Below are 57,541 nucleotides of genomic sequence, written 5' to 3'. Positions count from 1 at the left end.
ACTGGCTGTGGTCCTGGGCGCTGGCGATTCCCGCCTCTTCTGACAAGCAGGAGGCCGCCCAGACCTTCCTGATCTGGGCCACGTCGCAGGAGTACATCGAGCTGGTCGGCGAGACCCAGGGCTGGACCAGCGTGCCGCCGGGTACTCGTGAATCCACCTACGCCAACGAGAACTACCAGCGCGAGGCGCCCTTCGCCAGCTTCGTACTCGATGCCATCAACAGCGCCGACCCCACCGACTCGACGCTGGAGCCGAGCCCCTACATCGGTGTGCAGTTCGTGGGCATTCCCGAGTTCCAGTCGATCGGTACCCAGGTGGGTCAGACCATCGCCGCGGCGCTGACCGGCGATACCGGCGTCGAGCAGGCGCTGCAGAACGCCCAGCGCGCCACCGCGCGCACCATGCAGCGCGCCGGTTACTGAACCGCGCCACCCGCCCTGCCGCCGGGGTAGTGCCCGGCGGCCAACCTCTCGACCTTCCGTGGTGATGCTATGAGCAAGACACGCGCCTCCGGGCGTACCGTCGGCGGTCTGCGCTCGCTGTCGCTGCAGGCGCCCGCGGTCACGCTGCTGCTGCTGTGGATGCTGGTGCCGCTGGGCATGACCGTATGGTTCTCTCTGCAGCGCTACAACCTGCTGATGCCGGAGATGGTCGGCTTCGCCGGCCTGGAGAACTACGAATTCCTGTTCACCGACCCGGCGCTGTGGCGCGCCATGGGCAACACCCTGGTGCTGGTGGGCTCGGTGCTGACCATCACCGTGGTCGGCGGCGTGCTGCTGGCGGTGCTGTTCCAGCAGGAGTTTCCCGGTCGCGGCATCGCTCGGGTGCTGGCCATCTCGCCGTTCTTCGTCATGCCCACGGTCAGTGCGCTGGTGTGGAAGAACATGATGATGCACCCGAGCAACGGGGTGCTGGCGTGGCTCGCCGGGGTGTTCGGGCTGCCGGCGGTGGACTGGTTCTCGTCGCTGCCGATGACCTCGATCATCATCATCGTGGCCTGGCAGTGGCTGCCGTTCGCGCTGCTGATCCTGCTCACTGCCATGCAGTCTCTCGACGAGGATCAGGTCGAGGCGGCACGCATGGACGGGGCCGGCCCCATCGCGGTGTTCTTCCACATCACTCTGCCGCACCTCAAGCGTGCCATCAGCGTGGTGATCATGATCCAGATGATCTTCCTGCTGACGATCTTCGCCGAGATCTACGTCACCACCTCGGGTGGCCCGGGGCTCGCCACCACCAACCTGGCGTTCCTGATCTACATGCAGGCGCTGCTCGACTTCGACGTCGGCCTGGCCTCCGCGGGTGGGGTGGTCGCCATTATCCTGGCCAACATCGTCGCCATCTTCTTGGTCCGGCTGGTGGCCAGGAACCTGGAAAACTGAGGCGAGGAGCCGCTCATGACCACACTCAAGACCAAGGTGCTGCCGGCCGAGGGCCACCTGGCCGCCACGTCCAGCGGAGCGCGGGCCCGGCATACGCCGCTGATGCCAAGCGCCGGGATGCGGCGGCTATGGCTCACGCTGCTGGGCTGGGGCATTGCGCTGATCATTTTCTTTCCCATCCTGTGGATGGTGCTGACCGGCTTCAAGACCGAGGCCGAGGCGATTGCCGACCCCAGCCTGATCTTCACTCCGACGCTGGAGAGCTACGTGGCCGTTCAGGCCCGGGCCGACTACTTCAAGTTCGCCATGAACAGCGTGGTGGTGGCCTTCGGCTCGACCCTGCTGGCGCTACTCATCGCCATCCCCGCTGCCTACGCCATGGCCTTTCTGCCCACGCGGCGCACCAAGGCCACGCTGCTGTGGATGCTCTCCACCAAGATGCTGCCGCCGGTGGGCGTGCTGGTGCCTATCTATCTGATCTTCCGCGATCTGGGCCTGCTCGACACCCGCTCCGGGCTGATCATCGTCTACACCCTGATGAACCTGCCGATCGTGGTATGGATGCTCTACACCTTCTTCAAGGACCTGCCGCGGGACATCCTCGAAGCGGGGCGCATGGACGGCGCGAACACCTTCCAGGAAGTGGTCTACCTGTTGTTGCCGCTGACCCTTCCCGGCATCGCCTCCACCGGGCTGCTGTCGGTGATCCTGAGCTGGAACGAGGCGTTCTGGAGTCTCAATCTCACTTCGTCCAACGCCGCACCGCTCACCGCCTACATCGCATCGTTCTCGAGTCCCGAGGGGCTGTTCTGGGCCAAGCTCTCGGCCGCTTCGACCATGGCCATCGCGCCGATCCTGATCTTCGGTTGGTTGACCCAGAAGCAGATGGTACGCGGTCTCACCTTCGGCGCCGTCAAGTAACGAGGTTTCCCCATGGCAACGCTACAACTGCACGACATCGTCAAGCGCTTCGATGACACCGAGGTGATCAAGGGCGTCGACCTGGAGGTCAACGACCGTGAGTTCGTGGTCTTCGTCGGCCCCTCCGGCTGCGGCAAGTCGACCCTGCTGCGCATGATCGCCGGCCTCGAGAGCGCCACCAGCGGCGACATCCTGATCGACGGCGTACGCATGAACGAGGTCGGCCCCGCCGAGCGCGGCTTGGCGATGGTGTTCCAGAGCTACGCGCTCTACCCGCACATGACCGTCGAGGACAACATGGGCTTTAGCCTCAAACTCGCCGGGGTATCCAAGGAGGAACGGCGGCGCAAGGTGCGTGAGGCGGCATCGATCCTGCAGCTCGAGCCGCTGCTCGAACGCAAGCCCAAGGCGCTCTCCGGTGGGCAGCGTCAGCGGGTGGCCATCGGCCGCGCCATCGTGCGCAACCCCAGCATCTTTCTGTTCGACGAGCCGCTCTCCAACCTCGACGCGGCGCTGCGGGTGCAGATGCGCATCGAGCTGGCGCGCCTGCACGAGGAACTCGACGCCACCATGATCTACGTCACCCACGACCAGATCGAGGCCATGACCATGGCCGACAAGATCGTCGTGCTGCAGAGCGGCATGGTCGAGCAGGTGGGCTCGCCCATGGAGCTCTACCACCACCCGCGCAACCGCTTCGTGGCCGGCTTCATCGGCTCGCCGAAGATGAACTTCCTGGAGGTGCAGCGGGTGAGCGCGGCGGCTACCGGCGTCGAGGTGCGCCTGCCCGGCGGCGACACCTGCACGGTGCCGGTGGACGGCAGCGGCCTCGACGATGACGCCCTGACCCTGGGCGTTCGCCCTGAGCATCTGCAGCTCGACCCGGAGGGGCCGCTCTCGGGACGCATCGAGGTGATCGAGCGTCTGGGCGGGGTGACCTCGCTCTACGTGCGCATGCAGGACACCCTGGTTACCGTGAGCGCCGACGGCAACGTCGCCAGCCGGGTCGGCGATACTCTGCGCTTCGGCTTCGAGCGCGACTGCGCGCATCTCTTCGACGGCGAGGGGCTGGCGCTGCCCAGTCTCGCCCGACACCCCCTGGCCGGGCTCAACCGCCAGGACAATCGTGCTCCTGCCGCGGCGGGTCGCCTATGAGTGGGGCAGGCATGGAAACGCTGATCTTCGACTGCGATGGCGTGCTGGTGGACAGCGAGGTAATTGCCGAGGCGACGCTGATGCAGCAGCTCCGCCAGTTGCTGCCGGACATTCCCGATGACGTCGCCCTGCGCCAGGCGCTGGGCATGACCACTGGGGCGATTCTCGCACGGCTGGAGCGGCAGAGCGCCCACCGTCTGCCCGCCGATGCGCTGGAGCGTATCGACAGCGCCATCGAGGCGCGCCTGGCCGAGGAGCTGCGTGCAGTCGAAGGTGTGGCGGATACCCTGGCCGGCATCGAGCTGCCGCTGGCCATCGTCTCCAACAGTCGCCGTCGGCGGGTGCTCGCCTCGCTGGCCGTCACCGGGCTCGACGCCCGGCTGGGCGAGGTACCGCTGTTCACTGCCGACGAGGTCGAACGGCCCAAGCCGGCACCCGATCTCTACCTGCTGGCGGCGCGCCGCATGGGCCGGGCGCCGGGCGACTGCCTGGTGGTGGAAGACAGCGTTTCCGGCGTGACCGCGGCCCACGCCGCCGGCATGACGGTGATCGGTTTCACCGGTGCCAGTCACATCGAGGAGGGCCATGTCGCACGACTGCTGGAGGCCGGAGCGTGGCGGGTGCTGCCGGCCATGCATGGCCTTGAGACCTTGATTCAGCTGTGGCGTGAACGGCGACGTGCCGGTGCAAAGGCGGCCGCGAATGAAATCAACGAGGAAGGCCCAAGATGAAACTGCAAGATAAGGTTGCCGTGATAACGGGTGGCGCGCGGGGCATCGGTCTGGCCATCGCCGAGCGCTATCTCGCCGAAGGGGCCCGGGTGGCGGTTGCCGACATCGACAGTGGCGCCATCGACGAGGCATTGGTAGGGCTGCGTGCGGTGGCCGCCGACCGCGTCATGGGAGTATGCCTCGACGTCTGCGACGTCGATTCCATCCAGACCATGGTGCAGGCGGTCACGCAACATCTCGGCGCCATCGATATCCTGGTCAACAACGCCGCGGTGTTCGATATGGCGCCGGTGCTGGAGGTGAGCGAGGCGAGCTTCGACCGTCAGTTCGCGGTCAATACCAAGGGGCTGTTCTTCACCCTGCAGGCGGTGGCACGCCAGATGGTGGCCCGTGGCGAGGGTGGGGCGATCATCAACATGGCCTCCCAGGCGGGGCGGCGCGGCGAGGCGCTGGTGAGCACCTACTGTGCCACCAAGGCGGCGGTGATCAGCCTGACCCAGTCCTGCGCGCTCGACCTGATCAAGCATGGCATCCGGGTCAACGGCATCGCTCCCGGTGTGGTCGACACACCCATGTGGGACGAGGTCGACGCGCTGTTCGCCCGCTATGAGGGCCGCCCGCTGGGCGAGAAGAAGCGCCTGGTCGGCGAGGCGGTGCCTTTCGGGCGCATGGGCAAGCCGGAGGATCACGCCGGAGCGGCGGTGTTCCTCGCCTCGGACGATAGTGAGTATGTGGTCGCTCAGACCCTAAACGTCGATGGAGGCAACTGGATGAGCTAGGCGTATTCGAAAAATGGCTGCGCTTGCTCGCTGCCTTTTCGAACACGCCTGATGCCTGCGCTTTGAGTAGGAAACAACAATGAATCCAAACATTCATGATATGGCGGTGCGATTGCTGGAGGCTGCGGAGAACCGGCAGCGCTTCATCGTCGCCCTGGCCGGGCCGCCGGGGGCGGGCAAGTCGTTCCTCTCCGAGTGGCTGTGCCGCGAACTCAACGAGCGCCAGGCGGGCATTGCCGCCGTGGTGCCGATGGATGGCTATCACCTCGACAACGCCATTCTCGAGCCGCTGGGCCAGCTGCCGATCAAGGGCGCCCCGGAGACCTTCGACCCCGATGGCCTCAAGCACGACCTGGAGCGCATTCGCCGCGCCGACAGAACCGTGGCGGTGCCGGTGTTCGACCGTCCGCTGGATCTGGCCCGAGCCGGAGGGCGGTTGGTCACCCTCGAGCACCGCATCGTCATCGTCGAGGGCAACTACCTGCTTCTCGATCGCGACCCCTGGCGCGAGCTGCTCCCGCTGTTCGACATGACGCTGTTCCTCGAGGTAGCCGACGAGGTGCTCGAAGCGCGCCTGATCCAGCGCTGGCTGGGCATGGGCCAGGACCACGAGGGCGCCATCGACAAGGCGCGCCACAAGGACATGATCAATGCCCGACTGATCAAGCGCGAGTCCGTCGCACCGGACCTCTACTGGCGCTGACCCGCGACTCGTCCGGACCGCCGATCCATTTTTCGTTCATTGCCGCCTGCGGCAAGGAGTGCCCCTATGCCTGCTCTCAGCAACGCCACGCTCTCCCACCTCGATCCGCGGGTGGCCGTGCCGCGCTACGACCGCCGGAAGGTGACGCCGGGTATCGTGCATATCGGCGTTGGCGGTTTTCATCGCGCCCACCAGGCCATGTATCTCGATGCGCTGATGAACCGCGGCGAGGCCCTGGACTGGGGCATCGTCGGCGTCGGCGTGATGCCCGGCGATCGCCGCATGCAGGAGGTGCTGGCAGCCCAGGATCATCTCTACACCCTGGTGGTGAAGCACCCCAGCGGCGAGCGTGAACCGCGGGTGATAGGCGCCATGCTCGATTACCTGTTCGCTCCCGATGACCCCGAGTCAGTGATCGAGCACATGGCCGACCCCGCCATTCGCATCGTCTCGCTGACCGTCACCGAAGGCGGCTACAACTTCCACCCGGTAACCGGAGAGTTCGATCTCGGCAACCCAGACGTGCGCCACGACCTCGACTTGCGCGAAGCGCCGCGCACCACCTTCGGTCTGGTGGTGGAAGCGCTGGCCCGCCGTCGAGAACGAGGTCTGGCGCCGTTCACGCTGATGTCCTGCGACAACATCCAAGGCAACGGCGAGGTCGCCAAGCGCATGTTCGTTGCCTTCGCCCGGGCCCGCGACCCGGCGCTGGCCGAATGGATCGAAGCCGAGGTGCCGTTCCCCAATGCCATGGTCGACCGCATCACGCCCGTCACCCAGCCGGTCGACATCGAGGAGCTGGCCGGCGAGTTCGGCGTCGAGGACGCCTGGCCGGTGGTGTGCGAACCCTTTACCCAATGGGTACTGGAGGATCATTTCATCTGCGGCCGGCCGGCGTTCGAGCGGGTCGGCGTGCAGGTGGTCGAGAACGTGGAACCCTATGAGCTGATGAAGTTGCGTCTGCTCAACGCCAGCCACCAGGCGCTGTGCTACTTCGGCACCCTGGCCGGTTACCGCTATGCCCATGAGGTGTGCCGCGACCCGCTGTTCGTCGACTTCCTGCTCGGATACATGCGCCACGAGGGCAGCCCGACCCTGGCCCCGGTGCCCGGGGTGGATCTCGAGCAGTACCGCCTGACCCTGATCGAGCGCTTCGCCAACCCCGAGATCAAGGACACCCTGGCGCGGCTGTGCGCCGAGAGCTCCGACCGTATTCCCAAGTGGCTGGTACCGGTGATTCGCGAGCAACTGGCAAGGGGCGGCGAGATCCACCGCAGCGCGGCGGTGGTGGCCAGCTGGGCACGCTACGCCGAGGGCCTGGACGAGCGGGGTGAGCCGATTACGGTGGTCGACCGCCTCAAGCATGAGCTGATGGCCCTGGCTGGCGAGAACCGCACGCGGCCCGGCGCCTTCATCGAGAACCGCGAGCTGTTCGGCGACCTGGCCGAGCATGAGCGCTTTCGCGAGGCCTACCTCACGACGCTGGCAAGCCTGCACGAACGCGGCGCACGCGCTACGCTTGAAACGCTGGTCGAGGAGTGAGGAGTGGTGGCATGTACATCGGGGTGGATTGCGGCACCCAGAGTACCAAGGTGGTGGTGGTCGACGTCGAGAGCGAGGCGATCCTCGGCGAGGCGAGCCGTCCCCATCGCCTGGCCGAGGGGGTGAACGGGCGTCGTGAGCAGGCGCCCCAGGAGTGGCTCGAGGCCTTTCGTGGCGCCTACGAGGAGGCCGTGACCAAGGCCGGCATCGAGCGCCGTGCGATACGCGCCATCGGCGTTTCCGGTCAGCAGCACGGCATGGTGGCGCTCGACGCCGAGGGCCTGCCGGTGCATTCCGCCAAGCTGTGGTGCGACACCGAGACGGCGGCGCACAATGCCGCCCTGGTGGAGCGGCTGGGCGGGGCGGCGGGTTGTCTCGAACGGCTCGGCTTGGTGCTGCAGACCGGCTACACCGCTTCGAAGATCGCCTGGCTGCGCGATACGCATCCCGATGCCTACCGCCGTATCGACACCGTGCTGCTGCCACACGACTACCTCAACTTCTGGCTCACCGGTGAGCAGGTGGCGGAGGCGGGCGACGCCTCGGGCACCGGCTACTTCGATACCCGTACCCGCCGCTGGCGCCATGACGTCTTCGCCGAGATCGCCCCGGAGCTCGACCCGGAGCGCGTACTGCCGAGGCTTATCGACTCCCGCGAGCCCGCCGGCACGCTGCGTCCCGAGCTCGCTCGCGAGCTCGGGCTGCCGCCTGACGTGATCGTAGCCAGCGGGGGCGGCGACAATATGCTCGGTGCCATCGGCACCGGCAACATCGCCCCCGGTATCGTTACCCTGAGCCTCGGTACTTCGGGCACGGTGTGCGCCTATTCACCCGAGTCGGTGCGCGCCGAGAGCGACATGGTGGCCAATTTCTGCGCCAGCCACGGCGGCTGGCTGCCGCTGGTCTGTACCATGAACGTCACCTCGGCCAGCACCCAGGTGCGCGAGCTGTTCGAGCTCGACCTGGTCGCCTTCGGCGAGCGCCTGGCCGCGGCGCCGATCGGTGCCGAGGGGGTGACGGTGCTGCCGTTCTTCAACGGCGAGCGGGTGCCGGCGCTGCCCCACGCCACGGCCAGCTTCCTGGGGCTCGACAGCCGCAATCTGACCCAGGCCAACCTGTGCCGGGCGGTAGTGGAGAGCGCCACCTTCGGCCTGCGCTATGGCCTCGAGCTGCTCGGCCCGCTGGCCGCCGGCGCGAGCCAGATCCGCCTGATCGGCGGCGGGGCGAAAAGCCCAGTGTGGCGTCAGATGGTGGCCGACGTGAGCGCGACTCCGGTGATCTGCCCCCAAGTGACCGATGCCGCGGCGCTGGGAGCGGCGTTGCAGGCGGCCTGGTGCGAGCGGCACGATCTAACGCTGAGCGAACTGTGCGAGCGTCTGGTCCATCTCGACGATGCCTCGCTGGCCGAGCCGAAGGCGGCCAGCGTATGGGCCTATGAGACGGTCTACGCACGCTATCGCGAGGCACTGGCCGCCCAGCATGGTATTGCGACCTGAATCACCCGTGAAGGCCCCTTGAGCTTCTATCGAGCCAGGATGGCCTCGGCCTCTTCGACCAACTGCCGACCGCCTTGTAGCGTGGACGAAACCCCATAGCCGATTTCGTGGCTGATCCGTTGCAGAACGATAGCGATTTCGCCTGCACCGGAAGGAGGAACGGGGGGTAGGGGCCCGACGTAGGGTTCCAGGTCATCGATGTAGGTCAGCGTTGCTCGACCGACATCGTCCAATGTCGGGGCCAACTGCATGCGCATGTCCGAGGAGGCCGGTATACCCCGATCCACGCCCAACACCTTCACCGTGGCGGGATCCATGACCATGAAATTTGCCAGTTCGACGGTACGGCGTTGCCTGTCCGCATCCAGCCCGGCCGCCACGGAGAGCATCTGCGACGGCTTGTAGTAGTGGCCGGGCCGGCCTTCGGGGGTTACCGGGCAGGCGGTGATACCCAGCGGCCGGTCGATCTGCTTCTGGTAGTTCAGCATCATGTTCGAATGCGCAAAATCCATGGCGGAGTAACCCAAGGTCAGCGGCGACGTCTCGACAGAGTTCCTGAAGAGAATCTGGATGTCGACCGGTACGCATGCCCGTTTGGCACGTAACTCCGCCCAAAAATCGAACCAGGCGGTTGCATCTGCCGCCTCGAAACCGAGCTGGCCATGGGGTTGGTACAGGCTCTTTCCCTGCTGGAGAAGCCAGGCTTCGAATGCCGATTCCAGGCCGCTGGCATCCATGGTCGGGTAGTAGTGCTCCCTAGGCGTGCCGACGGTAAACCGGGTGCACTTGTCGTGGAATGTCTGCCAGCTTTCCCCGATGGCGGGTGGTTCGACCCCGGCTTCCTGCCACCGCTCCCGATCGGTGAAGGCTGCGGTAGCATTGATCCCCAGATTGACGCCATACAGGCGCCCGTCGATTCGACAGGAGTCGATGTTGTGCTTGCCGAAGGAGTCGATGTCGAGCAGGCCGTCCAAGAAAGGGTCCAGCGGTTCGATGACCCTACTGCGGGCATATTCCTCGAGGTAGCGATAATCCATCTGGATCAGGTCTGGCGTATCGCCGAGTGCCACGAGCGTCGACAGGCGCAGCCAATAGTCCAGCCAATCGGTGAATACCGCCTCCACCCGGATATCGGGATGGACGGCTTCGAACAGGGCGAAGGCTTCATTCGTTATCCGAGCCCGATCGGCCGAGCCCCAGCCGCTGAAACGCAGCGGCTTCGTCTCGCCAAGACACACCGGGCTGACCAGCAAGAGCGCGAAGGCACCCACCGTGTGCTTGATGAAGTCGCGCCGAGGAATGGTGTTCGCGTTCATTGCTGGCCCTCTCGTTCCACGAAGTCGAGCGTCTCGGCCAGTGGTACGGCTTTCGCGTAGTAATAGCCCTGACTCTGTTTGCAACCCAGCTGTCGCAATGCATCGACTTGCTGGCTGGACTCGACTCCTTCGGCAATGGTTTCGATGCCCAGCGATGCGCACAGACCGCAGATGGCGTGAACCACAGCGTGACTGTCGCATGAGGTGAGCATGCCGTTCACGAAGGACCGGTCGATCTTGACCTTGTCGAACCGGAACTTGCACAGGTAACCCAGGCTGGAATAACCCGTGCCGAAGTCGTCCATGGCAATTTGCACGCCAATGCTTCTCAGCGCTTCCAGTAGAAAGAGGTTGTGATCGGTGTCTTCCAGCAGCACCCCTTCGGTGATTTCCAGCACCAGGCGTGTCGGGCTCAGGCCGGATGCCGAAAGGGCATTACGTACTTCATCCAGAAAGGCCTCGTTGCGGAACTGCACCGGGGACAGGTTGATGGCAATGGAGATGTCCTCCGGCCAATGCAACGCATCCTGGCAGGCCCGCCTCAAGACCCAGTTTCCAAGTCGATCGATCAGACCGATCTCCTCGGCCATGACGACGAACTCCGCTGGCGATACGAATCCTCGTTCCGGGTGCTGCCAACGCAGCAACGCTTCGAAGCCTCGGGGTGACTCATCGTCAAGGTCGACTTGAGGTTGATAGTACAACTCCATCTTCTCGTGTTCGATCGCGTCACGTAGGTCCATTTCCAGGGCGCGTCGTGCCTGGATGTAAGCATCCATTTCCGGCTCGAAATAGCGGTAGGTGCTGCGTCCGTCCTGCTTGGCGCGAAACAGGGCGATGTCGGCCTGCTTCAGCAGCACGTCCGGGTCGGAAGCGTTTCGGGGGGCGATGGCGATGCCGATCGACACGCCGGTAACGATGGTGTGTGTTGCCACGCGGTAAGGTCGGCCGAGCCGTTCTATCACCTTGTTCGCCATTTGCGTTACCCGGTCCGGCGTCACATTCTCCGTCAACAGCACGGCGAATTCGTCGCCGCCCAACCGCGCCACCCGGTCGGTATCGCCAAGGCAGTGCCTCAACCGCTCGCCGATTTGAATCAATAGCCGGTCGCCGACGGGATGCCCCAGCGAATCGTTCACCGACTTGAAATCGTCGAGGTCGAGGCACAGCAAGGCCACGTCTCGTTCGCCTTTCTGATCTGCCTGAGCGGCCGCCAGTTTTTTGCGGAACAGGGTGCGGTTGGCTAGCCCGGTCAAGGTGTCGTGATGTGCCAGGCGAGTGATCTGCTCTTCTTGCTTGCGCCGCTCGGTGATGTCCTCATGCACGGAAACGAGCCCGCCTTCCGGTGTATCCGCCACCTGCACGACAATGGTCCGTTCATTGCGAAAGTCCAGCATCTGGGGCACCAGGAAGTCATCGCCGAGCGTCGGTTCTTGCTCGCTCTCCGGTTGTTCCAGCCATCGGGCGCCTTGCTCACGGCACAGCTTGCTCAGCTCCCGCAATGTCATGCCTGTATGCACCTGTTCAGGTGTTAGGTCGTACAGTTGCAGGAAGCGGGTGTTGATCATCAACAGGCGTCCATCGGCATCGGTCAGGCACAAGCCCTGAGGAGTGCTCTCGATTGCCGCGGTCAGACGATCGTACTGGATGCGAATGTTCTGGCGGGATTCCTCCACCAGCCGACGGCGCGCGCTGGAGAGTTCCAGGATCAGCTGCTCGAACGATTGCGCCAGGCTGCCAATTTCATCGGAACGGGTCACCAGCCTCAGCGGTGTCGGCTGGTTCAGGTCATCGGTCCGGCGCAGATGTTCGACGTGGGTGGTCAATCGCTCCACCGGCCGGGTCAGTCGCGAAGCGAACACCAAACCGGCAATGAGCAGCATCAGTGAGGCGGACGCTGCCACCAAGGAGACCGCGAAGCGGGATTCCAGAATCGTGTCGTCGATCGTCTGGGTCGCTTCCTGGTACTGGGTCCGGGCATCGTTTTCCAGATTCCGCAACACGGCAGCCAAAGCGTTGTCGGCCCGACTGACCATCAACAGCTGGGCAGCCATGCCTGAGTCGAACAGCCGTGCCCGACGCCAGGCATCGTGAAGGCCGCCCGGAGCGGTCAGGATGTCGGAGAGGCGGGCGATCAGTGCTTCAATATCCTGGGTCGGAAGCGCTGGCCTCAGGACATCGCGTTCGCTTTCAAGCGCCGCCAGAATATCCAGATGTGCCTGCTTGTCCCTGGTGTGTCCCTGGGCCTGGCTGGTGTGGGCCCGGCTCAGATCATTGTTCAGCCGGGCCAGGTGGATATTGATGTAGGCCAGATGCAGAGCGGCCTCCAGCGAAGAAGAGGCCTGCCCGTTCGTTTCAGGTCGGAACGAGCGGAAAACGGTCCCAGCATAGGCGTGCATCGACTGGGCCAGCTCGTCCAGCTCCGCTACGGTCGCCAGGGCCTGTTGTCGCTGTTCTTCGAAACGGATTTGCAGGGTTTCGCGGGTATCGCACAGGGAGGAGAGGTTATTGATGCTCAGCTCCAGTTCGTCCTTCGCGGTGCGGACCGTGCGTTCGGTGTCGAGCGCACCGGTGTGGCGCAGGAAGTCGGCGAGTGCGTCGATGGCGGCGAACTCGGGCGCGAGGCTGCCCTCCAACCTGGCGCGGTGTGAACCGTCTGCCCGGTCGCATGCCGTTTTGATGTCCCGTGCCGTCCTCGTCAACGTCCGCATGGCGTTGGAGGCGCTCATCGCGTTGGTCAACAAGGGGTATTGAGTATCGGTGGTTCGGGTAATGACAGTGGCGACCTGGTTGGTATAAGACAATCCGATCCAACCAATGACACTGACGACAATCACCGAACACAGCGCCGCTGCCACCATCTTGAAGCGGAGCCGGCCGAAAACCCTTCGTGCGTGCTCTGGCAAGCTTCCTTACCTCTTATATTATTGTGATCGCCAACTACATCCCGTCTAATTGGGTGCTCTTTTGTTTAAATGTCACAACGTGTAGAGGTAACGTAAATTTAAAATGCCGCAGTGGCAAAAACACGCAATAAATTCGTTATACGACCATTGGCTCTGTTGTCACTGCTCGGCCAGTGGCCGTGGCGCGTATGCAGACGGGGCATCAACGTGCGATGGGCCGAGCATGGGGGCAGTCCAGCCGGGAGGCGGTGCCTGCCGCGAGAGATGGTCGAGGCAGGCGTTATTGCCTCAGAAGGTTTCCAGCTTCCACACGTCGAAGGCCGGTTCCTCATAGGGATGTGCGGCGCGCAGGGCCTCGACGGCGTCGTGGATCAGATCGTCCTGGCAGACCATCTCCACTTTCACCTCCTCGACCTTTTCCAGGTCTCCTACCTGACCGATATGCGGGCTAGCGCCATCCAGCGGGCGAAACTGACCGGTGCCGCGGGTCTCGAAGCAGCACGCCTCGTAGTCGCCGATGCGCCCGGCGCCGGTGACGAATACGGCTTCCTTGACGGCCTCGGCATCCTCCAGCGGTACGAAGAAGGCAAGCTTGTACATCGCTATCTCCCTGTCACGATCTTGAGTGGCTTCCGTTCTCCCCCCTTTTTGCCACAGCTGACAGGCAGCGTCAGCCCCTTGGCTGTTCACACAGCAGTGCAGCGAAAAAATACTTGTCCAATAGCTGTACAGTAACTATTGTCTGTACAGGGTTGGGTTGTTCATGGCGCTCCACCCTATACGTACACACTGAGGAAATGACCCGATGAAACCGATTCATGTGGTAGCCACGAAGTGGATGGGAGCAGGTTTGGTTGGCCTCATGCTGGCGGGCGCCGTTCAGGCCGGCAGTCATGGAGACAAGCAGGACATCGTGGACACCGCCGTGGCGGCCGGGCAGTTCGAGACCCTGGCTGCCGCGCTGGAAGCCGCTGGGCTGGTCGAGACCCTCAAGGGAGAGGGGCCCTTCACCGTCTTCGCTCCCACCGATGAGGCCTTTGCCGCCTTGCCCGAGGGTACCGTGGAGAGTCTGCTGGAGCCCGAGAACATCGAGCAGCTCCAGGCCGTGCTGACCTACCACGTGGTGGCAGGGAAAGTCATGGCCGAAGATGCCATGGGCCTGGACAGCGCCACCACGGTGCAGGGACAGGACATCACCATTACCACCGCCAACGGCACGGTAATGATCAATGACGCCACCGTGATTCAAGCCGATATCGAGGCAAGCAACGGCGTCATTCACGTCATCGACAGCGTGCTCCTGCCTGAGTGATCACAGCCAGCCCTTGCTGTGTCCAGCTTGCCACCCTGCGGGGTGGCCTTTTTATTGGCGGGCGTGCTCATGAGCGGCGCCGACCTTCGCCAGCATGATGCAGTATGACCTCGCAGGCGGCGTGTTTCAGTTTCAGCGCCGCATCCCAATCGCTTCCCTGGGGTTCGAGGGCGGCGCTGATCTGCACCGCCACCTTGCCCGGATGGGGCCGCCACTCCTTGCCTCGCAGCAAGTGCCGCGAGCCGGCGATGGCGACCGGGACCACCGGCACGTTGGCATGGGCAGCGGTGAGAAAGGCGCCCATGTGGAAGTCGCCGAGTCCGGGCTCGGTGGTGAAGGTGCCTTCCGGGAAGATGGCGAGTGTGTCGCCGTTGGCTACTGCCCGCTCGGCCTGCTGCATGTCCTGTTCCGCCTGGCGCGGGTCGAAGCGCTCGACGAACAGCGCTCCCATGCGGGTCAGTGGCAGACGGGTTGCCGGGCGGCTCTCCAGTTCCTCCTTCGCCAGGTAGCGCACGCTGCAGGGCAGGGCCGCGGTGAGAATCAGCACATCCAGGTAGCTGGCATGATTGGCGACTATCACGCAGGGGCGGCCGTGCGGGAGGTGCTCCAGACCACTCACTTCGACACGGATGCCGGCCAGCCGAGCCATGGCCCGGCAGACGTAGTGAGCGACGCGCCAGCGCCAGGCGAGCCGCGGCAGCGGGAGGCCTACCAGGGCGAACAGCATGAAACCGACCCCGAAGAGCGACCAGGCATAGAGGTAATAAGCCCAATAGCCCGCCGCCGATAGCCCCTGGCGTGCGCGTCTGACCCACGCACGCAGCGTCAGCTTGACCACCTGACGCCAGACCGGAAGTGGCTTCTCGCCCAAGCGGCCCTGGCGGTAGAAGTCGCGGGTTGCGGCGCGGCGGATCTTGCCGCTGGAGGTCTTGAGTACGCTGTGGGGCGGCACCAGGCGAATGTCGTCGGCCGGCAGGTCGACCACATCCACTACCGTATCGGCGATGGTGCGGCACAGTTCCTGGCGCTTGACCGGGTCGTCGATTCGGGTCTCCGCCACTACGACCAGCGACTCGGCGCCGGTCGTCGGGTCGGGGTCGCCGAACACCGCCACGCAGCCTCGGCGCACGCCCTCCAACCGGCCAACCGCCGTCTCGATGTCGTAGGGGTAGATGTTGCGCCCTCCGCGCACCAGCATGTCCTTGCGCCGTCCGCTGATGTGGAGATCGCCCTCGGCCAGGTAGCCACGGTCGCCGGTGCGCAGCCAGCCGTCGTGGCACAATTTCTCGCTCTCCTCGGGATTGTCGAAGTAGCCTTCGGTGGCGGAGGGGCCACGGAACTCGAGATCGCCCTCCTGGCGCTCGGCGAGCTCACTACCCTCGGCGTCGACGATGCGCAGGGCATAGCCGGGCAGCGGCGGGCCGCAGTTGACGAAGGGCTGTGCCGCCGCCGGGTCGCTCTCGGGGCGTGCTTCGCCGCTGGACGCGAAGCGCTCACGGTTGATCCTGTCGATCACCAGTCCGCGGCCGGGCTTGGCCACGCAGAGACCTACCGCTGCTTCGGCCAGGCCATAGACCGGCATCAATGCCTCGCGCTTCAGGCCGCAGGGGGCCAGCCGTTCGGCGAACTGCTCCATGGTAGTGGCGCTGACCGGTTCGGCGCCGTTGAAGGCGACCCGCCAACTGCTCAGGTCGAGAGTCTGAACCTGTTCTGCAGGAATGGCGCGCAGGCACAGTTCGTAGCCGAAGTTGGGGGCGCCGGAGATGGTGCCGCGGTGGCGATCGATCAGCTCCAGCCAGCGCAGCGGGTGCGACAGAAAGGCCAGCGGCGACATCACCACCAGCGGGATGCCGTAGTAGAGACTGGCCAGCCATGCCGCGATCAGCCCCATGTCGTGGTACAGCGGCAGCCAACTGACGAAGACGTCGTCCGGTGCGGCTTCCAGCCGTTCGCCCATGGCGCGGATGTTGGCCAGTAACTGGGCGTGAGTGAGCCGTACCCCCTTGGGATCGCCGGTGCTGCCCGAGGTGTATTGCAGCAGCGCCAGGCTCGAGGCGCTGGGGGCGCGGGGAGCGACCGATGCGGAGGGTGCGTCGAGTTCTGCCAAGGTGACGACATGGCGCAGCTGCGGCGCCTCGGCATGCAGCAGATGCGCCACCTTACGCGCCTCATCGACGGTGATCAGCAGCTCCGCGCCGGCATTGCTCAGGATGCGCCCGTGGCGCCGAAGGTGCTCCTCGAGCTGGGACGGGCGGGCCGGTGGGTAGATGGGAACCGGCACGGCACCCGCGCGCAGTATGCCCAGGAAGGCGACGAAGTAGTCGGGCGAGGTCGGCAGCATCAGCGCGATGCGGTCGCCATGCCGAATGCCGCGCGCCGCCAGTGCGGTGGCGATGGCTTGCGCCTCCCGGTTAAGTTCACCGTAGCTGAGAACTTTCGGCTCATCCCCATCGCCATAGACATAGAGGTGAGAGCGATCCGGATGTCGCTGCAAGTGCCAGTCCATGGCGGCATTGAGGGTCTCTGCGTCGCTCGGTTCGCCGCCTGGATCGGCCTCATCGGCACTGGCTGCTTCACGTCTCGGCGATACGGGCTCCGTCGCGACCCGGTGAGACGACTCCGCCGTGGAAGAGTGCAGCAGCTCCAATAGGGTGGCGGGGGTCTCGGCCAGCAGCGCCGACTCAGGCAGGCGAGCACCGAACTCCTGCTCGATACGCAGCAGCAGCTCGGAGCGGGCCAGACTGTCCAGCCCCAGGTCTCGATCCAGGCGCGACTCCAGCGAGATGCGCATGTCGTCGCTGCGGTCGGGCCGAATCTCCTTGACCAGCGCTTCGAGCAGCGACAGCAAGCGCCGCTCGACCTTGCTGTCGGCCATGTCAGGGCTGTCGTCGTGCTTCACCATACGTCACCTCTGTGGGTGCCCTTGGGTAGTGGACTCCGGCATGGCATGGTTTCTCCCTTACTGTAGTGGTTGAGAGCGGTTGTCAGATCAGACGATCAAGGAGGGAGTCAATGGATCGAAGGCTTGCGACTCTGCTGGAGACACGAGGGCTCTCGCCTCAAGGGGCGCTGCGCCCGCTTGGCGGGGGCGACATGGCGGCCGTTTACTGGCTGGAAACGGACCAGGGGGCGGTGGTGGCCAAGCAGGACGATGCGCAGCGCCTGGCCGGCGAGGCAGATGGGCTGCGGGCGCTGCGCGAGGCGGGGAGTTCGCTGCGGGTGCCCGAGGTGCTGGCACTGGGCGACGGCTGGCTGGTGCTGGAGGCGCTGGTCAGCGGTTCGCGCTCGCCGCGCTCTGCCTCGGCGCTGGGAGAGGGCCTGCGTCAGCTGCATTCCCTCACCGCGAGCGAACACGGCTGGCCGCGTGACAACGCCTGTGGTCGTACGCCCCAGCCCAATGCGCCCATGGCCGACGGGCGAGCATTCCAGCGCGAGCGTCGCCTGTTGCCGCTGGTGCAGGCCTGTCACGCGCGCGGGCTGCTCGACACCCCCTTGCGTCGACGTATCGAAACCGTGGCGCAAGCGCTGGAGAGCTGGCTGCCCGATGCGCCGGCGAGTCTGCTGCACGGCGACCTCTGGTCCGGCAACGTGCTGCATACGCCTCAAGGCCCGGCAATCATCGACCCCGCGGTGTATCGCCACTATCCCGAGGTGGACCTGGCCATGTTGACGCTGTTCGGCTCGCCCGGCGATGTCTTCTTCGAGGCCTACTGGGACGGTGATGTGCCGGGCGACTGGTCGCGGCGCGAGGCCCTGTTCCAGCTCTACCCGCTGCTCAATCATCTGCTGCTGTTCGGCGGCGGCTATCGGGGCGGTGTAGAACGCGCGGTAGCGGCCGTCGAATCCGGGTAGCGAGGATCGTTTCATTCAAGGGTACGTTTGAATCATCTTGCCGAGAGTGATGAACGGTACATACAATCGTGTATGTTAGGCTCGCTCAAGGAAGAGAACCTTATGAATCGAGGCATCGGCGGTTTCATTCGGCGTGTCGTCGTTGGCTGCTTGCTGGCCACGCCGGCTTTAGCCGGCTCGGGCGTCGTGACGCTGCAAGTGGACAACGACGGCATGGTCAGCAGCGACGACGACCATTACACCTCCGGGGTAGAGCTGCACTGGACCCGGGCGGTCTCGCCGCAGCACTGGAGCCAGCGCGTCACCCATGGCTTGCCCGGCGTGTGGGTCGGCTCGGTGGATGCCATCAGCTATCACCTGAGCTATCGCATGTACACGCCGGTTGAGGTGGAGCGCCGCGACCTGATCGAGGACGACCGCCCCTATGCCGGCCTGATCCTGGGCGGCCTGGCGCTATATGGCAGAGAGCCGCTGAGCGGTGCCTGGCATCGTGAAGAGGCATTCCAGCTCGACCTCGGCGCGGTCGGCCCCGTTACCTCCGCCGACAGCGTTCAGCGCGAGGTACACCGCTTCACCAACAGTCAGCGCCCCCGTGGCTGGTCTCACCAGCTGGGCAACGAGCCCATTCTCAACCTGGGCTATCGTCGCCATTGGTGGCAAAGCCATTCGCTGGGGTGGCTGGAGATGCAGCATGGCCCGGGCGTGTCGGCCTCTCTCGGTAACCTGTTGGTGCAGGCTGGCGGCGGCTACGGCCTGCGGCTCGGCCGCGGGCTCGATGCCAGCATGGGCTGGCCCTCCCTGAGCATCGAGCGCGGTGGCTATCGTCAGGTCGCGACGTCGCCAGGCAGCGGCTGGAATCTCTTTGCCGCGCTGCAGGGGCGCTACGTGGCGCACAATCTGCTGCTGGACGGCAACACCGTGCGCGACAGCCACTCGGTCGACCGTCGCGAGTGGGTCGGCGATGCCGTCGTCGGCGTGGCGCTGACCTTGCAGCAGTGGGAGGTGAGCCTGGCGCACGTGTGGCGTAGCAAGGAGTTCGAGGAGCAGGTGAACAGCACCGTGCACGGTGCGCTGTCGCTGAGCTATCGGTTCTGACCCGGAAATCCCTTGCCTTGACCTGCATCGCCCCCGCCCTGGTGGCGGGGGCGTGACCGCTTACCAGGCTTTGTAGGGCAGGAACTTGCCGTTCAGAGTGAGCAGTACCCGGTCGCCTTTGGGGTCCTCGACCTTGTCCACTTCCATGGTGAAGTCGATGGCGCTCATGATGCCGTCGCCGAACTTCTCCTGTACCACGTCCTTCAGCGTCTCGCCGTAGACCCCCACCACCTCGTAAAGGCGATAGATGAATGGGTCCTGGGGGATCGCCTCGTCCCAGGCTTTGGTGGGGAAAGCCGTGAGAGCGTCAGCGACCTCGGTGTCGACCTCGAGCACGTCGCACAGCTTGTGGGCTACCTCTCGGCTGGCGCTGTTCATGCCGTAGCAGGCCGAGGCGGTCCACACCGGTGACATGCCGATGGCCTTGCCGATCTCGTCCCAGCTCAGCTTCTTGCGGGCCTTGGCGGCGAGCAGGGTATGGCGCATTTCGAGCTTATCCATGATGTTTCTCCTTGGCGCTGAGGTTGACCAGCTTGGGTGAGGCGGATGCCGGCGCATCGGCCTTGTGGTACGTGGCCGGGGCGCTTGCCTCGGCGACGGGGTTGACCGGCCGCGGGTAGTGCAGGCCGCGTGAATCCTGGGAGAGCGTGCGCAGGTCGCTGGCGCGATTGACGAGGAAATCGACCAGGTAATTGCGCAGGGTGTAGAAGTGTGGATGCTTGACGATCTCGCCCCGGGAGCGTGGCCGCGGCAGATCGATCTCAACCGCTTCGGCGATACGCGCCTCTGGGCCGTTGGTCATCAGGAAGATGCGATCGGCCAGCAGGATTGCCTCATCCACGTCGTGGGTGATCATGAACACCGTCTGGCGGTCCTGGCTCCAGATCTTGAGCAGCTCGTCCTGGATCACGCCACGGGTCAGTGCGTCCAGCGCACCGAAGGGCTCGTCGAGCAGCAGCAGCTCCGGCTTGGTGGCGAAGGCCCTGGCGATGCTGACCCGCTGGCGCATGCCGCCCGAGAGCTGGGCCGGCTTGCGTGTGATCACCTCCTTGAGCCCGACCATCTCCAGGTAGTGCAGGCTGTGTTCGGTGACCTGGCTCTCCTTCCACTCGGGCCAGCGGGCACGCACGCCGAAACGCACGTTCTCCAGTGCCGTGAGCCACGGCAGCAGGCTGTAGTTCTGGAACACCACGCCGCGCTCGAGGCTGGGGCCGTCGATCTCGCGGCCATCCATGATCATGGCGCCGTCGCTCAGGCTGTCGAGCCCGGCCAGGGCGTTCATGATGGTCGACTTGCCGCAGCCGGAGTGGCCGATGATGCAGACGAACTCGCCCTTCTGCAGTTGGAAGCTGACTTTCTCGAAGACCGTGAGATCCGCGCTGCCCTTGCTGCCGGGAAAGCGCTTGGCGGCCTGTTGAACTTCCACGAAGGCATGACTCATGGCGCTTACTCCTGATAGGTGACCAGCCGGGCGACGGAGGAGAGCGCGAGGTCGAGCAGCATGCCCACCACGCCGATCACCAGAATCGCGAAGATCACGCTGGTCAGGTCGAGGTTGTTCCATTCGTTCCACACGAAGTAACCGATGCCGGTGCCACCCACGAGCATTTCGGCGGCCACGATCACCAGCCAGGCAATGCCGATGGAGATGCGCATGCCGGTGAGGATGGTGGGGGCCGCGGCGGGCAGGATGACCTTGAAGGCCGTCTTCAGCGGCGACAGCTCGTGGGTACGGGCCACGTTGACCCAGTCGCGGCGCACACCTGCCACACCGAAGGCAGTGTTGAGCAGCATCGGCCAGATCGAGCAGATGAAGATCACGAAGATGGCCGAGGCCTCGGCGTCGCGAATGATGAACAGGGCCAGCGGCATCCAGGCCAGCGGCGAGATCGGCCGCAGCACCTGGATATAGGGGTTGAGCGCGCGGTACATCAGCGGCGACATGCCGATCAGAAAGCCCACGGGAATGGCGATCACCGCCGCCATCAGATAGCCGGTGAGCACCCGGTAGAGCGAATAGCCGAGCTGAATGCCGATGCCCTTGTCGTTGGGGCCGGCGTCGTAGAAGGGGTTGGAGAGCTCGACCCAGGCGCGTTCGAGAATCGCCGAGGGCGGCGGTACCCGTGCCGTCTCGTCGGCGCCTCCCATCAGCAGCTCGTATTCGCTGAGCTCCTCGCCGCCGCCCAGCACGGGCGCACGCTCGAGACCTTCCCACAGGCCCAGGCCCACGACCAGCAGCAGCACGGCCAGCAGTGTGGCCCGAGCGTTCAGGCTCAGTTTCCATTCGGTGGTGGTGCGGTCCATGTCAGCTCCTCCTCAGCGCGAAGCTCTCGACGTAGGCTTCGGGCTCGGTGTAGTCGAAGGTCTTGCCCATGATCTCGAACTGGCGGGCGTTCTCCTCCGGGGCGTCGTAGCCCAGTTCGCGCATCACCTCGCGGGCATCGGTGGCGAGATAGACGTCGCGGGCGATCTGCTGATAATCGATGTCGCCGTTGATGTAGCCCCAGCGCTTCATCTGGGTGAGGATCCATATCGCCATCGAGTGCCAGGGGAAGGGATCGAAGTCGATGCGGTCGGGCACGTTCTGCACGTTGCCCAGGCCATCGGCGAAGCGCCCGGTCAGCACCTGTTCGATCACCGTTACCGGCTGGTTGAGATAGGCGGCGGGGGCGATGGCCTCGGCGATCTCGGCGCGGTTGGCCGGGTCGGAGGAGTACTGGGTGGCATCGACGATGGCGCGCAGCAGGGCGCCATAGGTGTTGGGGTTCTCGCGAGCGAAGCGCGCGCTGGTGGCGAAGGCGCAGCACGGGTGGCCGTCCCAGATCTCCTTGGTCAGTAGATGGATGAAGCCGATCCGCTCATAGACCGCGCGCTGGTTGAACGGGTCGGGAGAGAGAAAGCCGTCGATGTTGCCGGCGCGCAGGTTGGCGACCATCTCGGGCGGCGGGATGACGCGAATCTGGATGTCCCGATCCGGATCGAGACCGTGTTCGGCCACGTAGTAGCGCAGCAGGAAGTTGTGCATCGAGTACTCGAAGGGCACGCCGAAGGTGAAACCGCGCCACTGCTCGGGGTCGCGCTTGTCCTGATGGTCGTTGTGCAGCACGATCGCCTGGCCGTTGACGTTCTCGATGGCCGGCGCAACGAAGTGCCGCGAACTGGAGCCGGCGCCCAGGGTCATGGCCAGCGGCATCGGCGTCAGCATGTGGGCGGCATCGAAGCGGTCGTTGAGCGAATTGTCGCGGATCAGCGCCCAGCCCGCGGCCTTGATCACGTTCACGTCGAGCCCGTAGCGTTCGTAGAAGCCCATGGGGTGGGCCATGATGATCGGCGTGGCGCAGGTGATGGGGATGAAGCCGATATCCAGCTGGCTCTTCTCCAGCGGCCCCAGGCTCTCCTGGGCGGCGGCCTTGATCGCGCCCAGCGGCAGAATGGTAGACAGCGCTGCCGCCACGGTACCGCCGCCGACCAGCTTCATGAACTGGCGGCGATGCATGTCGCTGTGGCCGAAGATGCCGCGCACCAGAGCGCTCTCCACGACGCGATCCATCATCGCTTCGCTGTCGCGTGGGGCGTCGCTGGCATCATCGCGGCTGGCCGAACACTCACCACAGCCGCAGTGGCGGCCATGGACCAGTGACTGACGATGATCGAACGGGTTTCCCAGACTGTTGTGATCGTTGTTCATGTGGTTCCCCTCGAGAACGCAGGTAATCGATTGCCTGCACTCGCCTGGTGCATGGGGACAAGGCGTGCCGGCACTCTCTCCTGCCAAGCGAGTCACGTGCCATTCCTCGTGCTTTTCTTTCTAGTTTCGTAAAAACAATGGCTTGCAGGATGAGAGAGAGTGGCGGGAAAAGGCGACGATATGCGACGAAATTCCGTCATTGACGATATCTCGTTGCTTTCACGACGAAATGTCGTCACTGGTACGCTGCTTGTATGGATCAGGGCAGACTTCCTGTTGGAGTTCCACCATGTCTCTGCCCCAGGTACCGGAGCGCTTTGCCTTCGATCATGCCCCCATCGCCATGCTGCTGGCCGATCCCCGGGCCGACCGGCTGCTGGCCGCCAACGCCGAGGCGTGTCGCCTGCTGGGTGCCGACTTCGAGCGGCTCGCCTCACGCCCCTTCAGCCACTGCCTGGGACCTTCGTTGCCGATGTGGGTAGCGTTCAGCGACGAAACCCAGCAGCGCTCACCGGCCTGGTCCGACGACCTGCTGCTGTTCGATGTGCAGCGCGCTCCGCGCCGGGTGGAGGTGTACGGGCAGGCGCTGGACGAGCATTGCTTGATGTTCGGCGTGATCGAGCTCGACAAGGCCGAGCAGCGCCGGGCGCGGGCCGAACTGTGGCGGCGTCACCGTCGCGGTCATGTGGGCTGGGAGCGGGTCGAGCAGGTGTTCGAGCGCATCGAGCGGCAAAACCAGTTGATCCTGGGCGCCGCCGGGGAGGGCATCTACGGGCTCGACGCCGAGGGCCGCACCACCTTCGTCAACCCGGCCGCCGAGCGCATCCTGGGCTGGAGTAGCGAAGACATGGTCGGCCATGACGCTCACCTGATGTTCCACCACACCCATGCCGACGGCAGCCACTTTCCTGTGCAGCAGTGTCCGATTCACGCCTCCTTCAGCGATGGTCAGGTGCATCGGGTCGACAACGAGGTGTTCTGGCACAAGAACGGCGAGGCGATCCCGGTGGAGTACACCAGCACGCCGATCTTCGAGACCGGGCGGCTGGTGGGCGCCGTGGTGCTGTTCCGTGACATTCGCGAGCGCAAGCGGGCCGAACAGCAGCTGCGCGATGCCCTGGCCGAGGTGGAATCGCTAAGGCAGCGCCTGGAGCTGGAGAACCAGTATCTGCAGGAAGAGATCACCGCCGAGATCAACCATCGTGAGATCGTCGGCGAGAGTCCGGCAGTGGCCCACCTGGTGCGCCAGATCGCGCTGGTGGCGCCCACCGACGCCAACGTGCTGGTCACCGGCGAGTCGGGCACCGGCAAGGAGCTGATCGCCCGAGCGATCCACGCCGGCAGCAGCCGCAGCGACCGGCCGCTGATTCGGGTCAACTGTGCGGCGATTCCCCGCGACCTGTTCGAAAGCGAGTTCTTCGGCCATGTGAAGGGAGCCTTCACCGGTGCGGTGAGCGATCGACCGGGACGCTTCGAGCTGGCCGATGGCGGGACCCTGTTTCTCGACGAGGTGGGGGAGATACCGCTGGAGCTGCAGAGCAAGCTGCTGCGGGTACTGCAGGATCAGCAGTTCGAGCGAGTGGGCGACGATCGTACCCGCGAGGTGAACGTGCGTGTGATCGCGGCGACCAATCGTGAGCTGGGCGAGATGATCGCCGCCGGCCAGTTCCGCGAGGATCTCTACTTCCGCCTCAACGTCTTTCCCATCACCTCGGTACCTCTGCGCGAGCGAATCGGCGACGTGCCGCTGCTGGCCAACCATTTCCTGCGCCGTGCCTGTCAGAAGTTCAACAAGCCTGGCATGCGCATCCCACCGGCGCAGATGGAGGCGTTGAAGCGCTATCCCTGGCCGGGCAACATCCGCGAACTGGAGAACGTGATCGAGCGTCAGGTCATCGTCGCTCAGCGCCGTGACCTCGCCTTCGAGGAGCTGCTGTCGTCAACGGGCGCCGACAGCCTGGCGCTGCCGAGCTCGACGGCGCCGCTCGGGCGGGTAGGCCACGGGGAGGTGCGGGAACCGCAGACCGAACAGGAGATGACACGGCACCTGCGTGCCAATGCGGTAGCGGCGCTGCGCGCTTGTGGCGGCAAGATTTCGGGGCCGGGCGGTGCGGCAGAGCTATTGGGCCTGCCGCCGACTACCCTGCGTTCACGGCTCAGGGCATGGCGTATCGAGCCGCGGGACTATCGAGCCGAGCCGCGCGGGGCTCTTACATCTAGCTGAAGGCTCTCACACCTAGCCGGCAGCACCGCTATGCCTATACTGGAGGCTTGGCCGGTGCGCCGAGGGCGATGATGCCGGGGGGAAAGGTCATGCACGAATCGAAAAAGCGGCGGTGGGGCGTCGTCGGTGGGCTTCTGCTGACAGGCTGTTTCGTGCTTGGCTCGAGCGCCTGGGCCGCGCCTGACGAGGCCGGAGCTACCAACCACGGAGCGCTCTTCCTGCCCGTGCAGCACCCGCTGGCCTGGCATCGTGAGCACTGGCGTCAGCGCCGTCAGTTCGACCCTACGTTCACCATCGAACTCCCCTGGTTCCTCTTCGACCCCTATCTGCGTTGGGGCCACGCCCCGCGGCCGGATGAACCGGCACGGCCCGCTACCATCACCCCGCGCGAGCGCCGGCCTATCTGGCGGGACGACGTGGTAGGAACGGGCAGTGGGGAGCGGCTGGAGGTACATCCCGAAGGGCGAATATTGCGCAGCCGGCCGCGCTCGGATTGAGCGGGCCACGTACCGCCAGCGCAGGCTTGGAGCATCACGCTAGTATACATACACGAGTGTCTATATAATTCCCCGCACTCGAATGACCTGCCGCGAGCACGCATCACGTGCCGCTCCTGACGAAATACGATCGCAGCGGAGAGCCTCATGACCTTGTTGCCCTGGGGGGCGCGCCTTCCCGTGAAATGGATTCTGGCTGCCGGACTGCTGGCATTGCTGCTGGCAGGGTGCGAGCAGAATGGAAACGGCGGAGCCCCCGCCGGCGCCGGCGGACGCCCGCCGCCCGAGGTCTACGTACAGCGTGTGGAGCCGCGTTCGGTCGATGTGGTGGAGGAATACGCCGCCCGCGTGCGCGGCTCGCGTGAAGTGGAAGTGCGCGCTCGTGTGCAGGGCATTCTGGAAGAGCGCCTCTATACCGAAGGCCAGGTCGTGGAAGCGGGCGAGTCGCTGTTTCGTATCGACCGTGAGCCGTACCAGATCGAGCTGCAGCGCGCCCGGGCGGAGCTGGCCAATGCCCAGGCCGAGCTGAACCAGACTCAGCGCGAGTGGCGGCGTATCTCGACGCTGTTCCAGCAGAACGCCGTCAGCGAGCGCGAGCGCGACTCGGCGCTTTCTGCTCGCGAGCTGGCCGAGGCGCGCTACGCTCTGGCCGAGTCCGGCGTGGCTACTGCCGAGCTCAACCTCGACTACACCGAGGTGCGCGCGCCGCTGGCCGGCATGACCGGGCTCGAGAGTTTCCCCGAGGGCAGCCTGATCGAGCGGGGCACGCTGCTGACCACGGTGACCCAGCAGGACCCGGTACACGTGCGATTCTCGCTGCCCGAGGGCGATGCCGCTCTGCAGCGAGCGGCCCGGCGCGCCCTGTCCGCCAATGGTCAGTCCGAGCAGCGTGAGGCGCTGCTGACCCTGCCCGACGGCCGCGCCTACGAAGAGAGTGGGGTGGTGGACTTCACCGACAGCACCATCGATCCGCGTACCGGCAGTGTGTCGGCCCGCGCCGTGTTCCCCAACCCTCAGGGAGAAGTGGTACCGGGGCAGTTCGTGCGCGTTCGCGTGCTGGTGCAGGAGCTCGAAGACGTCTTTCTGATACCCCAGCAGGCGGTGGGGCAAGGGCCTCAGGGAGCGCGCGTCTTCGTCGTCGAGGACGATACCGCTCACGCACGTACCGTGGAGCTCGGCCCCGTCATCGACGGTCGCCAGGTGGTGCTGACCGGCCTCGAGGCCGATCAGCGCATCGTGGTCAACGGTCTGGTGGGTCTGCAGGATGGCATGTCGGTTCGGGTCAATGAATTGAGCCCCGAAGAGGCTCAGCAGGCGGCTGAAGAGGCCGAGGCCTCGGCGGCGGAAGCCGAAGCCGAGACCGACGAGGAGGCGTAATGCTCAGGTTCTTCATCGACCGGCCGATCTTCTCCTCGGTCATCTCGATCATCATCGTGCTGGTGGGCACGGCGGCGCTGCGCGCGCTGCCGGTGGAGCAATATCCCAACGTGGTGCCGCCCGAGGTCGTGGTCCAGGCCCAGTATCCCGGTGCCAGCGCTCAGGTGATTGCCGAGACCGTGGCCGCCCCGCTGGAACAGGAGATCAACGGCGTCGACGACATGCTCTACATGGAATCGACGGCTACCGATGCCGGCAGTTTGCAGATCACCGTCTCGTTCGAGATGGGCACCGACCCGGACCAGGCAGCGATCAACGTCAACAACCGGGTGCAGGCCGCCCTCTCACGGCTGCCGCAGCAGGTGCAGACGCTGGGCGTGCGCGTCGAGGCGCGCTCCACCAACATGCTCATGGTGCCGGTACTGTATTCGCCGGATGGCTCCCGCGACCCGCTATTTCTCTCCAACTACGCGCTGCTCAACGTGCTCGACGAGCTGGTGCGTCTGCCCGGGGTGGGCGATGCCTCGCTGTTCGGCGCCCAGGACTACTCCATGCGCGTGTGGCTGTCGCCGGACAAGCTGGCGCAGTACGACCTGACGCCTTCCGACGTAGCCGCCTCCATTCGCGAGCAGAACGCCCAGTTTGCCGCCGGTAGCATCGGCGCGCAGCCGGCCCCAGAAGAAGTGGCCTTCACCTTCGCCGTTTCCACCCCAGGCCAGCTGTCCGAGCCGGAGGAGTTCGAACGCATCATCCTGCGCGCCGACGAGCAGGGTGGCACCCTGCGTCTGGGCGACGTGGCACGTGTCGAGCTGGGCTCGCAGAGCTACGCATTCTCTGCCACCTACAACGGCCAGGGCGCAGTGCCCATGGGTGTGTACCTGCAGCCTGGCGCCAACGCGCTGGATACCGCCACGGCGGTACACGAGGCACTGGAGAACATGTCCTCGCGCTTCCCCGAGGGGGTTGGGTACGTCGTGCCCTACGACACCACGGAGTTCGTCGAGATCTCCATTCGTGAGGTATTCATCACGCTGCTGATCGCGGTAGCGCTGGTGGTGGTGGTGACCTTCGTCTTCCTCCAGCACCTGCGTGCAACCCTGATCCCGGTGGTGGCGATTCCGGTGTCGCTGATCGGTACCTTCGCCGGCATGCTGGCGCTGGGCTTCTCCATCAACATGCTCACCCTGTTCGGGCTGGTACTGGCCATCGGTATCGTGGTGGACAACGCCATCATCGTGCTGGAAAACGTCGACAGACTGATCAAGGAGCAGGGCTTCAAGGCGCGGGATGCCGCCGTGGAGACCATGAAGCAGGTCGCCGGTGCGGTGGTGTCGTCGACCCTGGTGCTGGTGGCGGTATTTGCACCGGTCACCTTCCTGGGCGGGCTCACCGGTGAGCTCTATCGGCAGTTCGCCGTGACCATCGCCATTTCGGTGGTGGTGTCCGGCGTGGTGGCGCTCACGCTCACGCCGGCCATGTGCGCGTTGATGCTCGACAAGCAGAAGCACGAAGTGGCCAAGCCCTTCCAGTGGTTCAACGCCGCCTTCGACAAGCTTACCAACGGCTTCGCCTGGCTGGTGAGCAAGCTGCTGCGCCATGCGCTGCTGGGCATGGTGCTGTTCATCGGTGTGATCGCCCTGACGCTGTTCTCGCTGACTCGTCTACCCTCCGGCCTGGTGCCGCAGGAAGACCAGGGTACGGCGCTGGTGGTCTACAATCTGCCGCCGGCCTCGGCGCTGCCGCGTACCGAGGCGGTGCGCGATCAGATCACGCAGATGCTGCTGGGCATGGACGAGGTGGATCAGTTCACCACGGTGGCGGGCTTCGACATGATCGCGGGCTCGCTGCGCACCAATGCGGGTATCGGTTTTGCCAATCTCGCCGATTGGGGCGATCGCACCGGGCCGGGGCAGGACGCCGCTTCCGTGGCCGGACGCATCATCGGCATGGGAGCCGGTATTCCCGAGGCGATGGTGATCGCCTTCACGCCGCCCCCGATCATGGGGCTTTCTCTCACCGGCGGGGTAGAGGGCTACCTCGAGGTGAGTGGCGACGTGACCACCGAGGAGCTGGAAACGCTCGGTCAGCGGCTCAGTGCAGCTGCCAACGAGCGGCCGGAATTGACCAACGCGCGCATCACCCTGGACAGTGGCATTCCCCGCTATCGTGCCGCAGTGGACCGTGAGAAGGCACGGGCCATGGGCGTGCCGATCAACCAGGTGTTCGAGGCGATGCAGAGCACCTTCGGTTCGCTCTACGTCAACGATTTCACCCTGGCGGGGCGCAACTGGCAGGTCAACCTGCAGTCCGAGGGCGAGTTCCGCAGCCAGCCTGAGGATCTCAACAAGGTCTTCGTGCGTTCGGAGTACGGCGAGATGCTGCCGCTCTCGAGTCTGGTGAGCCTGGAGCGCACCAGCGGGCCGGACATCATCAACCGCTTCAACGTCAACAGCGCGGTCAACTTCCTTGCCGACGCGGCCCCGGGCTATACCACCGGCCAGGCCAAGGAAGCGATGGAGGAGGTCGCCGCCCAGGTGCTCGATGCCAACAGCTCGCTGGGCTGGATCGGTGAGGCCTACCAGCTCGATGCCGCCGCCGGTGCGGGTGGGCTCGCCTTCGGCCTGGCCATGGTGATGGTGTTCCTGATCCTGGCCGCCCAGTACGAGCGCTGGACCCTGCCGATTGCGGTGGCCACGGCGGTACCCTTCGGCGTGCTGGGAGCGGCGCTGGCAGCCATGCTGCGCGGTTTTCCCAACGACATCTACTTCCAGGTGGGGCTGCTGGTGCTGATCGGTCTGGCGGCGAAGAACGCCATCCTGATCGTCGAGTTCGCGGCGCAGAATCGACGCACCGGGATGAGCTCCTTCGATGCGGCACTGGCCGCAGCCCAGCAGCGTTTCCGCGCCATCCTGATGACGGCACTGACCTTCATCATCGGCACCTTGCCGCTGGTATTCGCCACCGGAGCGGGGGCCAACAGCCGTCAGGAGATCGGTACCGTGGTAGTGGGCGGCATGATCATGGCCAGTTCGCTGGCGCTGATCTTCGTGCCGTTGGCCTACAAGGTGATGGAAGATCTGGCTACCTGGCGGCGTGAGCGCAGCCAGCGCAACGCAGAGGGCAAGGCAAGCCGGGCATGATGCCCGGCCAGGCCGCCGGGGTCAGGGCGACTCCGGCGCCTGTGCCAGCAGCATGAGCTGCGTATCGACCAGCTGCGTGCCGCGTTCGATGAGCGAGAAGTGCTCGTGGTTGCGCAGCCAGTCGTGAAACAGCCCACCGAGGGTCGCCTGCAGTAGCCGGGCGGCGACTTCCGGCGAGAGATCGTGTCGCAAATGGCCCATGCCGGCAGCGGCGGTGAAGTACTCGATGAGAGCGCCGCACGCCTCCTGGGCAATCTCGTTCTGCATGGCCAGCGGATCGATCTCACCGAAGGTTTCGCAGTGGTGAATCAGAATGGCGTGCACGCGCCGATAGCGTGGCTGTTCGAGGCGGGCGAAACCGCGGTGGCAGGCCTGACGAATGGCTTCCAGCGGGCGCTCGGCCAGTCCCGGATCGCCGATCTCCTCGACCAACTCCTCGAACGGCATACGCACCCGCAGCAGCATGGCCCGGAACAGGTCGGCCTTGTTCTTGAAGTGCCAATAGACGGCGCCGCGGGTCACGCCGGCCTCGCGGGCGATCTGCTCCAGCGAGGTACGTGCCACTCCGCGCTCGAGAAACACCTCTTCCGCAGCATCGAGCAGAGCTTCGCGGGTGGCGGCGGCTTCCGCCTTGGTACGTCGCGCCATGGTGTGTGGTGTCTCCTCAGGCCTCGCTTTTGCGCCATTCTATCGTAGCGGCGCACGTCTTACCTTCACCTGTGTATGGTCTTGCCCCGCTATGCTCGTATTCCACGGTGGGGCAGGGTATAACAGAGCGAACACTGTTCGTATTGGAATCAAGGCCATGCCCCGCGCACCCTTCGTGCTTGCCGGTGTCACCATCAAGCCCGGCAGTCGCCTTCAAGTCGACGTTCCGGTGGCGCGGCTCTATACCCACGCTCCGCTGCACATCCCTGTGGAAGTGGTGCATGGCCGACGCCAGGGGCCGGTCATGCTGGTGTGCGGCGGCATTCATGGCGACGAGATCAACAGCGTCGAGATCGTGCGCCGGCTGATGCGCTCCAAGCAGATCCAGGGCCTGCACGGCACCTTGATCGCCGTGCCCATCGTCAACGTGTTCGGCTTCATGCAGCACAGCCGCTACCTGCCCGACCGGCGCGACCTCAACCGCTGCTTTCCCGGCAGCGAGACGGGCTCGCTGGGGGCGCGGGTGGCCGCTCTCTTTCGCGAGCAGATCGTCGATCACGCCACCCACATCATCGACCTTCACACCGGGGCCATTCACCGCACCAACCTGCCGCAGATCCGCGCCCAGTTGAGCCCGGGCAGTGAGACCGAGCGCATGGCCAACGCCTTCGGCGCGCCGGTGATCCTCAATGCGGAACTGCGCGAAGGCAGCTTGCGCCATTACGCCCAGAATCGAGGCATCCCGGTGCTCACCTACGAGGCCGGCGAAGCGCTGCGTTTCGACGAGTGGGCGATTACCCCTGGGGTGCGGGGTGTACTGAGGGTCATGCGGCGGCTGGGCATGCTGGCGGGCGAACATCGGCGTCGGCCACCCCCTGCTGCCGAACTGGCCAATGGCTCGAGCTGGGCCCGGGCGCCCATCGACGGCATCCTGCGGCCCAAGGTGCGTCTCGGCGCGCGGGTGAGCAAGGGCGACGTGCTGGGCAAGGTGGCGGACCCCTTCGGCAACGCCGAAGCCTGCGTGAAGGCCATGGCCGACGGCATCGTGATCGGCGTGAGCCGCCTACCGCTGGCCAACGAAGGCGAGGCGCTGTTCCACATTGCCCGCTTCGACGCCATCGAAGAGGCCGAAAGCGCCATCGAGACCTTCCACTCCAGCCTCGAGCCGCCCCCCGACCCGCTCTATTGAGGCCGCTCAGGCCGTTTCGGCAGTCTCCCGCTCCGGTACCAGGCTCAGCGCATCGTCGAACACCCGCAGGCAGGCGCCGTCCAGGTGGCCGTTTTCGGAGAGATGACGACGGAAACGACGCCCGCCCGGCTGGCCCTGGAACAGGCCCAGCAGGTGGCGGGTCACGTGATTGAGCTTGGCACCTTCCTCGAGCCGGCGGGCGATGTAGGGGCGGAACGCCCTGGCTGCGGCGTGGCGGCTCTCGGCCGGCCCCTCGACGCCGTAGATGGCCCGATCCACCCCGGCCAGCAGCCAGGGGTTCTGATAGGCCTCGCGGCCCACCATCACGCTGTCGACGCTATCGAGCTGCTCACGGCACTCGTCCAGCGTCTTGATGCCGCCGTTGATGCCGATGTGCAGCTCCGGCCGGCTGGCCTTCAGGCGGTGTACGCGGGAGTAGTTGAGCGGCGGGATGTCGCGGTTCTCCTTGGGCGAGAGACCCTGCAGCCACGCCTTGCGCGCATGCACGATGAACACTTCGCAGCCGGCGTCCGCCACCTGAGCGATGAAGCGCTCCAGATCGGCATCCTCGTCCTGGTCGTCGATACCGATACGGCACTTCACCGTGACCGGGATCTTCACCGCCTCGCGCATGGCGCGCACCGCTGCCGCCACCTTATCCGGGTGACCCATCAGGCAGGCGCCGATCATGTTGTTCTGCACCCGGTCGCTGGGGCAGCCGACGTTGAGGTTCACCTCGTCGTAGCCCCATTCCTCGGCAATCGCCGCGCACTCCGCCAGCTCGCCCGGGTCGCTGCCGCCCAGCTGCAGCGCAATGGGGTGCTCCACCTCGTCGTAGCCGAGAAAACGTTCCCGCGGGCTGCCGTGCAGAATGGCACCGGTGGTCACCATCTCGGTATACAGCAGCGCCTGGCGAGTCAGGGTGCGAGCGAAAGCCCGGTAATCACGGGTCGTCCAGTCCATCATCGGCGCGACGGAGAACGTCCTATCCAGCGCAGGGCGCGTCGTGCCAGTATTCATGCGGGTTGTGGCAGTTGCCTTCTCAGTCATAACTGTTCATATTTACAGTGATTGTGCTGCGTTTTTCACGACGCGTTGGTACTTTTTTGGCACACGGGGCACTGGCGATTTGGCACATCGGTGGATGCGCGTGGCGACGATCAGGAAGCGTCGGAAACAGGGCAGTAGTTTCTCATACCTCGTGTGCGTACGCATCGCGCGTAAGCAGACCACAATCTAGGCAGTGTTCATGGGAGGCTAGGGATTGGGCAAGCTTACTCTCACGTCTACCTGCGTAGAGCTGGACACGATAATGCGTACCGGTCACACGGGAAACCCGTGATGGGTACCATCCGGCAACTCGATATCCAGGCGAACCTTCCCACCAATAGCTTCAACATAGCGCTTGAGAGAACTCAAGCGAAGATCCTGGCCGCTTTTCTCCATGCCGGCGATGGTCGGCTGCTTGACTCCGAGAGCCTCAGCCATTTCGGCCTGAGTCATTTCAACCAAGTGGCGAATTTCCGCAAGGCGTAGCTCCAGCAGCATCGCATCGGCCTTTTCCTTGGCGCGGTTGACGACCTCGGGGCTTTCGTTGGCAATGAGTTGGTCTAGTGTGCGGGCCATGGTTTACACCTCACTTCAGTGATTCCAGGTGAGCCGCGTATTCCCGGTCTGCCACTGGGATCATGTCATCATAGAAACGTTTGTTGCCGGTCTTGTCACCAGCGCACAGCACGATACCTGCTCGCCGAGGGTCGAAGGCGAAGAAGGCCCTTAGCGGTCGCCCCTGGCTCTGGATCCTCAGCTCTTTCATGTTGCGATACTGTGAGCCGTTCACGGTGTCCGCGTGGGGCCGTGGCAACATCGGTCCCCTTTCCTTCAGCATCAAGAGCGCTGCCAGCACGTTCTCTCGGTCGGTCTCGTCCAACGAAAAGTACCACTCCTCAAACGTCCTGGTCTGCTCTATTTGCCACATGGGAATCATCCTTCGCCTATAGGGAGAAGGCTATATAGGTTTTTTCCTATAATCAAGTCGGATTCCACATGTCGTCGAGATCGGGCAGGGGGCGTACGCCACGGGCTACTTCTTCTTCCTCATGAACGGGAGCACCTTGGCCATGGCATCCGCGAGCACCTGGTCGAGCGGTTTGTGCTCCAGGCTCACCGCAGCGCGTGCGGCGGTATAGGTCCCCTTGTACTCCCGGGCGATTTCGCTGTCGCTCATGCTGTCGGGCAGTTGCTCCTTCTCGCGGATCACGTCGATGACGGCCTTGTCCATGTCGTCCTCCATGTCGCGCCGTTCACTGTGAAGGGTAGTGCAGAGACGGGATGAGGGCCCAGCGGGCCGCCATTTCGAAGTGTTTGTAAGATATTTCCTACAAAGCGAAGCGGCAATGTCTTACGTCGCTTCATATCGTGCGTTAAACCACGTTCCGCTTGGAGCGGCTACCTTATGGATAACGGGGCAACGGAGAGCCCCTCAGGGAAGACAGAGCAAAGGATTGTTCGGTACCAAGGATGCTCGAGCAGGATGCTTGAGAAGGTGGAAAGGAAGCGAAGATTCAGCCCGGCCTCACGGCCGGGTTTCGCGTTATAGCGCCCTGGCCTTGGGCAGCTCATCCCAGCGTGTCGTGCTCCTATCCGAGCGATGGGCGCAGCGCAAATGCCACGCCGCCCCGGGGGTGGGCATGCCTAGCTTCACCGTATCGCGCCCCATCCTGCGGTTCAGGGTATCCAGCACGTCCATCAGCTTCTGGCTGCGCTGCCGCTCGGCATCGCTCTGGGGCGTATCCAGTAAAGAGAGCTGCTGGCGGTCGGCGTCGATCAGGTCGAGCAGCATCACGCCGCCTTTCTGGTACAGGTGGCCCTTGCGGTAGATCCGCTCCAGGGCGTGGCCGGCGGCATGCAGGATCTCGCGGCTGTCGGCGGTGGGGCGGGGCAGTTCGAGTACCAGGCTCGGTGAGTGTGGCAGCAGGTCCTGCCGGTGCGGGTTGGTCTTGAGGAACACCAGCACCGCCTTGGCGAGACCGTTCTGGCGGCGCAGTCTCTCGGCGCTACGTTGGCCGTACTGTCGAATCGCCTCGCGAATCTCGTCCAGGCTGTCGGTGAGCCTGCCGAACGAGCGGCTGGTCATGATGTGCTGGCGGGCTTCATCGAGGTCGCTCATTTCGATACAGGACACACCGCGCAGCTCCTGGGCGGTGCGTTCGAGGGTGACCGAGAAGTGGCGCCGGATCTCCTTCGGGTTGGCTTGGGCGAGGTCCCAGGCGCTCTTGATGCCCATCAGGGCCAGACGCTCGACGAGCCGCCGGCCCACGCCCCATACATCGCCCAGGGGGGTGTTCTGCAGCAGGTCGCGGGTTTCCGCGCTGCCGGCGTGAAGTATGCAGACGCCCTGGCAGGCCGGAATCTTCTTGGCGGCACGGTTCGCCAGCTTGGCCAGGGTGCGCGTGGGGGCCACGCCTACGCATACCGGAATGCCGGTGAACTGGCGCACCTTCCGGCGCAGCTGCCGGGCGTGTTCGAGCAGTGGCTCGTGGGCGAAGCCGTCGAAGCGAACGAACATCTCATCGATGGAGTAGGGCTCTACGGCTGGACTGAACTCCTCAAGCACTGCCTGCACCCGCTGGCTCATGTCGCCATAGAGCTCGTAGTTGGAGGAGAGCAGGTGGATCTGCCCGCTGCGTACCAGAGGCTGAAGCTTGAAGGATGGCATTCCCAACTTGATGCCGAGGGCCTTCAGCTCGTCGGAGAGCGAGATGACGCAGCCGTCGTTATTCGACATTACCCCAACAGGTAAACCGCACAGCCGGGGCTGGAAGACGCGCTCGCAGCTGACATAGAAGCTGTTGCAATCGACCAGACCGATCATGCTCATACCGGGTACTCGTGGATGACCGCACGCACCACGCCCCACACCTGACACTCGATGTCGACGAGCGGGATCGGCGCATAGCGTGGATTGCCCGAGCAGAGGCACGGCACCTTGCCGCGCAGCTCGTATCGCTTGACGGTGATCTCACCCTCGACCAAAGCTACCAGGATATGGCCGGGGCGGGGCTCGAGTGAGCGATCGACCAGCAGCAGATCGCCTTCGTGGATCCCCAGGCGCTCCATGCTGTCGCCGGTCACGCTCATGAAGAACGTCGACGAGGGGCGTTTGACCAGGCGCTCGTTGAGGTCGAGCGTACGGCCTTCGTAGTCCTGCGCCGGGCTGGGAAAGCCGCTGAGGCCGGCGCGGCCCAGGGCCAGCGGGTGAGGCAGCGCAAGCGGTGGTGGCTCGGGGTGAGCTGGGATGAGGTTTGCCAGTGTCATGTGAGTCCCTTGGTGTTTTCTGTGTTTTTGTACAGTATTTGCGACACTGGCACTGTCAGGCAACAGGTAAGTGCTAATGGAAGTTAGCTTGGGGAGCGTGTCGGCCTGGCGAAGGTGAGCGAAGGGCGGCGTAATCAGACTCCTTTGTAGGAGATAGCCTACAAACACGAAGCAAATTTCTTACGCCTTTCGATATCCTGAGTTAAACCACTGCTGGCGCGAAGCTACTACCCTGTGGGTAACGGGCTAGGGAAAGCCCTACAGGGAAGGCCGAGCGACGGAATGCTCTTACCCCAAGGAGGCTTGGGCAGGATGCCCAAGGTTTGGTTGGATAGGGACGCATCGATAGAAGCCCGGCCCGTGCGGTCGGGCTTTTTTTTGTTGGCACACCAGCCAGGCGACACGGCTTCCTTCGTCAGCTGTTCCCGGTATCCGTCTCCCATGCGAGAGACGCTATGGTTTCGCGTTCTTACGGGTTCGCCAAAATATCGCGTCTCATCGAGCCTGCCCTGGCCACCGCCGGGGCTCTTTTATTGGCGTTTTTTCACCTAGCTACAGCGGGTTCACGACTCAGTACCTGATCGTGAGGGGCCAAAGCTGACAGCTCGAGTCGGCAATCTCTTACAACAATTGAAGTCAAAGCTAATACATGGCGCACGTCTTGGCTGGCATAGTAGGCGCATCGGGCACGGAGGCCCTGCAGGGAAGGACACGTCAAGGGAGACTCAGGAACCAAGGAGGCTCAAGCAGGAGGCTTGAGGAAGTGGAAAGGAAGCGAAGACCCAGCCCGGCCTCATGGCCGGGCTTTCGCGTTCTGGGCTTTCGCATTCACGGTCCAGGGTTCCGCGCCGCCAGCTTGCCGTTACCGTAGCCATTGGTATAGCCACACATGTAGCCATCAACCCTTGCTGAGGAAGGGAGGCTGGAGAAATCAATGGATTGGGGAGACGCTGGAGCGGGTGAAGGGAATCGAACCCTCGTCTTAAGCTTGGGAAGCTTCTGCTCTACCATTGAGCTACACCCGCAGAGGGGTTTCGATAGTAAAACCAAGGGCTTGAGCATTGCAAGCCATCCTGTCGACTAGTTGCTGCTTTTTTTCATGCCACTGTTTTTACTGAGCTTTTTCGTGTCGTGATAGGCGGCACGGTGCGGTTGTGCGCGTCTTGGGCGGCGCGCGCCAGAGATCGTGGTGACAAACGGACAAAAAAATTATCGAACAGTGGCGAACTTTTTTGCTTGCTGCTGTCATATCTGATACAGGCAACAGCGCGATGGCAGTCGCTAACACTGTTGCTCTGGCTCGCAGTTTCGATCTTGCCGCCCATGACCCCATGGGCGGTTTTTTTTGTACTGCCGATAGGCTGGCAGGTGGGCACACGGCAAAGCAGGCCCGGTTCGTGGGGCCTGCTGCTTTCGCTCAGGAAGCGTGTCAGGCCCGGCTGCCGTTGGCTCGGCAAGGGCCCGGCGGGTTCAATTATGGCGCATGCGCAGGATGGCGGTCAGCACGTCGCGGCGAGTCACGATGCCGCACAGGCGACCCTGCTCGGTTACCGGGTAGACCTTGGGCTTCTGGCCCAGCATCTCCTGCGCCAGGTCGGTGATGCTCTTGGTGGGCGAGACCGACAGTACTTCGTTGCGCATCAGCTCCTTGACCAGTGGCGCTTCATCGTTGAGATAGGCGCTCTGCAGCAGCTTGCCCAGCACGTCCTGCTCGGAAATGAAGCCGATCAGGTTGTCATTGTCATCGACGACCGGCACGCCTGGCAGGCGGTGCAGGGCCAGGCCTTTGGCCAGCGTCGTGATCGAGGTGTTGGCCGTGACCCGGTAGCAATCCCGGGACATGATCTCGCGAACGATGGTAGGGGCCCTGGTTTGCATGGCGCATCTCCTTGTTCGAGCGCTTTGGAAACACTGCACAAACGCCTGCGCGAGCGCATCGCTGGTCGGGAACGAACCTGGCCGCTTCAACTCGCTCGACGATTTTGTTCAGCGCTTCCTTTTACGGACACTTTCAGCATAGCTGAATCGCTTCGGGCTTAAACAGCGTCTTCAACACCTTGCCAACGCTGTGGCTGGCCTGCTGGGGCGGTGATCCCAGGCACCGGAACATGGGTGGGTAGAGGCGAATCCAATGTTTTAGAAGGGGAGTGCAGGCTAGGCACTTTTTCAAGCACAGCCTAATTTGAGAGGTGGGCTGGCGCACCACACCCTGGCGCACCCCACCATAGTGGGCGATGGAGGAGCAGATGGACGCGCGTGAGTACATGGCACGAAAGGGCCTCGATGGCAGTCGCGACGAGGAGCGTCCCAATACGCTGGAAGAGAAGGCATGGGAGCGTGCCCGCCAGGCCGGTGGGCACCAGCCTCGAGCGGGCACTCCTCACGATTGGGAAGATTGGGAGCGCTACCACGACGAGCTGGCAGAGGGGGCGGAAGGCATCGATCAGAAGATCGATCACGAGGCGCATCGTCGGGCTCTGGAGATCGAACGGAGGGCGCGGGAGGCGGATGAGGCGGTGCAGCACTATACCCCCGCCAACGACACCGTTCCGGCAAGCGCTACCAGGCCGGGCCCGGAGGCTGAACGAGGCGCATCGTCATTGTCGCTTCCGCCCTCGCCGGTAGCGTCATCATCGCCGGCCGAGCCGATGCCTTCAGCGCTGCGCTTCGCCTTCAAGGTGCTTGCCATCCTGTTGCCACCCTTGGCGGTGGGCCTCTCCCAGGGGGGCGCCAAGCGAGTCGTCTACAGCCTGGCATTGACCCTGCTGGGATGGGTGCCGGGCTGCATCTACGCCTGGGTGTGGCTGAAGCGCCGGCTTGGGTGATGTCCTTCCGGGCTCCTGGTAGGCCACCTGTGCACCAGACATTCATTTTCGTTTGTGAATAGTGAGATTGAAAACGAAAGCAATATGCTCGGGCTCGCACGCCATGAGCCGCTATTCGCAGCGCTTTCGCAAAGGGAATCGCAAGAGCAATTCCATAGACTAAGGTCTAGGTGTCTTGGCGAACATGTCTGTTGCCCTCTAATGATCGTTAAGCTAGTCTCGCTATCGTAAACGAACATTTGGGGCTATTTTTGATTGAAATCGAACATTTGACCGAGTGGTTAGTTTTCGTTTCGATCAGCCAGGGCCTCAACTTCGACCCACAAGAATAATCGGGCGAGGCTAATGTCCTACCTACTCTCCATCGATCAAGGCACGACCAGCTCGCGCGCCGTTCTCTTCGACCGCTCCCTGAGCCCGCTGGCCATCGCTCAGCAGGAGCTCGTTCAATCTTTTCCCGACGATGGCTGGGTGGAGCACGACGCCGAAACGATCTGGCAGACGGTGATCGGGGTCTGCCGAGAGGTTCTGCAGCGTACCGGTGTTGCGCCTCGAGACATCGCAGCAATCGGTATTACTAACCAGCGTGAGTCCACCGTGGTCTGGGATCGCGCCACGGGCGCGCCGATTCATCCCGTGATCGTGTGGCAGGATCGGCGTACGGTGGCGCACTGCGATGCGCTCAATGCCGCCGGCCATGCCGAACGGGTACGCGAGCGCACCGGGCTGCTGATCGACCCCTATTTTTCCGCTACCAAGCTGGCCTGGATTCTCGACAACGTACCGGGGGCGCGCCAGCGCGCCGAGCGCGGCGAGCTGGCCTTCGGCACCGTCGACAGCTATCTCGTGTGGCGCTTGACCGGCGGTCGACACCACGCGACCGATGCCACCAACGCCTCACGCACGCTGCTGTTCGACATTCACACCCAGCAGTGGGATGCGGAGCTGCTGACGCTGTTCGACATTCCTGCTGCAGTGCTGCCCGAGGTGCGCGATTCCAGCAGCGATTACGGCAGCACCGAGCCCGGCCTGTTCGGTCACCCCATTCCCATCACCGGCGTGGCCGGCGACCAGCACGCCGCGCTGGTCGGCCAGGCGTGCTTCGAACCCGGCATGGTCAAGAGCACCTACGGTACCGGCTGCTTCATCATGCTCAACGCCGGCGAGCAGGCGGTGGTCTCGAACAACCGCCTGCTGACCACTCTGGCGTATCGGATCGACGGCGTTCCCACCTACGCCCTGGAGGGCAGCATCTTCGTGGCCGGGGCCACGGTGCAGTGGCTGCGCGACGGGCTCAAGCTGTTCGATGACGCCGCCGAGACCGAGCGCTTGGCCGAGCAGACCCGTGCGGGCAGCGGCGTCTATCTGGTACCGGCCTTCACCGGGTTGGGGGCGCCGCACTGGGACCCGCGTGCCCGCGGGGCGATCTTCGGTCTCACCCGCGATACCGGTATTGCCGAGCTGGTGGCCGCCGGGCTGCGCTCGGTGTGCTTCCAGACACGCGATCTTCACCGCTGCATGGAGCAGGACGTCGGCCTCGGCCAGGGCAGGCTGAGGGTCGACGGTGGCATGGTCGCCAATGGCTGGCTGATGCAGTGCCTGGCCGACGTGCTGGGGCAGGAGGTCGACCGCCCGGCGGTGCGCGAAACCACGGCCCTGGGAGCGGCCTATCTGGCGGCGCTGGGTGTCGGCTGGTTCCGCTCGCTGGACGAGCTGGCGGCCAACTGGCAGTGCGAGCGCACCTTCTTCCCACGCATGCCGGCGGATATCCGCGAGTCGCTCTATGCCGGCTGGCAGGTTGCCGTGGAGCGGGTGAAGAGCGAGCGCGAACTTTCTGCCGGATGTGCGACGGAGCACGCATTGTCGCTCGCCGGCTAGAGCCCGCCTGGGGCTCACCCATGACTCAATAACGACGACAAAGAGTTCAGCATGTCCTTGATACTTGAAAACATCGATCACGTGGTCAATGGAGCCGTGCATATCGAGGGCGTCAACCTCGAGTTGGCGCCCGGCTCCTTCAACGTGCTGCTGGGGCGAACCCTGGCCGGTAAGACGACGCTGATGCGCATCATGGCAGGCCTCGAGCCGCCCACCCGCGGCAGGGTGCTGATGCACGGCGAGGACGTCACGCGTACCTCGGTGCGCAAGCGCAACGTCTCGATGGTCTATCAGCAGTTCATCAACTACCCGGCCATGACCGTTTACGACAACATCGCCTCGCCGCTCAAGCTGGCGCGGGTGCCGCGGGAGGAGATACGCCGCCGGGTTCACGAGACGGCCAGCATGCTGCACATCGAGCATCTGCTGGAGCGCTATCCGGCGGAGCTCTCCGGCGGCCAGCAACAGCGCACCGCCATGGGCCGGGCGCTGGTCAAGGATGCCGATCTGATCCTGTTCGACGAGCCTCTGGTCAACCTCGATTACAAGCTGCGCGAGGAGTTTCGCGAGGAGCTGCGCGAGCTGTTCAAGGCGCGCAACTGCATTGCCGTCTATGCCACCACCGAGCCCAACGAGGCGCTGGCCCTGGGCGGGCACACGGCGGTACTGCACGAGGGGCGCCTGCTGCAGTACGGCCCCACCGAAGACGTCTACCACCGCCCGCGCGACGTGCTCACCGCCGAGATGTTCTCCGAGCCGCCGATCAACGTGGTGCCGGCCATCGTCTCGGGCACGGAGGTGACCTTCGACCGCAACGTGCACTTCCCTCTCAATCGCGATCTGGCGGGCCTTTCGCCGGGGCAGTACCAGTTCGGCGTGCGGGCCTCCCACATCGGGCTCGAGCGCCGGACCAAGGACGATCTCGAACTCGAGGTGAAGGTCGACATCGCCGAGATCAGCGGCTCGGAAACCTTCCTGCACGTGCGCAACGAGCTGTTCCATCTGGTGCTGCATCTGGCAGGGGTGCACGAGTTCGCCGTGGACCAGCCGCTCAAGGTCTACTTCCCGACCCACAAGATCTATGCCTTCGACCGGAATGGCGACGTCGTGCACATTCCGTCTCGGCCAGGAGCGCACTGATGGCCCAGATAACTCTCAAGTCGCTGGCGCACAGCTATTCGCCCAACCCCTCGGGTCCCGAGGATTACGCCATTCGCGAAATGGAGCATGTGTGGCACCAGGGTGGCGCCTATGCACTGCTGGGGCCCTCCGGCTGCGGCAAGTCGACCCTGCTCAACATCATCTCGGGCCTGCTGACGCCTTCGGATGGGCAGGTGCTGTTCGACGACCGGGTCATGAACGAGCTGCCGCCCGAAGAGCGCAACATCGCCCAGGTGTTTCAGTTCCCGGTGGTCTACGACACCATGACCGTGTACGAAAATCTGGCCTTCCCGCTGCGCAACGTGGGCACGCCGGCGGCCAAGATTCGCGAGCGCGTGGCGGAAGTGGCCGACGTGCTCGATCTCACCTCGCTGCTCAAGCGCAAGGCGCGCAACCTCACCGCCGACGAGAAGCAGAAGGTCTCCATGGGGCGCGGCCTGGTACGCGACGACGTCTCGGCGATCCTCTTCGACGAGCCGCTCACGGTGATCGACCCCCAGCTCAAGTGGAAGCTCCGGCGCAAGCTCAAGGAGATCCACGAGCGCTTCAACATCACCATGATCTACGTGACCCACGACCAGCTCGAGGCCTCGACCTTCGCCGACAAGATCGCGGTGATGTACGAGGGCCAGGTGGTGCAGTTCGGCACCCCGCGTGAGCTGTTCGAGACCCCGGCACACACCTTCGTCGGCTACTTCATCGGCAGCCCCGGCATGAACCTGATGGAGGTGGCGCGCACCGAAACGGGCGTACGCACCGGCGCCGTCGATCTGACGCTGCCGCCCGCCCTGCGCGATGCCATTCATCGCTCCCGCTCGCGCAACGTCAAGCTCGGCATTCGCCCGGAGTTCGTGGAGGTGCTGACGGAGCCGGGCGAGGCCAGCTATCCCGTCGAGATCGACAACGTGCAGGACCTCGGCACCTACCGCATCGTGTCGTTCACCTTCGCCGGCATACCGTTCCGGGCGCGCCTGGGGGAGGACCGGCCGCTGCCTGCGCGGTATGCCTACGTTCGCTTCCCCGAAGCGTGGCTGAACCTGTACATCGACGAGTTCCGCGTGGAGGTGGGGCAATGAACAAGGTCTACAACAACCGGGCGTGGTTCCTGATCCTGCCCATGCTACTGCTGGTGGCGTTCTCCGCCATCATCCCGTTGATGACGGTGGTCAACTACTCGGTGCAGGACGTGTTCGACGCCAACACGCGCTTCTTCACCGGCACCGAGTGGTTCGAGGTGATGCTCAACGACCCTGCCTTGCAGGCGGCGCTGCTGCGTCAGTTCGCTTTCTCCTTCACCATCCTGGCCATCGAGGTGCCGCTGGGCATCGGCATCGCCCTGCTGATGCCAAAGCGCGGCTGGCAGGCCTCGGCGGTGCTGATCCTGATCACGCTGCCGCTGCTGATTCCGTGGAACGTGGTGGGCAGCATCTGGCAGCTCTTCACCCGCGGCGACATCGGCCTGATGGGGGTGGGCATTCGCGAGCTGGGCTACGCCTACAACATCACCCGCAATCCCGCCGATGCCTGGGCCACCATCATCCTGATGGACGTGTGGCACTGGACCCCGCTGATCGCTCTGCTGTGCTACAGCGGCCTGCGCTCGATTCCCGATGCCTACTATCAGGCGGCGCGCATCGACCGGGCTTCCAAGTGGGCGGTGTTCCGCTATATCCAACTGCCCAAGCTCACCAACGTGCTGGTAATCGGCGTGCTGCTGCGCTTCATGCACTCCTTCATGATCTACGCCGAGCCGTTCGTGCTCACCGGCGGCGGGCCGGGCAGTTCGACCACCTTCCTCAGCCAGTCGTTGACCACCATGGCCATCGGCCAGCAGGACCTGGGCCCCTCGGCGGCGTTCTCGCTGATCTACTTCCTCATCATTCTGCTGGTCTGCTGGGTCTTCTACACCGCGATCATGAACAGCCAGAAAGACAACACCACTCAGGGAGGAGCCTGATATGACCAGCTCCGTACCGACCACCCCCGAAAGCGTGCGCCAGCAGGCCGCCGAAGCCGCTGCACTACGCCGCAAGCGGGCACGTAACGTCACCACCCGCTGGCGCCGCCGCACACTGCTCGGCCTCTATCTCGTGTTCGTGATACTGCCGATCTACTGGCTGCTCAACCTGTCGTTCCAGACCAACAGCGAAATTCTCGGCAGCTTCTCGTTCTGGCCCCAGAACTTCACCGTAGCCAACTATGCACGCATCTTCACCGATGCCAACTGGTACATGGGCTACGTGAACTCGCTGGCCTACGTGCTGATGAACATGCTGATCAGCATCTCGGTGGCGCTGCCGGCGGCCTATGCCTTCAGCCGCTTCCGCTTCATCGGCGACAAGCACCTGTTCTTCTGGCTGCTGACCAACCTGATGGCGCCGCCGGCGGTGTTCCTGCTGCCGTACTTCCAGCTCTACTATTCGGTCGGCCTGTTCGATACCCATATCGCCGTGGCGCTGGCGCACTGCCTGTTCAACATCCCGCTGGCGATCTGGATCCTCGAAGGTTTCATGAGCAGCGTGCCCAAGGAGGTCGATGAAACCGCCTATATCGACGGTTACAGCTTCCCGCGCTTCTTCGTGACCATCTTCCTGCCCATGATCCGTTCGGGAATCGGCGTGACGCTGTTCTTCCTGTTCATGTTCTCGTGGGTCGAGCTGCTGCTCTCCCGCACCCTGACCGCCACCAACGCCCAGCCCATTGCCTCGATCATGACGCGTACCTCGACGGCCTCGGGCATCGACTGGGGCACCCTGGCCGCGGCCGGTGTGCTGACCATCATCCCGGGCATCGTGGTGGTCTACTTCGTGCGCAATCACATCGCCAAGGGCTTTGCCCTGGGCCGGACCTGAAGGGGAGGGAACGACGATGGAATGGATGGTCTGGACATTGCCCACGGCAGTCTTCTTCTCCGTCATCGCCGCGATCCTGCTCGGCATGACGACCTGGGAACTGGTATCGCCCAGCGTGGAACGGCGTGGCTTTCTGCCGATCGCCACCACCCGCGGCGACCGGCTCTTCATCGGGCTGCTCTCCGCTGCCTATATCCACCTGGCAGTGGTCGGCTTCACCGATATCTCGATTTGGTTTGCCCTGGGGGCTTCCGTCCTCTGGTTGCTGGTGCTGATGCGCTGGGGCTGAACCAAGGCCGTACGGACGATAAAGGTGTCACGGATGACTCACAACACGCAGAACGAGGTCAACATGAAGAATAAAAGGATCCAACTGACGGCCATCGCGGGCAGCCTGCTGCTTGCTTCGGCCGCCCTGCACGCCCAGTCAGACGATGCTCGTGCTATCGCCGAGCGATTGGTCGATACGCACTTCCAGAACTCCACGCTCTCGAGGGAGGAGCAGATCGAGGAGCTGCTGTGGTTTGCCCAGGCCGCCGAGCCGTTTCGCGGCATGCAGATCAACACCGTGGCCGAGGGTTTGACCACCCACGTGTGGGAGCGCGACGTGTTGGCACCGGCTTTCGAGGAGCTCACCGGCATTCGCGTCACGCACAACATCATCGGCGAGGGCGATCTGGTCGACAACATGCAGACCCAGATGCAGACCGGACGCAACATCTACGACGGTTTCATCAACGACTCGGATGCCATCGGTACCCACATCCGCTACGGCACCACCATCAACCTCTCCGAGGCGATGGAGAACGAGTGGGCCGACTTCACCTTGCCGACGCTGGATCTGGATGACTTCATCGGCATCCAGTACACCACCGGCCCCGACGGCAGCATCTATCAGCTGCCGGCGCAGCAGTTCGCCAACCTCTACTGGTTCCGCTACGACTGGTTCCAGCGCGAGGACCTGCAGGAGCAATTCCGCGAGATTTACGGCTATGACCTGGGCGTGCCGACCAACTGGACCGCCTATGAGAACATCGCCGAGTTCTTCACCGATCACGTGGGCGAGATCGACGGCGTGCGGGTCTATGGTCACATGGACTACGGCCGTCGCGATCCGTCGCTGGGCTGGCGTTTCCACGACTCCTGGCTCTCCATGGCCGGCATGGGCAGCCCCGGCATTCCGTTCGGCAACCCGGTGGACGACTGGGGCATTCGGGTCGACGAGGAGAGCCGTCCGGTGGGTGCCAGCGTAACCCGCGGCGGCGGCACCAACGCGCCGGCCTCGGTGTTCGCCATGCAGAAGGCGGTGGACTGGCTGCGCGACTACGCACCGCCCGAGGCTCAAGGCATGACCTTCGGCGAGGCCGGTCCGGTTCCCGCCCAGGGCAACATCGCCCAGCAGATCTTCTGGTACACCGCCTTCACTGCCGACATGATCGACCCCAGCGTGGCGGTCACCGACGACGAGGGCAATCCGCTGTGGCGCATGGCACCGTCGCCCACCGGGCCGTATTGGGAAGAGGGCATGAAGGTGGGCTATCAGGACGTGGGTTCCTGGACCTTCTTCGACTCCACCCCCGAGGATCGTCGTACCGCGGCCTGGCTGTTCGGCCAGTTCACCGTGGCCAAGACGGTTTCGCTGGAGAAGCTGATGGCGGGCCTTACGCCGATTCGCGAATCTGACATCTTCTCCGATCAGATGACCGAAATGGCGCCGCGCCTGGGTGGCCTCGTCGAGTTCTATCGCAGCCCCAACGAGTCCATGTGGACGCCGACCGGTACCAACGTGCCCGACTATCCGCGCATGGCACCGCTGTGGTGGCAGAACCTGGCACCGGTCATCAGCGGCGAGATCACGCCTCAGGAAGGTCTCGACAACCTGGCCAGCGCCATGGACAACATCATGGCGCGCCTGGCCCGGGCCAACGTGTTCGAGGCCTATCCGCCGGTGCTCAACGAGGAGCGCGATCCGGAATACTGGCTGTCGCAGCCGGGTGCACCCAAGGCCAAGCTCGACGACGAGATGCCGCAGGGAACCACCATTCCTTACGACCAGATGATGGAAGAGTGGATGGCCGCCGGTACACGTTGATGCCGACTGAAGCCCGGCGCAACGGCTAGGCGCGCCGGGTTTCGCAACCATTCGTGTTTCCGGTAGCCCGTCCGGGTCATTCCAGGCCCCGTTCGGCGCTCGCCGAGCGGGGCCTTTGTCTTTCGAAAGGTCCGCACATGGAACTGCGTAGCAGCAATATCGACAAGCTGAGCGGCGAGGTCTTCGACGTCCTGATCGTGGGCGGCGGTATCAACGGTGCGTCTGCGGCGGCGGCTCTGGCCGGCAAGGGCGTTCGTGTCGCCTTGATCGAGCGCGGCGACTTCGCCGGCAGCACCAGCATGCACTCCTCCAATCTGGTATGGGGCGGCATCAAGTACATGGAGAGCCGCGACTTCGCCCTGGTGCGCAAGCTGTGCCGGAGTCGCAACCACCTGATCAAGAGCTATCCCTCCACGGTTCAGGAGATCCGCTTTCTCACCACCATCACCCAGGGTTTTCGCTACCACCCGCGCTATCTCTGGGCCGGTGCCTGGCTCTACTGGCTGATCGGCAACGGCTTCACCCGCATACCGCGCTTTCTGTCGCCCCAGGCGATAGGCGACAGCGAGGCGATCATCGACACCAGTAGCGCCGTTGGCGGCTTCGAGTACTCCGATGCCTATCTGCACGACAATGATGCCCGTTTCGTCTTCAACTTCGTGCGCGGGGCGCTCAACTACGGCGCCGTGGCGGTCAACTACGTCGAATCGCTGGGTGCCCGGCGCGAATCGGACGGTTGGCTGACCCGCGTGCGCGACGTCATGACGGGCAGGGAGCTGGAGGTGCGCTCGCGGGTGTTGATCAATGCCGCCGGCCCCTGGGTCGACGAGCACAACACGCTCACCGGTCAGTCGACGAACCATCGTCACGTCTATTCGAAGGGCATTCACCTGATTGTGCCGCGGCTGACCGACAGCCAGCGGGTGCTGGCCTTCTTCGCCGACGATGGCCGGCTGTTCTTCGTCATCCCCATGGGGCCGCGAACCTGTATCGGCACCACCGATACCCGGGTCGAGCGTCCGGAAGTGGTAGCGACGGAGGAGGACATCCGCTTCGTGCTCGACAACATCAACAAGCGGCTGCGGCTCGAGCGTCCGCTGGACCAGCAGGACATCATCTCCATCCGCTGCGGCGTTCGCCCCCTGGCGGTCAAGGCTACGGGCGGCGGCGAGCGCGACTTCCTGCAGCTTTCGCGTAAGCATGCCATCGACATCAACCGGCAGGATGCCCATCTGAGCATCTTCGGCGGCAAGCTGACCGATTGCCTCAACGTCGGCGAGGAGGTGGTCGAGGCGGTGAACCGCATGGGGATCGAGGTGCCTTTCCCGAAGCACCGCTGGTACGGCGAGCCGCCCGATCAGGTACGTCGGGAGTTTCTGCACCAGGCCAGGCTGATGCGACTCGACGATCTCACCGCGCAAGCGTCATCCGAGCCGCTGTCGACCCGGCTGTGGCGGCGCTATGGCACCCACGCGCTGGAGATGCTGGAAGAGATCCGCGAGGACCCCCGCCAGGCCGAAGTGCTGATAGAGGGCACCGAGTACCTGCGCTGCGAACTACACTACGCCAAGCGGCGCGAGATGATCACGCGGCTGGAGGACTTCCTGCGCCGGCGCTCGAAGATCGCTCTGGTGGTGCATGAAGAGGCGATGCGTCGCTCGCCCGGTTTGCGTGAGGCCTGTGTGATTCTGTTCGGCGACGAGGCCGATGCGCGCCTGGAGGAGTACTTCGCCACGACCCGGCGCGAGCGCAGCGAGGCCGCCGCCGTCGAGCGGGCTGCCACGGTCACCGCGGCGAGTGCAGCGCTAGCGGAGCCGGGAGCCGAACCGGGACGTCAGGCGTCGCATTGATGCGCGGCGGGTTGGCAGTATAATCCGCGTCAACTCAAATCGAATGTGAGGTTGACCGTGGGCTACTTGATCGGCGTTACCGCGCTCTGGGCCTTCTCGTTCTCATTGATCGGCGTCTATCTGGCCGGTCAGGTGGACAGCTATTTCGCGGTGCTGGTGCGTGTGATGCTGGCGGCCCTGGTGTTTCTGCCGTTCCTGCGCCCCAGGCTGCTGGCCGGCCGCCAGCGGCTGGCCTTGATGGGCCTGGGCGCCGTGCAACTGGGCGTGATGTACATCTTCTTCTACCAGTCCTTCCTGCTGCTCACGGTGCCGGAGGTGCTGCTCTTCACCATCTTCACGCCGCTCTACGTGACGCTGCTCGACGATGCCCTGTTCGGCCGCTTCACGCCGTTCTACCTGCTCACCGCCGCCCTGGCGGTAGTGGGAGCGGCGGTGATCCGCTACGACGGTATCGACAGCGGCTTCCTGCTCGGTTTCCTGGTGGTCCAGGGGGCCAACCTCTGCTTTGCGCTGGGCCAGGTGGGCTATCGGCGCCTTTCCGCGGATCTGCCCGCCGAGCTACCCCGCCACAGCGTCTTTGCCTGGTTCTACCTCGGCGCTCTGGTCGTGGCGCTGCCGGCTTTCGCGCTGCTCGGCAATGCCTCGGCGCTGCCTACCACCAGCGTGCACTGGGGCGTACTGGCCTGGCTGGGGCTGGTGGCATCCGGGCTTGGCTACTTCTTCTGGAACCTGGGGGCCACCCGGGTGGATGCCGGGGCCCTGGCCATCATGAACAACGCGCTGATCCCGGCCGGGCTGCTGGTCAATCTGGTGATCTGGAACCGCGACGCCGATCTGCTGCGGCTGGGGCTGGGCGGGGCGATCATCGTCGGCTCGCTGGTCCTCAACGAGTGGTGGCTGCGCCGCCGCGCTGCCGTTCCCGCCTGAGACGCGTTTGCCCGTCCTGCCCACTGTCTCCATAATGAACGCCCACGACGCGAGAGGCGAGGGCATGCACAAGCAGCACGACGGGTTCAAGAACATCGGTCTGATCGGCCGCCTGGGCAGCACCAAGGTGGTCGAGACCCTCGAGCGACTGCTTCGTCTTCTCGATGAGCGTGGCCTGCATGTGATCGTCGAGGATCGCACCGCGACCGTGCTGCCCGATCATGGTCATCCCGAGGCCAGCCGCCGCACGCTGGGTGAGCTCTGCGACCTGGTCATCGTGGTGGGCGGCGACGGCAGCCTGCTGGGCGCCGCCCGTACGCTGTGCCACAGCGGCACCCTGATGCTTGGCGTCAACCGTGGCCGCCTGGGTTTTCTCACCGACATCTCGCCGGACGAACTCGAAGAGCGGGTAGGGCAGGTGCTGGACGGCCAGTACGAAGTGGAAGAGCGCTTCCTGCTCGACGCCGAGCTGTACCGGGACGGTACCCTGGTGGGCAGCGGCGATGCCCTCAACGAGGTCGTGCTGCACCCCGGCAAGGCGGTGCGCATGATCGAATTCGAGCTATTCATCGACAAGCAGTTCGTCTGCAGCCAGCGTAGCGACGGCCTGATCATGGCCACGCCCACTGGCTCGACCGCCTATGCGCTGTCGGGCGGCGGTTCGATCATGCACCCCAAGCTGGACGTGATCGAGCTGGTGCCGATGTTCCCCCACACGCTCTCCAGCCGGCCCATCGTCATCGATGCCGCCAGCGAAATCCACGTGCACATCGGTGAGACCAACCAGACCTACCCGCACATCAGCTGCGACGGCCAGACCCGTGCCGTGGCCAAGCCCGACGACGTGCTGGTGGTGAAGCGCAAGCCGCAGCGGGTGCAACTCGTGCATCCGCTCGGTCATAACTTCTATGAGGTCCTGCGCAGCAAGCTGGGCTGGAGCAACCGGCTGGGAGATTGAGGTGAGGCAGGCGGCGATAGAAGGCTACGATCTGATCGGTGACGTGCACGGCTGCGGGGCGACCCTGGGGGCGCTGCTGGAGAAGCTTGGCTACCATCAGCGTGGCGGCGTCTACCGTCACCCCCGGCGCAAGGCGATCTTCCTCGGCGACCTGATCGATCGCGGCCCGCGCATTCGCCTGGCGGTGAGCATCGCCCGGCGCATGGTGGAAGAGGGCGAGGCGCATATCGTCATGGGCAATCATGAATACAACGCCCTGGCCTACAGCCACCGCGCGCCACGCCAGTTGGGGCGCGAATGGCTACGTGAACACACGCCCCGGCACAACCGCATCATCAAGGAAACCCTCGACCAGTACCGCGACCATCCCGCCGAGTGGGACGAGACGCTGAGCTGGTTCATGGAAATCCCGCTGTATCTCGACTTCGACGCCTTCCGCGTGGTGCACGCCTGCTGGGACCAGCCCCTGGTCGATGCGCTGGAAAAAGAGTGCCCAGGAGGCACCATCGACGAGCCGTTCCTCAGGCAGTCCGTCGATTCGAGCACGCTGGCCTATCGCATACTAGACCGCCTGACTCGTGGCGTGCATCTGCCCCTGCCCACCGGGGTGGAGATCCACTCCGGCGACGGCTTCACCCGACGCAGTTTCCGCGCCCACTTCTGGGCGCGCGAACCCCAGACCTGGGGCGACGTCATCTTTCAGCCCGACAACCTGCCCGACGCTCTAGAAGAGCGTGAGCTGACCGCGGCCGAGCGGGCCCGCCTGCCGCACTACGGGCTCGACCAGCCGCCGCTGTTCATTGGCCACTACTGGTGTGAAGGGGTGCCGGCGCTGCCCACGGCCAACATTGCCTGTCTCGACTACAGCGCGGTTAAGTTCGGGCGTCTCGTCGCCTACCGCTGGAGCGGCGAACGGCGGCTGGACGCCAACCATTTCGTCTGGGTGAGGGTGCCGCAGGAAGAGGCTGCAAGGCCGAGGCCGTGGGAGATCGACTTCGACTAAAAGGCGGATACAAAGTTTTACAACTTTTTTTCTCACGGCCCTGAACTTCCCCTCGGCTCGCTCGTCTGAGTAAGTGTTCCCTTGAATGATCCCTTGCTCTTGTCCGGCGGCCCCCCTTCCGCCGGATTTTTTCTGTGCCCCGATTTTTCTGTGCATCAGTGGGCGGATTTGAGAAAAGCCCCGCCGCAGCGCAAGATTGCACTCATTACCTTGGTTCAGGAAGCGTTCATGTATCGCATCATGCTGTTCCCCCACGAAACGGACACCAGCGAACTGCGTCGCGCGCTGTGGGCGCATCGCATCGGGCACCGCTTTACCGAGGAAACGGAAGGTCAGGTGCTGTGGCTGGCCAACCCCGATCAGCACGACGCCCTGATGCAGCTGCTGACACGCTGGCAGCGCGGAGAGCGGGTCATGCCCGAGCGTCGCAAGCGTTCGTCGGGCACCGGCGGTTCCCTGGCCGTGGCCTTCCGCCAGGCGCCGGTCACCGCCGCAGCGCTGGGGATCTCGCTGCTGGTCTTCGCCCTGATGTACCTGCTCGGCGATATCGTGGTGGCCATGCTGACCATCGTGCCGGTCGGGATCGTCAACGGCAGCCTGGCGTTTGGCAGCCTGACCGACTCCATTTCCTCGGGGCAGGTGTGGCGTCTGCTGTCGCCGGCCTTCATCCACTTCGGCTGGATGCACCTGATCTTCAACATGATGTGGCTATGGTATTTCGGCCGCCAGGTCGAGACCCTACAGGGCAGCGGACGCATGCTGATGATCCTGCTGGTGGCAGGCATCGGTGCCAACCTGGCCCAGTACGCCACTGGCACCGTGCTGTTCGGCGGCATGTCGGGGGTCGACTTCGCGCTGCTCGGCTATGTCTGGCTGATGTCGCGCCGCGCGCCGCAGAGCGGCTTCTTCGTGCCGCAGATGCTGGTGGTGTTCATGCTCGGCTGGATGGTATTCACCATGACCGACATGGCCGCCGCGGTAGGCTTCGGCAACGTGGCCAACGAGGCTCACCTGGGCGGGTTGGTCGTGGGGCTGGCGTTGGGGTGGTATTATTCGGGCCGTGCTCGTCATCTTCACTGAGCCGTCACTTCGAGAGAGTTCCCGAGAGAGTTCCAATGAGCGATATGACCTTTGAGCGCATGATCCGTCAGATGACGCCGGCCATCTACGAAAGCCTCAAGCAGGCGGTGGCGCTGCGCAAATGGCCGGACGGGCGCATGCTGACCGCGGAGCAGACCGAACTCTGCCTCGAAGCAGTGATTCGCTACGAGCACGAAAACAACGTGCCCGAGGAGCTGCGCGTGGGCTACCTGCAGCAGCGCACCTGCGGCAGCGCCAGCAGCGGTGCCGACGTCCCCCCTGAACTGGCGGGGTTAGCCCGGGATGCCTCGCGTGATTGATAATGGCATGATCGAGGTCGCGCCCGCGGTGCAGGGCTGCCTGAGCAAGATGGCCGTTGCACCGGGCGAGCAGGGCGGCGCGGTGCGCTACACGCTGCGTGCCGGCGAGCATCGCCTCGACCTGAACGCGCGGCTCGGCCAGCCGCTGCGGCTGCAGTGGACCGGGGCGATTGCCTGTACCCACTGCGGCCGGGCGACCAGGAAGAGCTTCGCCCAGGGCTACTGCTACCCCTGCTTCACCCGGCTCGCCCAGTGCGATACTTGCATCGTCAAGCCTGAGACCTGCCACTTCGACGCCGGCACCTGCCGTGAGCCGGAGTGGGCCGAACGCCACTGTTTCCAACCCCACGTCATCTACCTGGCTAATTCCTCCGGCCTCAAGGTGGGAATCACCCGCGGCACCCAGGTGCCCACGCGCTGGCTCGATCAGGGCGCGATCCAGGCATTGCCGATCCTGTCGGTCGAGACGCGCCAGCAGTCGGGCCTGGTCGAGATGCTGTTCAAGGAGGAAGTGGCCGACCGCACCAACTGGCGCGCCATGCTCAAGGGCGAGGTCGAGCCGATGGACCTGCTGACCGAGCGCGATCGCCTCCTGGCGCGCCTGGAGAGTGGGCTGGGCCAGCTGCGCCAGCGCTTCGGTGCCGATACCATTCGCCTGCTCGACGAGCCGCCGGTGAGCTTCGACTACCCGGTGCTGGAGTTCCCGCGCAAGATCGTCTCCCACAACTTCGACAAGAAGCCCGAAGTGGCCGGCACCCTGCTGGGCCTCAAGGGGCAGTATCTGATCCTCGACAGCGGCGTGATCAACCTGCGCAAGTTCACCGGCTACGAAGTGGCGGTGAGCTGAGCTGAACTGAGCACGGAACTGAGCGCAGCCGAGAGGCTGCGCTATGCTCCCGTGAGAGATCTCTTCCAGGGGAGCCTGCCATGGATCAGATGCGCGCCATGCGCCTGCATGCCCCCGGCCAGCCGCTACAGCTGGACCGGGTCCCCAGGCCACAGCCTGACAGCGCCCAGGTGCAGTTCCGCGTGCTTGCCTGTGGCGTCTGCCGCACCGACCTGCATGTGGTGGACGGCGAGCTGCCTTCGCCCGTACTGCCGCTGATTCCCGGTCACGAGATCGTTGGTGAGGTCACCGCGGTGGGTGTGGGAGTGCAGCACCTAGGCGTGGGCATGCGTATCGGCGTGCCTTGGCTGGGCTGGACCTGCGGCGAGTGCGAGGCCTGCCTGGCCGGTCGCGAGAATTTATGTGACCAGGCGCGATTCACTGGCTATACCCTGGATGGCGGCTACGCCGAGTACGGCGTGGCCGATGCCCGCTACTGTTTCCCCTTGATCGCCGAGGACGCCCAGGGCGCAGCACCGCTGCTGTGCGCGGGGCTGATCGGCTATCGCACCTGGCGCCTTGCCGGGGGTGAGCAGAACCGGAGGCTCGGGATCTACGGTTTCGGCGCCGCGGCGCATATCCTCGTTCAGCTCGCCGTGGCGCGCGGGCAGCGAGTGTATGCCTTCACCCGGCCGGGCGACGACGCGGCCCAGGCCTTCGCCCGGCGGCTCGGGGCCGTTTGGGCCGGCGATGCCGACCAGGCGCCGCCGGAACCCCTCGATGCCGCGCTGCTGTTCGCGCCGGTGGGAGAGCTGGTACCCCTGGCTCTGGCGCAGGTACGTCCGGGGGGCACGGTAGTCTCCGGCGGTATCCACATGTCCGATATTCCCGCCTTTCCCTATCGCCTGCTGTGGCAGGAGCGCAGCGTCAAGTCGGTGGCCAACCTCACCCGCCAGGACGGCGAGGAGTTCCTGGCCCTGGCGCCTACGGTGCCGATTCGCACCGAGACGCGCGCCTATTCCCTGGAGCAGGCCAACCAGGCGTTGGCCGACCTGCGCGAGGGTCGACTGACGGGAGCTGCCGTCATCGTGCCTTGAGGCGTCACTCGAACAGGTCGCCCTGGGCTCGTGGCGGGCGGAACGCGGTCACGTCGAGCTGTCGCGATTCGCTGGTGGCTGGGTCGTTGAGGCCCAGCCGTCGGCAGATCTTGTCGAAGCGCTGGGCGATCAGCTCGGCGAACACCCCCTCGCCGCGCATGCGCTTGCCGAAGCGGCTGTCGTAGTCGGCACCGCCGCGACTCTGCCGCACCAGACTCATCACCTTGCGTGCCCGCTCGGGGTAGTGGGCTTCCAGCCAATCCTCGAACAGCGGGGCCACTTCCCGCGGCAGGCGCAGCAGCGTCCAGCCGGCCCACTGCGCGCCGGCGTCTCGCGCCGCTGCCAGCAACCGGTCCAGCTCATGGTCGGTCAGGCCCGGTATCACCGGCGCCACCATCACCCCCACCGGAATGCCGGCTTCGTGTAGCCGCTGCACGGTGCGCAGGCGCGCGGCGGGGGAAGCGGTCCGGGGCTCCAGGCTGCGCTTGAGCTCGGTGTCCAGGCTGGTCAGGCTGATCGACACCCGCACCAGCCGCTGGCGGGCCAATTCCCCTAGCAGGTCCAGATCGCGCAGGATCAGTGCGCTCTTGGTGATGATCGATACCGGATGGCGGCATTCGAGCAGGAAGCCCAGTATCTCGCGGCTGGTGCCGCGTTCCGCCTCCAGCGGCTGATAGCAGTCGGTGTTGCCGGAGAAGGCGATGGGCCGGCACACGTAGCTGCGTTTGCAGAACTCCTCACGCAGTCGATCCACCAGGCCGCTGCGGGCAATCAGCCGGGTCTCGAAGTCGATGCCCGGCGACATGTCCCAGTAGGCGTGGCTCGGTCGCGCGTAGCAGTAGATGCAGCCATGCTCGCAGCCGCGGTAGGGGTTGAGCGAGCGGTCGAAGGCCAGGTCGGGGGAGTCGTTCCACGCCAGCGCACTGCGTGCCCGCTCCTCGCTGACCACCGTGGCCAGGCGCGCCGGCATCTCCTCCTGCCACCAGCCGTCGTCCACCGTTTCGCTGTGGGTGGGGGCGAAGCGGTTGCTGGGGTTGTAGGTGGCGCCGCGGCCCTTGCGCGTTTGCTTGATGTCGAAGTGAGGCATGGCGAGCCTTTGGATAACTGTATTCATATACAGTATAGAGTGGCGTTGGCAGTGTGCCAATCATGAACGGCTCCCACTGGCGGGCATTCGCCTCGTGTTTCCTTTACGCTCTTCGTATGGATGCCATCTCCGACAGTCAATTCGAGCGCCAGGGTGAGGCGCTCTACTCGGTCCAGGGGCTGTGGTGCACCAGCTGCGCCCTGGCCGTCGAGGCCCAATTGGCGCGCATGCCTGGTGTCAGCGCCGCCAGTGTGCACTATCCCAGTGCCACCCTGCTGGTGCAGGGGCAGCCGCCGGCGCTCGAGGAAGCGCGGCTGGCTGCCGCCGTGAGCCGGCTCGGCTACCGCCTCGGCCCACCGGAAGCGATCGGCGATGCCGAAGCGCGGCTGGATGCCGAGAGCCGCTATCTCACCCTGCGGTTGCTCATGGCCGTGGCCTTCGGCATGTGGACCATGCTCGCCTCGCTGCTGATCTATGCCGGCGCCATGCCGAGTGCCGAACTCGACTTGATCATGGCCTGGGTCTCGGGCGCGTTCGCCCTGCCGGTGGTCACCTACGTGGCGCTGCCGTTCTACCGCGCCGGCTGGCGCACGACCCGGGCGTGGCGACCCGGCATGGATGCGCTGGTGGCGCTGGGCGCGCTGACGGCGGTGGGCGTATCGCTGTGGCTGCTGGCTCGCGGCTCGCCCGAGGTCTATTTCGATACCGCCGTGATGCTGGTCACGCTGCTGCTGGTCGGGCGGCTGGTGGAAACCCTGTGCCGCCATCGTGGGCTGCGTGCGCTCCAGGCCTTGCATCGGCCGCCGGCGCAGGTGCAGCGCTGGGAGGCGGATGCCTGGCAGCCCTGTGCGCTGGATAGCGTGGCGGTGGGAGACCGGCTGCGCGTCGAACTCGGCGAAGCGCTGCCGCTGGACGGGACCCTCAGCGATGCCGAAGCGCTGCTCGACCTCTCGCCGCTGACCGGCGAAAGCGCGCCGCGGCGCTGCCTGCCGGGCGATGCCGTGGCGGCCGGCTGTCGTAACCTCGGCGCAGCGCTGGTCTTCGAGGTCACCGCGCCCGCCGGTGAGTGTCGTCTGGACCGGCTGCGCGAGCAGATGTGGTGGCAACAGGCGCGCAAGGGCGAGCTGCAGCGGCTGGCGGATCGCTTCGCCGGCTGGCTCAGCCCCCTGGCGGTGGTGCTGGCGCTGTTCACCCTGGTGGCCACCTGGCTGGCCGGCGTGCCGGCCGAAGAGGCCTGGGTAAGGGCGCTCTCGGTGCTGGTGGTGGCCTGCCCCTGCGCCGTGGGCCTGGCGATTCCCCTGGCCGGTCTGGCGGG

Annotated in this window: 51 protein-coding genes and 1 tRNA gene (1 of these 52 cut by a window edge); 34 read left to right on the top strand and 18 right to left on the bottom strand. The window is 64.8% G+C overall.

What is annotated here, in order from left to right; all coding sequences use genetic code 11:
• The 9 genes from B8115_RS18525 to xylB form a co-directional block, all read left to right on the top strand.
• On the top strand, positions 1-422 hold the end of the coding sequence (locus B8115_RS18525) for a sugar ABC transporter substrate-binding protein (RefSeq protein ID WP_010629337.1). It extends 883 nt beyond the left edge of the window; the window shows 422 of its 1,305 coding nt (coding positions 884-1,305); its start codon lies off the left edge, out of view; the stop codon is at positions 420-422.
• 69 nt (positions 423-491) lie between these two features.
• On the top strand, positions 492-1,382 hold the full coding sequence (locus B8115_RS18520; RefSeq protein ID WP_010629336.1) for a carbohydrate ABC transporter permease: 891 nt from the start codon (positions 492-494) through the stop codon (positions 1,380-1,382).
• 15 nt (positions 1,383-1,397) lie between these two features.
• Complete coding sequence (locus B8115_RS18515) at positions 1,398-2,303, top strand: ABC transporter permease subunit (protein WP_010629335.1); 906 nt, start codon at positions 1,398-1,400, stop codon at positions 2,301-2,303.
• Between the two features lie 12 nt (positions 2,304-2,315).
• Complete coding sequence (locus B8115_RS18510; protein WP_010629334.1) at positions 2,316-3,458, top strand: ABC transporter ATP-binding protein; 1,143 nt, start codon at positions 2,316-2,318, stop codon at positions 3,456-3,458.
• A gap of 11 nt (positions 3,459-3,469) precedes the next feature.
• On the top strand, positions 3,470-4,189 hold the full coding sequence (locus tag B8115_RS18505) for an HAD family phosphatase (RefSeq protein WP_010629333.1): 720 nt from the start codon (positions 3,470-3,472) through the stop codon (positions 4,187-4,189).
• Positions 4,186-4,968 carry an L-iditol 2-dehydrogenase gene (locus tag B8115_RS18500; RefSeq protein ID WP_010629332.1) on the top strand — a complete coding sequence of 261 codons (783 nt, stop codon included), beginning with the start codon at positions 4,186-4,188 and terminating at the stop codon, positions 4,966-4,968. Before B8115_RS18505 ends, B8115_RS18500 begins: the two co-directional genes overlap by 4 nt.
• A gap of 79 nt (positions 4,969-5,047) precedes the next feature.
• The gene (locus B8115_RS18495; RefSeq protein WP_010629331.1) at positions 5,048-5,671 is read left to right on the top strand and encodes a nucleoside triphosphate hydrolase; all 624 of its coding nucleotides are present in this window, start codon (positions 5,048-5,050) and stop codon (positions 5,669-5,671) included.
• Between the two features lie 66 nt (positions 5,672-5,737).
• Entirely contained in the window at positions 5,738-7,213 is a 1,476-nt protein-coding gene (locus tag B8115_RS18490) for a mannitol dehydrogenase family protein (protein WP_010629330.1), read from the top strand.
• Positions 7,214-7,224: 11 nt separating this feature from the next.
• Positions 7,225-8,709 carry a xylulokinase gene (gene xylB, locus B8115_RS18485; RefSeq protein WP_010629329.1) on the top strand — a complete coding sequence of 495 codons (1,485 nt, stop codon included), beginning with the start codon at positions 7,225-7,227 and terminating at the stop codon, positions 8,707-8,709.
• Between the two features lie 26 nt (positions 8,710-8,735).
• On the opposite strand, the gene B8115_RS18480 is transcribed toward xylB, so the two are convergent.
• The 3 genes from B8115_RS18480 to B8115_RS18470 all read right to left on the bottom strand — a co-directional run bounded on the left by B8115_RS18480 (position 8,736) and on the right by B8115_RS18470 (position 13,531).
• The gene (locus tag B8115_RS18480; RefSeq protein ID WP_010629328.1) at positions 8,736-10,025 is read right to left on the bottom strand and encodes an ABC transporter substrate-binding protein; all 1,290 of its coding nucleotides are present in this window, start codon (positions 10,023-10,025) and stop codon (positions 8,736-8,738) included.
• The gene (locus B8115_RS18475) at positions 10,022-12,931 is read right to left on the bottom strand and encodes an EAL domain-containing protein (protein ID WP_141638659.1); all 2,910 of its coding nucleotides are present in this window, start codon (positions 12,929-12,931) and stop codon (positions 10,022-10,024) included. Before B8115_RS18475 ends, B8115_RS18480 begins: the two co-directional genes overlap by 4 nt.
• A 288-nt stretch (positions 12,932-13,219) precedes the next feature.
• Positions 13,220-13,531 (bottom strand): YqfO family protein, encoded by a 312-nt coding sequence (locus tag B8115_RS18470; RefSeq protein WP_010629326.1) that lies wholly within the window; start codon positions 13,529-13,531, stop codon positions 13,220-13,222.
• 262 nt (positions 13,532-13,793) lie between these two features.
• Here B8115_RS18470 and B8115_RS18465 point away from each other — a divergent pair, with 262 nt between their 5' ends.
• Entirely contained in the window at positions 13,794-14,243 is a 450-nt protein-coding gene (locus tag B8115_RS18465) for a fasciclin domain-containing protein (protein ID WP_370542926.1), read from the top strand.
• A gap of 67 nt (positions 14,244-14,310) precedes the next feature.
• Here B8115_RS18465 and B8115_RS18460 read toward each other — a convergent pair whose 3' ends face one another.
• The gene (locus B8115_RS18460; RefSeq protein WP_010629324.1) at positions 14,311-17,145 is read right to left on the bottom strand and encodes an AMP-binding protein; all 2,835 of its coding nucleotides are present in this window, start codon (positions 17,143-17,145) and stop codon (positions 14,311-14,313) included.
• A 110-nt stretch (positions 17,146-17,255) separates the two neighbouring features.
• Between B8115_RS18460 and B8115_RS18455 the strand changes: the two genes are divergently transcribed.
• Complete coding sequence (locus B8115_RS18455; RefSeq protein ID WP_010629323.1) at positions 17,256-18,095, top strand: fructosamine kinase family protein; 840 nt, start codon at positions 17,256-17,258, stop codon at positions 18,093-18,095.
• 102 nt (positions 18,096-18,197) lie between these two features.
• Positions 18,198-19,190, top strand: a complete 993-nt coding sequence (locus tag B8115_RS18450; RefSeq protein ID WP_010629322.1) for a lipid A deacylase LpxR family protein — start codon at positions 18,198-18,200, stop codon at positions 19,188-19,190.
• A gap of 60 nt (positions 19,191-19,250) precedes the next feature.
• Here the strand turns inward: B8115_RS18450 and cynS are convergent, their stop codons facing one another.
• The 4 genes from cynS to B8115_RS18430 are packed head-to-tail and all read right to left on the bottom strand — an operon-like array spanning position 19,251 to position 22,878.
• Positions 19,251-19,691: a cyanase gene (gene cynS / locus B8115_RS18445; protein ID WP_010629321.1), complete on the bottom strand. Its 441-nt coding sequence runs from the start codon at positions 19,689-19,691 to the stop codon at positions 19,251-19,253.
• On the bottom strand, positions 19,684-20,631 hold the full coding sequence (locus tag B8115_RS18440) for an ABC transporter ATP-binding protein (RefSeq protein WP_010629320.1): 948 nt from the start codon (positions 20,629-20,631) through the stop codon (positions 19,684-19,686). The genes cynS and B8115_RS18440 overlap by 8 nt, the downstream gene beginning before the upstream one ends.
• A gap of 5 nt (positions 20,632-20,636) precedes the next feature.
• Positions 20,637-21,494: a nitrate ABC transporter permease gene (gene ntrB, locus B8115_RS18435; protein ID WP_010629319.1), complete on the bottom strand. Its 858-nt coding sequence runs from the start codon at positions 21,492-21,494 to the stop codon at positions 20,637-20,639.
• A gap of 1 nt (position 21,495) precedes the next feature.
• On the bottom strand, positions 21,496-22,878 hold the full coding sequence (locus B8115_RS18430; protein WP_010629318.1) for a CmpA/NrtA family ABC transporter substrate-binding protein: 1,383 nt from the start codon (positions 22,876-22,878) through the stop codon (positions 21,496-21,498).
• Between the two features lie 289 nt (positions 22,879-23,167).
• Between B8115_RS18430 and B8115_RS18425 the strand changes: the two genes are divergently transcribed.
• The 4 genes from B8115_RS18425 to B8115_RS18410 all read left to right on the top strand — a co-directional run bounded on the left by B8115_RS18425 (position 23,168) and on the right by B8115_RS18410 (position 30,116).
• A complete protein-coding gene (locus B8115_RS18425) occupies positions 23,168-25,102 on the top strand; it encodes a sigma 54-interacting transcriptional regulator (RefSeq protein WP_010629317.1) in 1,935 nt (644 codons plus the stop codon).
• Positions 25,103-25,191: 89 nt separating this feature from the next.
• Positions 25,192-25,599 carry a hypothetical protein gene (locus tag B8115_RS18420; RefSeq protein ID WP_010629316.1) on the top strand — a complete coding sequence of 136 codons (408 nt, stop codon included), beginning with the start codon at positions 25,192-25,194 and terminating at the stop codon, positions 25,597-25,599.
• Between the two features lie 147 nt (positions 25,600-25,746).
• Complete coding sequence (locus B8115_RS18415; protein WP_010629315.1) at positions 25,747-26,976, top strand: efflux RND transporter periplasmic adaptor subunit; 1,230 nt, start codon at positions 25,747-25,749, stop codon at positions 26,974-26,976.
• Positions 26,976-30,116 (top strand): efflux RND transporter permease subunit, encoded by a 3,141-nt coding sequence (locus B8115_RS18410; protein WP_010629314.1) that lies wholly within the window; start codon positions 26,976-26,978, stop codon positions 30,114-30,116. The genes B8115_RS18415 and B8115_RS18410 overlap by 1 nt, the downstream gene beginning before the upstream one ends.
• A gap of 21 nt (positions 30,117-30,137) precedes the next feature.
• Here the strand turns inward: B8115_RS18410 and B8115_RS18405 are convergent, their stop codons facing one another.
• Positions 30,138-30,764 carry a TetR family transcriptional regulator gene (locus tag B8115_RS18405; protein ID WP_010629313.1) on the bottom strand — a complete coding sequence of 209 codons (627 nt, stop codon included), beginning with the start codon at positions 30,762-30,764 and terminating at the stop codon, positions 30,138-30,140.
• A gap of 157 nt (positions 30,765-30,921) precedes the next feature.
• On the opposite strand from B8115_RS18405, the gene B8115_RS18400 reads away from it, so the two are divergent.
• Positions 30,922-31,953 (top strand): succinylglutamate desuccinylase/aspartoacylase family protein, encoded by a 1,032-nt coding sequence (locus tag B8115_RS18400; RefSeq protein ID WP_010629312.1) that lies wholly within the window; start codon positions 30,922-30,924, stop codon positions 31,951-31,953.
• Between the two features lie 6 nt (positions 31,954-31,959).
• Here B8115_RS18400 and dusA read toward each other — a convergent pair whose 3' ends face one another.
• The 8 genes from dusA to B8115_RS18360 all read right to left on the bottom strand — a co-directional run bounded on the left by dusA (position 31,960) and on the right by B8115_RS18360 (position 38,148).
• Positions 31,960-32,973: a tRNA dihydrouridine(20/20a) synthase DusA gene (dusA, locus tag B8115_RS18395; protein ID WP_035591585.1), complete on the bottom strand. Its 1,014-nt coding sequence runs from the start codon at positions 32,971-32,973 to the stop codon at positions 31,960-31,962.
• A gap of 303 nt (positions 32,974-33,276) precedes the next feature.
• Entirely contained in the window at positions 33,277-33,579 is a 303-nt protein-coding gene (locus tag B8115_RS18390) for a helix-turn-helix domain-containing protein (protein WP_010629310.1), read from the bottom strand.
• Between the two features lie 10 nt (positions 33,580-33,589).
• Entirely contained in the window at positions 33,590-33,931 is a 342-nt protein-coding gene (locus B8115_RS18385; RefSeq protein WP_010629309.1) for a type II toxin-antitoxin system RelE/ParE family toxin, read from the bottom strand.
• 105 nt (positions 33,932-34,036) lie between these two features.
• Positions 34,037-34,234, bottom strand: coding sequence for a hypothetical protein (locus B8115_RS18380; protein WP_026038227.1), 198 nt, complete (start codon positions 34,232-34,234; stop codon positions 34,037-34,039).
• Between the two features lie 312 nt (positions 34,235-34,546).
• Positions 34,547-35,833, bottom strand: a complete 1,287-nt coding sequence (locus tag B8115_RS18375; RefSeq protein WP_010629307.1) for a Y-family DNA polymerase — start codon at positions 35,831-35,833, stop codon at positions 34,547-34,549.
• Positions 35,830-36,270 carry a LexA family transcriptional regulator gene (locus B8115_RS18370; protein WP_010629306.1) on the bottom strand — a complete coding sequence of 147 codons (441 nt, stop codon included), beginning with the start codon at positions 36,268-36,270 and terminating at the stop codon, positions 35,830-35,832. Before B8115_RS18370 ends, B8115_RS18375 begins: the two co-directional genes overlap by 4 nt.
• Before the next feature lie 951 nt (positions 36,271-37,221).
• Positions 37,222-37,295: transfer RNA gene (locus tag B8115_RS18365), tRNA-Gly, on the bottom strand.
• 445 nt (positions 37,296-37,740) lie between these two features.
• Complete coding sequence (locus tag B8115_RS18360) at positions 37,741-38,148, bottom strand: CBS domain-containing protein (RefSeq protein WP_010629305.1); 408 nt, start codon at positions 38,146-38,148, stop codon at positions 37,741-37,743.
• A gap of 368 nt (positions 38,149-38,516) precedes the next feature.
• Here B8115_RS18360 and B8115_RS18355 point away from each other — a divergent pair, with 368 nt between their 5' ends.
• From B8115_RS18355 to B8115_RS18280, 16 genes are all read left to right on the top strand, one after another.
• Positions 38,517-39,095 (top strand): YqaE/Pmp3 family membrane protein, encoded by a 579-nt coding sequence (locus B8115_RS18355; RefSeq protein ID WP_010629304.1) that lies wholly within the window; start codon positions 38,517-38,519, stop codon positions 39,093-39,095.
• 345 nt (positions 39,096-39,440) lie between these two features.
• Positions 39,441-40,973: a glycerol kinase GlpK gene (gene glpK / locus B8115_RS18350; protein ID WP_010629303.1), complete on the top strand. Its 1,533-nt coding sequence runs from the start codon at positions 39,441-39,443 to the stop codon at positions 40,971-40,973.
• A 51-nt stretch (positions 40,974-41,024) separates the two neighbouring features.
• Positions 41,025-42,113: an ABC transporter ATP-binding protein gene (locus tag B8115_RS18345; protein ID WP_010629302.1), complete on the top strand. Its 1,089-nt coding sequence runs from the start codon at positions 41,025-41,027 to the stop codon at positions 42,111-42,113.
• A complete protein-coding gene (locus B8115_RS18340; protein WP_010629301.1) occupies positions 42,113-43,210 on the top strand; it encodes an ABC transporter ATP-binding protein in 1,098 nt (365 codons plus the stop codon). Before B8115_RS18345 ends, B8115_RS18340 begins: the two co-directional genes overlap by 1 nt.
• A complete protein-coding gene (locus B8115_RS18335; RefSeq protein WP_010629300.1) occupies positions 43,207-44,091 on the top strand; it encodes a carbohydrate ABC transporter permease in 885 nt (294 codons plus the stop codon). Before B8115_RS18340 ends, B8115_RS18335 begins: the two co-directional genes overlap by 4 nt.
• Position 44,092: 1 nt before the next feature.
• Positions 44,093-44,986: a carbohydrate ABC transporter permease gene (locus tag B8115_RS18330; protein ID WP_010629299.1), complete on the top strand. Its 894-nt coding sequence runs from the start codon at positions 44,093-44,095 to the stop codon at positions 44,984-44,986.
• A gap of 16 nt (positions 44,987-45,002) precedes the next feature.
• The gene (locus B8115_RS18325) at positions 45,003-45,275 is read left to right on the top strand and encodes a DUF2160 domain-containing protein (RefSeq protein WP_010629298.1); all 273 of its coding nucleotides are present in this window, start codon (positions 45,003-45,005) and stop codon (positions 45,273-45,275) included.
• 63 nt (positions 45,276-45,338) lie between these two features.
• On the top strand, positions 45,339-47,078 hold the full coding sequence (locus B8115_RS18320; protein WP_026038225.1) for an ABC transporter substrate-binding protein: 1,740 nt from the start codon (positions 45,339-45,341) through the stop codon (positions 47,076-47,078).
• A gap of 137 nt (positions 47,079-47,215) precedes the next feature.
• The gene (locus B8115_RS18315) at positions 47,216-48,928 is read left to right on the top strand and encodes a glycerol-3-phosphate dehydrogenase/oxidase (protein ID WP_010629296.1); all 1,713 of its coding nucleotides are present in this window, start codon (positions 47,216-47,218) and stop codon (positions 48,926-48,928) included.
• A 57-nt stretch (positions 48,929-48,985) separates the two neighbouring features.
• On the top strand, positions 48,986-49,855 hold the full coding sequence (locus B8115_RS18310; protein ID WP_035591590.1) for a carboxylate/amino acid/amine transporter: 870 nt from the start codon (positions 48,986-48,988) through the stop codon (positions 49,853-49,855).
• A 64-nt stretch (positions 49,856-49,919) separates the two neighbouring features.
• Entirely contained in the window at positions 49,920-50,813 is an 894-nt protein-coding gene (locus B8115_RS18305; protein WP_010629294.1) for an NAD(+) kinase, read from the top strand.
• Positions 50,814-50,829: 16 nt separating this feature from the next.
• On the top strand, positions 50,830-51,816 hold the full coding sequence (locus B8115_RS18300; protein WP_026038224.1) for a metallophosphoesterase: 987 nt from the start codon (positions 50,830-50,832) through the stop codon (positions 51,814-51,816).
• A gap of 228 nt (positions 51,817-52,044) precedes the next feature.
• Positions 52,045-52,896 (top strand): rhomboid family intramembrane serine protease, encoded by an 852-nt coding sequence (locus tag B8115_RS18295; RefSeq protein ID WP_010629292.1) that lies wholly within the window; start codon positions 52,045-52,047, stop codon positions 52,894-52,896.
• 35 nt (positions 52,897-52,931) lie between these two features.
• Positions 52,932-53,216, top strand: coding sequence for a YeaC family protein (locus B8115_RS18290; protein ID WP_010629291.1), 285 nt, complete (start codon positions 52,932-52,934; stop codon positions 53,214-53,216).
• Between the two features lie 7 nt (positions 53,217-53,223).
• Positions 53,224-54,063 (top strand): DUF2797 domain-containing protein, encoded by an 840-nt coding sequence (locus B8115_RS18285; RefSeq protein WP_010629290.1) that lies wholly within the window; start codon positions 53,224-53,226, stop codon positions 54,061-54,063.
• An 80-nt stretch (positions 54,064-54,143) separates the two neighbouring features.
• The gene (locus B8115_RS18280) at positions 54,144-55,139 is read left to right on the top strand and encodes a zinc-dependent alcohol dehydrogenase family protein (RefSeq protein WP_010629289.1); all 996 of its coding nucleotides are present in this window, start codon (positions 54,144-54,146) and stop codon (positions 55,137-55,139) included.
• Positions 55,140-55,143: 4 nt separating this feature from the next.
• Here the strand turns inward: B8115_RS18280 and B8115_RS18275 are convergent, their stop codons facing one another.
• Positions 55,144-56,226, bottom strand: a complete 1,083-nt coding sequence (locus B8115_RS18275) for a PA0069 family radical SAM protein (protein WP_010629288.1) — start codon at positions 56,224-56,226, stop codon at positions 55,144-55,146.
• A 116-nt stretch (positions 56,227-56,342) separates the two neighbouring features.
• Between B8115_RS18275 and B8115_RS18270 the strand changes: the two genes are divergently transcribed.
• Positions 56,343-57,541 (top strand): cation-translocating P-type ATPase (locus B8115_RS18270; RefSeq protein ID WP_010629287.1); only part of this gene is annotated, 1,199 nt, incomplete at its 3' end.

Source organism: Halomonas sp. KM-1 (assembly GCF_000246875.1).
Lineage (GTDB): Bacteria > Pseudomonadota > Gammaproteobacteria > Pseudomonadales > Halomonadaceae > Halomonas > Halomonas aerodenitrificans.
This window is presented reverse-complemented; position numbering and strand designations above follow the sequence as displayed.

Coding starts and splice junctions, on each gene's coding strand:
- B8115_RS18390 (WP_010629310.1), bottom strand. CDS start 33,579: ATGGCCCGCACACTAGACCAACTCATTGCCAACGAAAGCCCCGAGGTC.
- B8115_RS18295 (WP_010629292.1), top strand. CDS start 52,045: ATGTATCGCATCATGCTGTTCCCCCACGAAACGGACACCAGCGAACTG.
- cynS (WP_010629321.1), bottom strand. CDS start 19,691: ATGGATAAGCTCGAAATGCGCCATACCCTGCTCGCCGCCAAGGCCCGC.
- B8115_RS18415 (WP_010629315.1), top strand. CDS start 25,747: ATGACCTTGTTGCCCTGGGGGGCGCGCCTTCCCGTGAAATGGATTCTG.
- B8115_RS18500 (WP_010629332.1), top strand. CDS start 4,186: ATGAAACTGCAAGATAAGGTTGCCGTGATAACGGGTGGCGCGCGGGGC.
- B8115_RS18520 (WP_010629336.1), top strand. CDS start 492: ATGAGCAAGACACGCGCCTCCGGGCGTACCGTCGGCGGTCTGCGCTCG.
- ntrB (WP_010629319.1), bottom strand. CDS start 21,494: ATGGACCGCACCACCACCGAATGGAAACTGAGCCTGAACGCTCGGGCC.
- B8115_RS18285 (WP_010629290.1), top strand. CDS start 53,224: ATGATCGAGGTCGCGCCCGCGGTGCAGGGCTGCCTGAGCAAGATGGCC.
- B8115_RS18455 (WP_010629323.1), top strand. CDS start 17,256: ATGGATCGAAGGCTTGCGACTCTGCTGGAGACACGAGGGCTCTCGCCT.
- B8115_RS18440 (WP_010629320.1), bottom strand. CDS start 20,631: ATGAGTCATGCCTTCGTGGAAGTTCAACAGGCCGCCAAGCGCTTTCCC.
- B8115_RS18325 (WP_010629298.1), top strand. CDS start 45,003: ATGGAATGGATGGTCTGGACATTGCCCACGGCAGTCTTCTTCTCCGTC.
- B8115_RS18280 (WP_010629289.1), top strand. CDS start 54,144: ATGGATCAGATGCGCGCCATGCGCCTGCATGCCCCCGGCCAGCCGCTA.
- B8115_RS18470 (WP_010629326.1), bottom strand. CDS start 13,531: ATGTACAAGCTTGCCTTCTTCGTACCGCTGGAGGATGCCGAGGCCGTC.
- B8115_RS18505 (WP_010629333.1), top strand. CDS start 3,470: ATGGAAACGCTGATCTTCGACTGCGATGGCGTGCTGGTGGACAGCGAG.
- B8115_RS18515 (WP_010629335.1), top strand. CDS start 1,398: ATGACCACACTCAAGACCAAGGTGCTGCCGGCCGAGGGCCACCTGGCC.
- B8115_RS18360 (WP_010629305.1), bottom strand. CDS start 38,148: ATGCAAACCAGGGCCCCTACCATCGTTCGCGAGATCATGTCCCGGGAT.
- B8115_RS18290 (WP_010629291.1), top strand. CDS start 52,932: ATGAGCGATATGACCTTTGAGCGCATGATCCGTCAGATGACGCCGGCC.
- B8115_RS18420 (WP_010629316.1), top strand. CDS start 25,192: ATGCACGAATCGAAAAAGCGGCGGTGGGGCGTCGTCGGTGGGCTTCTG.
- B8115_RS18315 (WP_010629296.1), top strand. CDS start 47,216: ATGGAACTGCGTAGCAGCAATATCGACAAGCTGAGCGGCGAGGTCTTC.
- B8115_RS18465 (WP_370542926.1), top strand. CDS start 13,794: ATGCTGGCGGGCGCCGTTCAGGCCGGCAGTCATGGAGACAAGCAGGAC.
- B8115_RS18460 (WP_010629324.1), bottom strand. CDS start 17,145: ATGGTGAAGCACGACGACAGCCCTGACATGGCCGACAGCAAGGTCGAG.
- B8115_RS18335 (WP_010629300.1), top strand. CDS start 43,207: ATGAACAAGGTCTACAACAACCGGGCGTGGTTCCTGATCCTGCCCATG.
- B8115_RS18345 (WP_010629302.1), top strand. CDS start 41,025: ATGTCCTTGATACTTGAAAACATCGATCACGTGGTCAATGGAGCCGTG.
- B8115_RS18410 (WP_010629314.1), top strand. CDS start 26,976: ATGCTCAGGTTCTTCATCGACCGGCCGATCTTCTCCTCGGTCATCTCG.
- xylB (WP_010629329.1), top strand. CDS start 7,225: ATGTACATCGGGGTGGATTGCGGCACCCAGAGTACCAAGGTGGTGGTG.
- B8115_RS18490 (WP_010629330.1), top strand. CDS start 5,738: ATGCCTGCTCTCAGCAACGCCACGCTCTCCCACCTCGATCCGCGGGTG.
- B8115_RS18430 (WP_010629318.1), bottom strand. CDS start 22,878: ATGAACAACGATCACAACAGTCTGGGAAACCCGTTCGATCATCGTCAG.
- B8115_RS18510 (WP_010629334.1), top strand. CDS start 2,316: ATGGCAACGCTACAACTGCACGACATCGTCAAGCGCTTCGATGACACC.
- B8115_RS18320 (WP_026038225.1), top strand. CDS start 45,339: ATGAAGAATAAAAGGATCCAACTGACGGCCATCGCGGGCAGCCTGCTG.
- B8115_RS18375 (WP_010629307.1), bottom strand. CDS start 35,833: ATGAGCATGATCGGTCTGGTCGATTGCAACAGCTTCTATGTCAGCTGC.
- glpK (WP_010629303.1), top strand. CDS start 39,441: ATGTCCTACCTACTCTCCATCGATCAAGGCACGACCAGCTCGCGCGCC.
- B8115_RS18480 (WP_010629328.1), bottom strand. CDS start 10,025: ATGAACGCGAACACCATTCCTCGGCGCGACTTCATCAAGCACACGGTG.
- dusA (WP_035591585.1), bottom strand. CDS start 32,973: ATGAATACTGGCACGACGCGCCCTGCGCTGGATAGGACGTTCTCCGTC.
- B8115_RS18380 (WP_026038227.1), bottom strand. CDS start 34,234: ATGGACAAGGCCGTCATCGACGTGATCCGCGAGAAGGAGCAACTGCCC.
- B8115_RS18385 (WP_010629309.1), bottom strand. CDS start 33,931: ATGTGGCAAATAGAGCAGACCAGGACGTTTGAGGAGTGGTACTTTTCG.
- B8115_RS18370 (WP_010629306.1), bottom strand. CDS start 36,270: ATGACACTGGCAAACCTCATCCCAGCTCACCCCGAGCCACCACCGCTT.
- B8115_RS18405 (WP_010629313.1), bottom strand. CDS start 30,764: ATGGCGCGACGTACCAAGGCGGAAGCCGCCGCCACCCGCGAAGCTCTG.
- B8115_RS18425 (WP_010629317.1), top strand. CDS start 23,168: ATGTCTCTGCCCCAGGTACCGGAGCGCTTTGCCTTCGATCATGCCCCC.
- B8115_RS18330 (WP_010629299.1), top strand. CDS start 44,093: ATGACCAGCTCCGTACCGACCACCCCCGAAAGCGTGCGCCAGCAGGCC.
- B8115_RS18340 (WP_010629301.1), top strand. CDS start 42,113: ATGGCCCAGATAACTCTCAAGTCGCTGGCGCACAGCTATTCGCCCAAC.
- B8115_RS18450 (WP_010629322.1), top strand. CDS start 18,198: ATGAATCGAGGCATCGGCGGTTTCATTCGGCGTGTCGTCGTTGGCTGC.
- B8115_RS18400 (WP_010629312.1), top strand. CDS start 30,922: ATGCCCCGCGCACCCTTCGTGCTTGCCGGTGTCACCATCAAGCCCGGC.
- B8115_RS18355 (WP_010629304.1), top strand. CDS start 38,517: ATGGACGCGCGTGAGTACATGGCACGAAAGGGCCTCGATGGCAGTCGC.
- B8115_RS18275 (WP_010629288.1), bottom strand. CDS start 56,226: ATGCCTCACTTCGACATCAAGCAAACGCGCAAGGGCCGCGGCGCCACC.
- B8115_RS18305 (WP_010629294.1), top strand. CDS start 49,920: ATGCACAAGCAGCACGACGGGTTCAAGAACATCGGTCTGATCGGCCGC.
- B8115_RS18495 (WP_010629331.1), top strand. CDS start 5,048: ATGAATCCAAACATTCATGATATGGCGGTGCGATTGCTGGAGGCTGCG.